The sequence below is a fragment of the Fodinicola feengrottensis genome (assembly GCF_039530045.1).
Classification (GTDB): Bacteria; Actinomycetota; Actinomycetes; order Mycobacteriales; family HKI-0501; genus Fodinicola; species Fodinicola feengrottensis.
Genome location: NZ_BAAANY010000040.1, coordinates 1 through 57671, shown reverse-complemented (window position 1 = coordinate 57671; position 57671 = coordinate 1). Strand labels below are relative to the sequence as shown.

Below are 57671 nucleotides of genomic sequence, written 5' to 3'. Positions count from 1 at the left end.
GGCCGGGTGTTATTGATGGACGCGACTCCCGATGACCTTTACGTACGGTTCGGTGCGAACAACGATCTCGCCGCCGGTTTTCCGCGGTCCGCGGCGCGTACGCTGCCGGAGTTGTGGATTCAGATCCAGAGCTGCCGGCGGGACGGTTACGCCCGGGTCTACGAGGAGTTCGAGGACGGCGTGTCCGGAGTTTCCGCGCCGGTACGGGACTTTCGTGGCCGGGTGATCGCGGCGCTGAACATCTCCGCGCCGACCGAGCGGATCGGCGACCGGTTGCACGTGGCCGGCCGGGTCACCGCGAGGGCCGCCGCGCAGGTGTCCACTCAGCTCGGCTGGGAGTCAGATCGGTCCGAGGCCTCGAAAACCTGGCCGACTTGAGGGGCAGTTTATCGCAGCAAAAGGTGCGTACTACAACAAATCGCTACCACCGAGTGTGCGAAAAGGCGACCGGCACCCGTACAATCCGGTTTCGCACCACTCATCCCGGGCTGACCAGCATGTACGGAGTGCCGATCGATGAGACTCGACGAGTTTCTGCACAACCTCGCCCCCGGCTACTACTGGCGCCGGCGGCGGTTACGGCAGCTCCTGATCGGCTCCGGCGTTCTCGCCGCGGCCGGAGTCGTCGGCTTCGGTGCGTACGCGCTCACCTCGTCCGGTCACCCGCCGGTCAGTCAGCAACCTGCTGCGCAGGCTCCGATCAGCACGCCCGCGACGCCAGGCCCAACCCCTTCGGCGGTTCCTTCGCCGACACCTGGTGCGCTGCCGCCGGACAGTCAGACCGGCCGTACGCAGACGGTCGCCAACGCTCCGATCGCTGCCCCAGGCGGACACGTTGGTGCAGGTCAAGCGGCATCTCCACCGCGCAGTAGCCGGCCGGCGCCGCCGCCAGCGAAGCCCGCGCCAGTCAAGCCCGCGCCGCCGTCCCGGCCGCGGCCGGGTCCGCCCACCTTCGACCCGTTCCCACCGCCGGGCAGCTGGCCAGGCGGCGGTGGCCATGGCCCCGGCCGGCACCGCTTCGGATCTGGCGGTCCCCGGCACGGCAGTCACGGCCACGGCTGTTAGGTCACCGTAGGGCGCCCGCGGTCATGCCTTCGGTGATGCGCCGCTGGAAGATGACATAGACCAGCAGGACCGGCACCATCGAGATGACCAGCCCGGCGAAAAGGCCGCTGAAGTCGCTGCGATAGCCACGGTTGACGCTGAGGTTGGCCAGGCCCTGCGCGATCACGAATTTGTTCGGGTCGGTGGTGAGCACCAGCGGCAGCAGATATTCGTTCCACATGCCCAAAAAGTTGAAGATACCAATGCTGATCAAGCCAGGTTTGGCCAGCGGCAGCATCACCCGAAAGAATGCGCCCCAATGCGAGCAGCCGTCGAGTAGGGCGGCTTCGACGAGGGTGGACGGTTGGGTACGAAAGAAGGCGCAGAGAAAGAAAATCGAGAACGACATCGACTGGGTGGCGTAAACCAGGATGAGGCCTTGGTACGTGTTAAGCAGGCCGAGATTCTTCACGACGAAGAAAAGGGGGACCAGCGCGAGGAAAACCGGGAAGAGCATGCCGCCGACGAAAATGTAGTAGACGACCCGGTTGCCTGGGAAGGAGAACCGGGCAAGCACGTACGCGACCATGGACGACAGCAACAAGGTCAGCGCCACCCCGCCCAGTACGACAATCACGCTGTTGACGAAATAGCTGCCGATATTGGCCTGGTCCCAGGCGCGTACGAAGTTCTCGAACCGCCATCGGGCCGGCAGCGTCCACGGGCTGGTGAAGATCTCCGGGTCGGATTTCAGCGCGGACAGTACGCTCCAGAGCAGCGGGACGGTCACCATGACGGCCCAGATCACCAGAAATCCGTGCGATGCGATCGTCAGACCGCCGCCGATGGGACGCGGGCGTTTGCTCTGTCCACTGTGGTCGGTGGTCAGCGTGGGGGTGTCGCTGCGGGTGGGCAGCCTGAGGGTCATGGCGCGCTCCGCTTCAGTATTCCACCCGCTCGCGCCGGGATAGCCGGAACGCGATCACGGTCAGGAGCAGGGTGAGGACGAACATGGCCACGCCGATTGCCGACGCATAGCCGAATTTGCTGTAGGTGAAAGCATTGTCGAAGAGATAGAGCGCGACGACCTCGGTGGAGTTGTCTGGGCCGCCCGGACCGACGGTGAGGATTTGTACGAGCGCGAAGGTGTCCAATGCGCCGATCACCAGGTGCACCAACGCGACCTGGATGGCGTCCCAGATCAGCGGGATCGTCATGTGCACGAAGGTCTGCATCCGGTTGGCGCCATCGAGCAGGCACGACTCGTAGAGCTCGCGGGGCACCGATCCCATCGCCGCGGTGAAAAGAACGACGTAGAAACCCACGCTGGCCCACACCGAGACGCCCAGCACAGCCGCCAGCGCGGTTTTGCTGTCACCGAGCCAGACCTGTTTGGCGCCGGACAGCCCGATCGCGGACAGGAAGCCGTTCAGCAGGCCGTTTTTCGGCTCGTAGATGAACTGCCAGAGCACCGCGATGACCGTCACCGAGAGCACGCTGGGAAAGAAGTAGACGACCTGGTAGAACCGGCCACCGGCGACGCCGCGGATGCCGGCGCGATGTTTGCGGCCACGCCCGCTGCCGCCGAAGTTGATCATCGATGAGAAGAACAGCGCCAGCACGATCACGATGATCGGGATCGAGATCAGCAGGAAGAGGTTGTTCTTCAACGCGATCCAGAAAATCGGGTCCTGGACGAGCCGGACGAAGTTGGCCAGCCCGACGAAGTTCGCCCGCGAGGTGAAGCCCTGCCAGTCGGTCAGCGCGATGTAGAAGGCCTGCGCGTACGGGGACAGCACGAAAATCGCGTAGAGAACGAACGGCAGCGCGAGGAAACTCAGGATGAATCTGTACTTGCCGTAGCGCACCCGGCCGCCCTCCATCCACAATCGGTGTCTTATAGAAACCTCCGGCAGACACGGGCGCCACCATAACCGGTGATTGCTCGTAGACCATTGCTCTGCCCAGTGGTCGCACGCCCGTGCCAGCGTCCTGCGCGAATGCCGTGGTCAGAGTAGACCGGTGGTCTAAAGGAGACCAGCTCTCGAACCGACCGTGACCCAGCCGTCACCACCAAGATCGGTACGGACCAGCCGCCCCCGCGGTGTTGTCGCGTAAACCTCGACCACCTGCCGGCCGGGATGGTACGCCACAGCGGGATCGCTGACAGTGCGGCCGGCCAGTGCCTTCCAGCCCGGAGCGACGCTCGAAGAAGGGTCCCATCGCAGGTGGTGCAGCTCGCCGCCGCGGGCCCGGGCGACCAGGTCGACCGCACCGGCCGTCGGGTTGTTGACCGCTACAAGTCGTCCAACGGCCGCGAAGTTCCCGAGTGCCCGCCAGCTGTGGTCTGCCCGTCCATAGTGGACAATGCCGTCCGCGTCCAGCGCGAAGAGTTCCACCTGACCGGAGGGCGGATGGAACACCGCGGCCGGGCTCCCGGTCAACGGCGTGTCGGTGACCGGCCGCCAGCCCACGTGGTCTCGGTTGATTTTGTACGTACGACGAAGAACCCCGGTCGTGTCGATCGCGTAAATGTCGGTCCGGCCGGTGGCGGCGTTCTGGACGATTGTTGGTGCGGCCCCGAAGCGTACCGCCCGAATCGGCTCCCAGGGCGTGTATCCGTGCCGTAGGTCCAAAGCGCTGGTGTGGTGCACGCGCCCGTCGGCGGCCAGCACGTAGATCTCGACCTCGGCGGCCTGGTCGTCGAACAGCAGCGCCGGATCGCCCTGGAAAACCAGGTCACCGACCGGCCGCCATGGCCCGCGACCAGTGTCGCGGTGAAGGTACGTGTGCACCAACCGGCCGGCCTGATCGCGGGCATAGACCTCGATGCTCCCGGTCGCCGGATTATCCACCGCGACCGGATTTCCCGCTACCGCTTGCATATCATGCCGATCCCACGGCCCGGCCGGCCCGTCGACGTACGTGTGGTGGACCAGATCGTCGTCACCACGCCAAAAGATCTGCGTGCTGCTGAGCAGGCTGCTGGCTACCACCTGGCCGCCGGTCACCGGCGGACCGGCCGGGATCGGGGTGGGGTGGGCGATCGCGTCGAATTCCGCGGTGACCTTGGTCGACAGGTCCGTCCGCACCGCGGGGGGCGGAAAGAACGCGCGGCCGGTCAGCTTCAGCATCGCGCCAATCAGAATGGGCGCGTTCGCCCAACCGGTCTCGACGCAGTACGGCCCCCAGCCAATATCCGCGTTACTGCCGAAATACTCCCAATGGCCGAAGTCAAAGGACCGCATCCAGGCGCCGGACAGTGGCGAGTCGTCGTCGATTTGAATCCGGGACAGATAGTCGAGTACGCCGGTGCCAAGCTCGTCGAAGACGGACTCGCCAGTCACCTGGTGCGCCAACGGCAGGAACATCGCGGCGAAACCAACAGTGTAGAGCTGGTCGGTGACGGTGTCCCCGTTCTGCTGGACGATCGACTGCTCATCCTGCCCGTACGTCGCGTTGCTGGAGGGATTCCGGCCGTCCCATTCGGCCAGGGCCCCACTGTCCGGATCCTGGCGCTCACGGAGAAACTCACCGATCCGCATGATCACGTCGAGATAGCTCGACTTCTGGGTGTAGTGATAGGCGGCCAGCAAAGGCAGCAGAAACCGGATGTATTCCGCGGTCCGACTGGTTTCCAGCCGCATCCGCGGAAATTCCGCGACCATGTGGTCGAGGCCGCGGGTGGCGAAGTCGAGATAGCGCTGGTCGCTGGTCGCCGCGTACGCTAGCAGCAACGCGGTCTGCGGGGTGCTTTGCCAATGGGCGCTGACGTCGAGGTTCTCGGTCAGCGGCAGCCGAGAAATGGCTTCCCAGCCCTGGCCAATCAGATATGACGGCGTACGCCACGGATTGACCTGCAGCCCGAACTCGGCGTCGGACGTACGGATCAGTGCTTCGACCCCGCGAAGTCCCTGCGCGACAGTCTCGTCATCGCCGCGGCGGATGCCGTCGGCCAGCACCAACGCGGAAATCCAGCCATTGTCGTCCGAGAACAGATTATCCATCTCGACCAGCGTTTTCCAGTATTCGCGGGTCTCCCAGGAGCCGTAGACGGCGGTACGATCCAACACCTGCATGCGATCCAGGACCAGCCGCATGAGATTGCCAGCGATGGTCGCATAGCGATCGTCGCCAGTCAGCTCCGCGTAGAGCTGGAATGCGTACGCGTTCTCGACATAGCCGTCGCCGCGACGGACTCCGCGGAACGGATGCGAACCGTCGGGCTGGATCTCGCTGGCGAAGCCCTCGGCGATGCCGGCCGAGCCGTCCGGCTGGTCATAGAACATGCCGGCTTCGTGATACCAGCGAAAACCTCGCTCCAGCATCCGCGAATAGCGCTCCTCGCGGGGACCGACGACGAGCCGCGTCTGCCACGTCTGATCGCCGGATCGTACGGTGAAGACGTGGTCGCCGTCCGGCAGGCTCAGCGGCTCCGACTCCCATTCTCCGGCCGAAATCTCGTGCAGCGGGACCTCGGAGTCGACCGGTTTCGTGGCGGACACCCGCAGTCGTACCCCAGCGCCCGAAGCGGCCCATTCCGGTGGAGCCGTACGAATGGTCACCTCGCTGAAGTCGACCGGCGCGTTTTGCAGCGACATCAGCAAATCTCGGACTACCTTCCGCCAGCGACTCGTCAGCCGGTAGTGACCGTGCTGGAAGTTGCTCAAGGCCGTGGTGGCGAAGAACAGTTTGCCGGCGCCGGACGGAATCTCCAACAGGGCGGGAAAGCACTGCTCGGGCGGGCCGTACACGGCGGAATAAACGCCGGCGACCCGACCGTAAAGGAGCAACTCCGAGGCGTCCGCAGGCCGCTCGACCGGCAGATACCACGACTGTTGTTCGTCGAAAATCTCCAGCGAAGGCGAGAAAATCCGTTCGAACCCGGACGGCCGTGGTGGTTGGGTGGGCAGCAGCCCGGTGGCGTATTCCACATAGCAGCGGCCGCCGGAGCGTACGTACGCCATCAACCGCTCGGCCATGGATGCCCCAAGCTTCACCGGCTCCGGCCGCACCTGCCGGTAGCCGTCGGCGAGCACGATCACCGCCGCGTACTCGCGCAGGTCAGTGGTCTCAAGATCGGCCACCGGCAGCAGCTCGTACTGCACTTGGATCTCGGCCAACAGGGGCAGGAATCCGTCCGCGGTGGCGGGCTCGGCGAAAACGGCCGTTTGCTGCGGCATCTGGGGTCCTCACGACGGAGATCGGTTAGCGCCCACTCTGCTGGCGGCCCGCGACGGCCGCAACGACGCCGCCCGAATGCGGTTAGACCAGTGGCCCGTTCGTACGGTCGGGTGCCTCTTCCGGTCACAAGTTAGGGTCACCTAAGGTTGATGTTGCCGGACTGATCGTGGCCGCGGCGATCGAAGATCGACAGGACCCAACAAAAGTTGGGTCTGGGACAGTGGGCACGGCGCACGATGCACCCCAAGGAGCTGGTCGTCGGTCGAGAGAATAGGCATGCCCATGCAGGCGTTCACGCTGCCGGACTTCTACTTGCCCTATCCCGCGCGGCTGAATCCACATTTGGAGCGGTCCCGGACGCACAGCACCGAGTGGGCCCGCCAGATGGGCATGCTGGACGCGGCTACCCCCACCGGCGGCCTGGTGTGGGACGAGCCGGCGCTGGCCCGGATGGACTACGGCCTGATGTGCGCGTACACGCACCCCGACTGCGACGGGCCGACGCTGGACCTGATCACCGACTGGTATGTCTGGGTCTTCTTTTTCGACGACCACTTTCTGGAGCTTTTCAAATACTCCCGGGATATGGCCGGCGCCAAGGCGCACCTGGACCGGTTGGAACTTTTCATGAGCGACGATCCACCAGCGCCGGAAAATCCGGCTGAGGCCGGGTTGAAAGACCTGTGGGCGCGTACGACCCCGGCGATGTCCCGCGACTGGCGACGCCGTTTTGTTACCAGCACTCACAATCTGATGGTCGAGTCGATGTGGGAGCTGGAGAACATCGACCGCGGCCGGATCGCCAACCCGATTGAGTACGTGCAGATGCGCCGCCGGGTCGGTGGTGCGCCCTGGTCCGCGAACCTGGTCGAATACGCGGTTGGCGCGGAAATCCCGGACGCGATCGCGGCTACCCGGCCGATGGAGGTCCTGCGGGACACCTTCTCCGACTCCGTCCACCTGCGGAACGATCTTTTCTCGTACCAGCGCGAAGTTCGCGAAGAGGGCGAGAATTCCAATGCCGTGCTGGTTTTCGAGAAGTTTTTCGACTGTCCCACTCAGGAAGCCGCCGACCTGGTGAACGACCTGATGACTTCCCGGCTGCAGCAGTTCGAAACCACCGCGCTGGTCGAGGTGCCGCAATTGCTGGCCGACCACGGCATCGCGGTCGACCAACAGGTCGGGGTTGGTGCGTACGTGAAAGGCCTGCAGGACTGGCAGGCCGGTGGCCACGAATGGCACGCGACCTCCAGTCGCTACATGAATCAGGCCACCGCGTCGGACTCCGACAGTGCTCTGGGGCTGGGACTTTCCGGGCTGGGGATGTCCGCGGCAACGATCCGGCTGGGGCTGCGCGGGCGGCTGCGCGAGCGGGCGTACCAGCCGTACAAACCGGTCGGTCACCTGCCGCTGCCGGACATCTATCAGCCTTTCCCGGTCCGGGTCAGCGAACATGAGGCGCAGGCTCGCGGCGGCAGCCTGGAATGGTCGCGGCTAATGGGATTTCTGGACTCCGTGCCCGGGATCCAGGGCGGGAGCATGTGGGACATGAGCCGGCTCGCCGGCTACGATTTCGCCCATTGCGCGGCCCGAATCCATCCGGACAGCAGTGCCCGGGACGTCCGGCTGAATGCGGACTGGTTGACCTGGGGCACCTACGCGGACGACTATTTCCCTTACGTTTTTGGGGCAAGTCGCGACCTGCTGGCGGCCAGGCTCCAGCACGAGCGGCTCGCGCTGTTCATGCCGGTGCAGGCTGACCAGCCGATGCCCGAGCCGCTGAACCCGGTCGAGCGCGGTCTCGCTGACCTGTGGGTCCGTACGGCCGGTCCGATGGCCGCGCAACTGCGGGGCGTCTTCCAAGATGCCGTGCTGGACATGACCGAAAGCTGGCTGTGGGAGCTGGCCAACCAGCTCGGCAACCGGGTGCCGGACCCGATCGACTACGTGGAGATGCGTCGGCGGACTTTCGGGTCGGCGCTGACCCAGTTCCTTTCTCGGCTGAGTTATCTGGAGATCGTCCCGGCCGAGATTTTCCAGCACCGGGTGCTGCATGAGATGGACACCGCCGCGGAGGATGTCGGCTGTTTCACGAATGACCTTTTCTCGTACCAGAAGGAGGTCGAGTTCGACGGCGAGATGCACAACATCGTTGTCGTCGTGGAGAACTTCCTGAACGTGGACCGGGTGATCGCCCGGGACATCGTGGCCAGGTTGCTGGAGTCCAGGGTCCGCCAGTTCGAGCAGATCGCCGAGACCGATCTGCCCGCGCTGCTGGCGGATTCCCAGCTCGACGAGGCGGCTCGTGCCGCGCTCACCAAACACGCCGAGGACCTGAAGGACTGGATGTCCGGCATTCTGGCCTGGCATCAGCACACTTCCCGGTACGGCGAGAAGGAACTCCGCCGGGGCCGCGTCCCGTCGCTCGCCTTTTCGTTCCTGCCCAGCGGAATCGGCACCTCCGCTTTCGGTGCACTGACCTTCTAGGAAAGGAAGCGGCGCGGGGTTTCGCCGAGTTCCTGTTTGAAGGCGGCCACGTAGGCGGACGGGGTCGCATAGCCTGCAGCGCTCGCCGCGGCCGTGACCGATCCGCCGCTGGCCAACGAGTCGAGAGAGTGCAGGATGCGTGCTCGCCGATGCCATCCGCCCAGCGTGAGGCCGGTCTCGGCGGCGAAGGCGCGCTCCAGCGTACGGCTGCTGGCACCGACCCGTACGTCATCCAAGGACAGCGTTGGGTCGTCCATAAGGACACGAGCCGCGTCGGCCGCCCGCGGGTCCTGGGGGAGCGGCAGCAGCAGTGGTGCGTCGGGCAATGCTTTCAGTTGGTCCATAAGGACGGTGATCAGAGCGGCGTCGACAGGCTTGGAGAGGTCGAGAGGGCTCGTCTTCACGGCGTGCAGCAGCAGTTCGCGGACCAGTCCGGAGACGGTGATGGCCCGTGTCTTGCACGGCAGTGCGGGGAGGTCGGACGAGAGATAGAGCGTGCGTACGGCTACCCGCGAGCGGTTGGCGATGGTCGCCGCCGCGCTGTCCGGGATCCACAGTGCCCGGTGTGGCGGGATCGCCCACGCGCCGGTCGCCGTCGAGATGGTCATGACGCCGGACGCGGCGTAGAGCAGTTGGTGCCAACCCGGCTCGATGGGCAGCGTGGCGCGGCCCGGCGGGTGGGTCACCGAGTAGCCGCGTACGTCCGGCTCGCGTCGCGATTTCGACATTTCCTGTCAGATCTTAAATGGCCCGACAAGTCTGCGCGATGTCACGATGAGGCCATGACCATGAACCTCGCGCACTTCGCCATCAACGCCGACGATCCGGACGCCAGCCGCACCTTCTATGAGTCGGTCTTCGGCTGGCAGTTCCAGGCGTTCGGGCCGCCCGGATTCTTCCGGATCGCGACCGGCGACGATGGCTTGCCCGGTGCCCTGCAAAAGCGCCGTGACCTGGTCGAAGGGCAGCCGACCATCGGTCTGGAATGCACTTTCGGGGTTGAGGATGTCGATGCCATCGCGAAGAAAGTGACCGATGCCGGTGGCAAGATCATCATGCCGCGGTTCACCATCAGCGGTGTCGGGCATCTGATCTTTTTCACCGATCCGTCCGGAAACGCGATTGGCGCCATGCAGTACGACTCGCGGGCTTGACATCTGTCGCGGCGGCGACTGGAGTCTGAAACGTATCAACCGCCGCTCCGAAAGGTTCGTACGACATGACGAACCCGACCCACCTTCAGGTGGAGCATCTGACCGAGCCGTTCGGCATCGACGCCCGCCAGCCGCGACTGTCGTGGTGGTTGCCGGCCGGTGCTCAGGCCCAGCTGGCGTACCAGATTCGGGCCGGTGACTGGGATTCCGGCCGGATCGAGTCCGATCAGAGCGTCCTCGTGCACTACCACGGGCCGGCGTTGGCAGCCGGGCAACGGGTGCGGTGGCAGGTCCGGGTGTGGACCGATCTCGGGGAAAGTGACTGGTCGGCGGCCGGTTGGTGGGAGATGGGACTGCTGGAGCCGGCGGACTGGGCCGCTCGGTGGATCGAGCCGGTTGAGACGGCACCACCGGAGGCCGGCCAGCGGCCGGGTTACCTGCTGCGGCACGGATTTTCGTTGGCGAAGCCGGTCGTACGAGCGCGTGCGTACGCGACCGCGCATGGCGTTTACGAACTCTTCCTTAACGGGCAACGGATCGGTGACGCTGAGCTGACGCCCGGATTCACCTCCTATCGGTCCCACCTGCTGGTGCAGGCGTACGACATCACGGATTTCCTTGAGCCGTCGGCAAACGCGGTCGGCGCGGTGCTGACCGACGGCTGGTTTCGTGGCCGTACTGGCTTCGGTCGCTGGCCGGACGGTTACGGGAATCGAGTTGGTTTGTTGGCGCAGCTCGTTATCGACCACGACGACGGCACTCGTACGATCATTGGCACTGGCCCGGACTGGCGATTCAGCACCGCCGACATCGTGGCCGCCGACTTGATGGACGGTCAGGTCGTGGACGTACGAAAAGCGTTGCCGGGCTGGTCGGCAGCTGCCTGGGATGACAGCGAATGGGCCAAAACCCTTGAAATCTCTGGGGATTTCGGCAACTTGAAGGCATCGCCGGCACCGCCAGTTCGACGGATCCAGGAAATTCGGCCGGTACGGATCAGTCGGCCGGCGCCGGATCGGCAGGTGATTGATCTCGGCCAGAACATCAACGGCTGGGTTCGGGTGGACTCGCTCGGCCCAGCGGGCACTTCTTTGACACTCACCCATGGTGAAGCGCTCGCCGCCGACGGCGATGTCACCACCGATCACCTCGCCGCTTTCAACTTCGTCACCGGCGAGCCGCTGCCGGCCGGTCAGGTGGACCAGGTCATCTCCGCCGGCGAAGGGAGTTTTGAGCCACGGCACACCACCCACGGCTTCCAGTACGTCCGGATCCAAGGCCATCCGCAGGAGCTGACCGCGGCCGACGTGACCGGTGTCGTCGTACACACCGACCTGCGCCGGACCGGCTGGTTCGACTGCGACGACGACCGCATCAACCGGCTGCATGAGGCCGCGGTGTGGAGTTTTCGGGGCAACGCCTGCGATGTGCCGACCGACTGCCCAACCAGAGAACGCGCTGGCTGGACCGGGGACTGGCAGCTTTACGTACCAACAGCGGCCTTTCTCTACGACGTGGCCGGTTTTTCGCTGAAGTGGCTGCGAGACCTCGCAGCCGACCAGTACGAGGACGGCGCGGTACCGCAGTTCGTCCCGTACCCGCCCGATGCCGTCACCCCCGACAGTCCACTCGCGACCCTGCGCTGCTCGGCCGGATGGGGAGACGCGGCGGTGATCGTGCCGTGGGAGCTGTGGCGCGCGTACGGCGACAAAGACGTCTTGGCCGAACAGTACGACTCGATGACGGGTTGGGTTGACTACGCGGCGAAAACCGCTCGCCAGAACCGGCATCCGGATCGGGCGGCCGCTCGTCCCGAGCCGGCACCGCACGAGGCTTTCCTCTGGGACAGCGGTTTTCACTGGGGCGAGTGGCTGGAACCGGGCGAGGAGCCGGCGTTGGATCCGAGCCGGGACAACGGCCCCATCGCGACGGCCTTCCTGCACTATTCGGCTGCCCTGTTGGCCAGGATAGCCGCGCTGTTGGGGAAGGATGCGGCTCGCTATCAGGAAATCGCCGATGGCGCGCTGGCCGCTTGGCGGGCCGAATATCTTGGCGCGGACGGCACGGTCAACCCACCGACGCAGGCCACCTACGTACGAGCGCTGAAAATGGGGCTTGTTCCGCCGGAACTCCAGCCGGCCGCGGCAGCCGAGCTGGTGCGGCTCGTACGCGCCGCCGGGACGCATTTGACCACCGGTTTCCTTGCCACGCCTGACCTTCTGCCGACGCTCTCCGACCACGGCTACCCGGATGTGGCGTACGAGCTGCTCTTCCAGGATTCCGCGCCGGCCTGGCTGACCATGATCGATCGCGGCGCGAGCACGATCTGGGAGGACTGGGAAGGGATTTCCGCCACTGGTGAGCCAAAGGCCTCACTCAACCACTACAGCAAGGGTGCCGTCGTCTCGTTCCTGCACACCCGTACGGCCGGCATCCGACTCGGCGACTCGCCCGCCTATCGCAGATTCTCCATCGAGCCGGTGCCCGGTGGCGGACTTACCCGCGCGTCGGCCCAGCACGACAGCCCGTACGGGCGGATTTCCTCGCAATGGCAGATCACCGACGGTTTGTTTGAGCTGACCGTGGAAATCCCGGCCGGAACGAGCGCAGGAATCCGGCTGCCCGACGGCACCAGCGCGGATGCCGGCCCCGGCACCCACACTTACCGTTGTAACGCCTAGAAAAGTCGCGCGACAGACACGATCAAACCGTGCGGCAGTTGCGGCGACAGGCCCATCTTCCGCAGCAAGCTCCCCCGTCGTCACCGCCAACCGGGCATCGAACTCCCGGGCGATCACATCAGCGGCCATATCCCTGGTCCACAACGCGAACTCGAAGTGCAACGTCGGGGGCGGGCAGGGTTGTGGGCCGCCGGGCGTGGTGGTTGCCCGGCGGCCGGGGTGGTTTGTTATGCGGCGAGTTGGTTGATTCCACGGATGGGTCTTCGTTCAGGGTCCCGGTATGCGGGTGGGATGAATTCGACGATTCCGTCGATGATGCGTACTTCCCAGTCGCTGTGGTGGATCAGTCGATGGCAGGCATCACACAGGAGCACGCAGTTTTCCAGGCAGGTATCGCCACCATCGGCCCAGTGTTTGACGTGGTGGCCGCGGCACCAGCGGGGTGGTCGACCGCACCTGGCGCAGCCTCTGTCTCGCGCTATGAGTGCTTTTCGTAGGTGTGCGGGGATGAGTCGTTCGGTGCGGGCGACGTTGAGCGGTACGCTGTTGCGGCCCAGGAGCATCGGGGTGATGTTCGCGTCGCAGGCGAGCCTGCGGCCGGATTCTGGGGATATAGCGATGCCGGTGTGTGCGTACGCGACACCGAGACGTTCGCGGAGCAGTTCCCAGTCCAGGGTAATAGTGAGGTGAGGGCGTTCCTGCCCTTGGATGGGGAGTTTCCCGGAGTCCGCGACAAGATTAAGCGCGTCGGCGAGCGCGTCGCCGTTGCGTTGGGAGACTGACCGCTCATCTCGGCGGCCGTCTTCGGTGGGGCGGGGTTTGGCCAGTGGGCTGAGGATTTCGGTGAGCAGGGTGCCTGTTTCGCCGTCGAAGGAGCCCCGGAAATTCAGTCGCCCATCACGCCCGGTGTGCAGGGACAGTTCGCGGCGCGGTTTCTCGTTCTCCCGTTCCGAAGGAGCTGGGCCGTCGGGGTCGAGGTGATCGTGGATGCGGCGACCAAGTTCGACAAGACGGCGGGCGGGGTGACTCTTCGCGTGCTCCACCAGGGAAGCCTCGACGCCTTCGCGTTCTTCGATGTTCACCCTGGCGGGGAGCCTGTTCACGATCCCCATGATCGTGTCGATTTGGGAATCCGCGAGTTCACCTCTGCGCATAGCTGCACTGACAAGACCAAGTTTGGGCGCGAGGGTTTCACCGGTGAGTGCTTGGCTGCTGCACAGGTTCAATGCCCGTTTCAGGCGACGACCAGCCTCGGTCGGGGACAGCAGGAGATTATCTTGCAGCAGCCTCATGGTGTTGTCATGTCCGACTGCCTTGCCGACCCGGTTCCGATGAATTGCCGCGACAATATCCAACGCCCGCGCCTGCCGCCGCCGAATGTCCTGCTCGGCTGCACGCAGCAAATCGGCCAACTGCCCGGGTTTACACATCCAGAGCTCTGGATCTGTGACGTCATCGCCGGCGGCCATGACACCATTCTACCGCCATCACCGTCAAAAAGATCGAGTTCGTACGATCGGAACGTGGTCATTTTCTCAATCATCTCAGCAAAACACAGAGCGCGCGCGTTCAAGCCCTAAGCAATTTGGTGAGGGTGGGGCCCCACTCTCGACGAAAAGCCAGGCGAAACAAGGCCGAACCCAGCTCCCTGCCGGTACATCCAGGCCGGGGCGCACGTAACGAGGCGACGCCACCGCGCTCAACCGCGAAACCGCAACAGAATGCAGTTCTTTCGACCCCTCGCGCGCCACCGGACTCACATCCGTCTGGGGCACCTCAGATGCAACGTTATGCCATGTGCGCGGATGCGCTAAAGGGCATCTTGGTTGTTTCGGGTGATTGCGGCGGGCGGCTACCTTGCCGACATGGGGGATTTCGTCAAGGTCGGTGCGGCTGTGGGTCTGCTGGTGGGTGCCGTGGTCGCGGCGGTGCTGGGGCACGGGCAGCCGGGCCGGTGGTGGCTGGCTTTGATTGCGATGTCGGCCATTGTGGTGGGTTTGGGCTTGGCGGTGGTGATGCGGTGGCCGATACGGCAGCGGATCGTACGGGCAGTCGCACTGGTCGCCGCGGTGTCTGGTGTTTTCGCGGTGGTGAATTCGGCTTGGGTGCTGGCATCTTTGGCGGTGCCGACGACCGCGGCGGCGGATCTCGACGAGTTGCGGGGTGGCGTCTGGTCGGTTGTCGCCGCTGGCGCTGTGACGTTGGGGGCATTGGCGTTGCTGGCAGTGAAAGTGCCAGTGGGCAAGTCGGTCTGGCGGCAGCCGGTGGCTGCGGCAACGTGCCTGGTGGCGCTGGCAATAGTGGTGGGCGCCGGAATTGCCGGTGCGGACCGGCAGTCGGTACGCGTGAGCCGGGCTGGGCAACAGGTTGTCGACGCGTCGAATGCGCCGGCGGTTGCTGGTGGAGTGCCGTTGGCTCGGCCGACGAAGGTGGCCTGGAATTATCAAGCGCCGTCCGGGATCGCGCAGGTGCGGTCGTCGGTGGATGGCGCGATCGTGGTGCTGGCGGACGGCGTGGTGGCGGTAGGTGGCCGCGATGGTCGGCCGCGATGGCATTATCGCCGCGGCGACGGGAAAGTTGATCGTACGTTGACCACACCGGACCACCGACTGTTGTTGCTGTGGTATTCGGCCAGAAAACCGGTCCGCGGGGACCTGAACTCATTGGTCGTGCTGGACACCGCGACCGGCCAGTTGCGCAGCGTCCAGCCGGTGTCCGGACCGGATGCGGCCGCGTCTTTTGGTCCAGGGAAAGGAACTGGCGAGGATCTCTCTGATCGCCTGACCAACACCACATACGCTACCTGGAGCGACGACAACCAGAGCGTGGTCGTACGCGATCTCCTGGATCGTTCGGTGCTCTGGTCCAAAACCTTGCCGGCGGATTGTACGAGAACGACTTCAACCGCGACGGCCGACACTTTTGTGCTGGATATGAGATGCCCTGGTGCGACTCGGGACACTCTCGTCGGCTATCCCGACCGTACCGGAGTCGTCACCTGGCAGAAGACCTTCGACAGACCCAAAGGTGGCCAGGTCGGCCTCGAGTCGAACGATGGAGGATGGGTAACCGTCGGTTCGGTGGGGGACCGTGACGCGATCGAGGTCGTGCTGGCGGCCTCCTCGGGGAATTATGCCTACAGCTCGTCCATGGAGATTGTCTCCGCGGTCACCTCCGCCGGAGTTCTGCTCTACCTGGACGACGGAAAATATGCCTGGTATGACCTGGCTTCTCGGCAGCGACACAATATCCCCAAAGGGCAGTTTGGCTCGTGCCTGGACCCGGACGCGTATCGTGAGGCCAGGGCACTCCGCGTGAGTGGCGGCTCAATTTCTTGCGCGACAGGGTCCAACGACCACTCCACCACTGTTTCGGTGTTTGATCTTCTTACACTGCGAAGTCAGGCCACGTTTACCGTCCCGGGGAGCGGGACCCACCTGGTGACCGTGCCGGCGGCGGTGGCTGTTTTCTCCCCAGGGCAGCGAAACCTCGTCGGCCTGGGGTGAGCTGACAACGGCTGATGCTGGCACTCAACACACCGGGCAATACGAAGTGTGCGTCGATGCCGCGGACCGGATCGCCGAAAGTGCCGGTAGGCCCTGGTCAACTGGCGTTCGTGGCCGTAAAGTCGCGCGCGGTAGTGACAAGACTCGGGTAAGGAGGCAACGGTGACCGAGACGTCCGTGAGTCTCCTCCCATTTTACTGCCCCCTTCCGTCCGTGCTGCATCCGCAGGTCGAGTTGGTACAGGACCGGGCGCTACGGTGGCTCGCGGACCACGACTTGCACCCACATCTCGCTGGTACGAACAGTGCCGAGTTCTACGCGCGCATCACACCCGAGGCGGACATTGACCGGCTGCAGCCCGCGGTGCACTGGTGCTACTGGGGATTCGCCTTCGACGATGCCCGCTGCGACAGCGGACCGACCAGCACGCGTACCGACGCGTTCAAGGATCTCGCAGCGCGTTTGATGACCACGCTGGAAAACCCGGCGGTTTCCCATCCCGTTACGGAAGACCCGTATGTGGTCACGCTGGGCCGGATCGGCGCCGACCTGTCCGCGATCGCTTCCCCGGTCCAAATGCGACGGTGGATTAACGGCCATGCTGGCTGGTTGTCTGCGACCGCGTGGCAGGTGTCGTATGTCGAAGCTGGCACCGAGCCTGATCTGAACGACTATCTCACGATGCGGTTGAATTCATGCGCTGGCGAACCGACCACCGCGATGATCGAGATCGTCAACAACCAGGAGGTTCCGGCGGCAGAGCTGGATTCTCCCGGCGTACGAGCGACAACTGAGGCGGCCCGAATGGTCGCCGCGCTGGACAACGACCTGGTGTCCGGCCAAAAGGAACGCCGGCTCAATCAGACCGGCACCACCCTCGTCGACGTGATTCACCGGCAGGATCGTTGTTCGCGTCAGGACGCTATCGTAAGCGCCACTGCGCTGCGGGATCGTGTGATGGCACTTTTCCTGCTCCTGTCGGAGAAATATCGAGGCAGTGGCGGCCCGGCGCTGGCGTCCTATGTGGATGGTCTTGGGCACACCATTCGAGGGAACATCGAATGGAGCCTGACCGTCCCGCGCTATGGCGGTCAGCCGGAGTTTGCTGGCTGGGCGGCAAAGCCTTCCGATCCCAGCAGGGAACCAATTCCGGTGCCGTCGATTAGTTGGTGGTGGGAGCAGCTGTAGTAGCGAACCGAGGTTCGGCGATCATCAACAGGGTGCTCGGGCGCAGGGTCGCGAGCGTACGTTCGCGGATCCGCCGGCCCGGCACCGGACGCAGCCGCCATCGCGCCGCGACGGTCGCCGCCGCGATCGTCATTTCGGCCCAGGCAAAGGATTCTCCGATGCACTTGTGGCGGCCGCTGCTGAAGGGCTGGAAGGCCTGCCGGTCTGGCACTGGACGGCCGGGCGCCCACCGGTCTGGGTCGAAGACCATCGGTGCGGCGAAAACCGCGGGGTCGCGATGCAGCGCCGCCAGGCTGTAGATGACCTGGCTGCCGACCGGAATCCGGACGCCGGCCAGGTCCACCGGCCCGGTCGTACGACGCATCACGAACCACAGTGGACTGTGCCGGCGAAGCGTCTCCCGGAGCACCTGACCGGTGTAGTCCAGCCGCTCGATGTCCGCATGCGTGACCGCACGGCCGGCCAGAACCGTATCCAGCTCGGCGTGCATCCGGCGCTCGACCTCCGGATTTTCGGCCAGTTGATGGAACATCCAGCTGAGCGCGCTGGCCGTCGTCTCGGTGCCGCTCATCAGGATGGTGATGACCTCGTCGCGTAACTGCTCCGCGCTCATCGGCTCGCCGGTGTCGTCGTACCGAGCCGTGAGCAGCGCCGACAGCAGGTCATCGCGCTGATTTCCGGCCGAGACACGATAAGACTCGATGACATCCTCGACAATCGCCCGGAGTCGGCGGCGAGCTTCGGTGAACCGGCGATTTCCGGGCGTCGGCACGCGTTCCCAGCCATCCGGTGCGACCACTCTCGGCAGCAGCCCGGCGACGATCACCGGCAGCCAGCGATGCACTTCCTGGACGGCTTGTTTGCCAATCTCGGCACGGAAGAGAGCGGTCGCGGTGACAGAAAGCGCCAGCTCACCCATGTCCTGGGAGACATTGACGACCTGACCAGGTTTCCAGGAGTCCACCAACCGGCGCACTTCGGCGTTCATGTCGGTCGCGTACGTACGAACCTGCAGCCGGCCAAAGGCGGGTTGCATGATGCGCCGCTGCCGGAGATGGAAGGGGCCGTCTGAGGTCGCCAGCCCGTGGCCCACCAAAGCCGACGCCTTCTGGAAAAGCCGGCCGCGGTCGAAGCGGTCGGCGTCCGCGACCAATACTCGGTGGATCAATTCCGGTGAATTGATCACGTACGCCGGCCGGGTGCCCAGGAAGATCTTCACCACCTCGCCGCGATCGCGTTGCCGCTGCAGAAAAGGTAGCGGATGATGCAACATCTGGATGCCATGTCCGAGCAGCGGAACACGCCCGGAGGCGACCGGCGCGGAGGTCGCCGCGGATTCTCCCACCTGGACCTCCGTCGCGAACGGTCGTCGCTGACCTCGTACCCTAGACGCAGGCGGGACCAGGCACAATGCGAAACTGCCTGGTCCCGCCAGATGGCAAGGACCAGGCAGCACGCGGCCGGTTCTAACCGGTGAAGCCGGCCGTGATGGAGGTGAACTGCCAGTTGTTCTGGCTGATGCCGCTGCAGTTGGAAACCACTCCGCCGCCCGCGCATGGGCGATCCCGGTTCACGGCCCAGTAGGCCAGTCGGGCGATGTGGTTGCTGTTGCTCCAGTCCCGGATCTGGGTCCAGATCGCCGGCGAGGTCAGTTCCTGCTGGTCGGACAGGCCGTTCATGCCGGAAATGCCGAGATGGGCGTACGCGGTGGCATTCGACCAACCGAAGGCGCTCTTGAGCCGGTCCCGCAGTCCATTCGCGGCATTGACTGTGCTGCCGTACATGTTGGAGCCGCCACCGAAATCGAACGGCATGATGCTGAAAACGTCAACGTTGGCACCCAACGCGGCGGCCTGACTGACCAGCCGAACGCCGTTGGAGTCCGGGCCTGTCGTGGTGGTCCCAAAAGTGACGATCGTCTTGATGCCGGCATTGTTGGCCTTGACGATTTTCAGGGCGCCGAGAATGCGGTCCTGCACAGTCGCGTTCTGGAATTCATCGGTGTTTTCGATGTCCATGTCGACGTATCTCAGGCCGTACGCGTTGATGACCTTCTGAATCGCGTCGGCGAGCGCGCTGGCGCTGGCACAGTTCGGTCCGAGTTTGTTGCCCTGCCAGCCGCCGAACGAGATTTCCACGTTGCCGCCGGCCGATTTGATGGCGTTGATCGCCGACTGGTCGGCGCCGCCGGTCAGCGGGCGGCTGCCGTCCCACGCCGGATTGCAGCCACCGCTGGAAAGCATGAATGCCATCGTGAATGCCTTGATGCCGGTCGCCGACATCACGCTGGTCGGGCTGGGTGGATCTCCCCAGCCCTCGTAGAGATAGGGCGCGGCCATCGGGCTGGCGGCCATTGGGGCGAGAGCGGCCGATGACTGGGCGGCGGGGGCCAAAGCGACGGTCGCGACCGTGGCGAGAGCCATGGCCATGGCACGGCGGAGCCTGGAACGCATGGGGTTCCTCCAGACGTAGGGGGCTGCACCCGTCCACATCGCGGGGCGGCGCCGCTCCGTACGGCCGCTGAACGGGCCGCGAACTGGGCAGATGCGGAAGAGTGTGTAGGAGCCTGGAGGATCCGCGGATTGCTGTCAAGAGCCGGGTTTTTGGTGATATTGGTCGACGAGACCGGATTACGAACCACTAATTACGAACTGTTGACCGCGACCGGACATGGGGATTATCTTTTTGCTCGAAACTCGACCCTATCGAGCAGATACGTGCAGAGCCCGGGTGGCTCGCCACCCACTGACTTGAGGGTGATTCTGTGCGTTTTCCGCATCGGAACACCGAAACTTCTCGCTGCGGCCAGCGTTGCGGCCGGACCGCCAAGCGGATCCGATCCGACCGCGAATAGTGCGACCAGATCACCCATAAAAGGGTCCAAAAGACCCTCGATCGTCGCCCAGCAGAGGGAGCCGTCATGAACGTGAAACGCAAGCTCATCCGCACGCTGGCCGCGGCCGCCGCGGTGCCGCTCATCGTGCTCGCACTGCCGGTCGCGCCGGCCAGCGCGCATGGCTATGTCTCGGCACCGCCGAGCCGGCAGGCGCAATGCGCGGCCGGCACGGTTTCCTGCGGTGACATCAAATATGAGCCGCAGAGCGTCGAGGGACCCAAAGGCCTGCGCCGCTGTGACGGTGGGGTGGCCCGGTTCGCCGAGCTGAACGACGACACCAAAGGTTGGCACGCCACCGCGACCGGTCGTACGGTCACCTTCAACTGGGTGCTGACCGCCGCGCACCGGACCGCGAGCTGGGAGTACTACATCGGCAACACCCGGGTCGGTTTCGTGGACGGCAACAACTCCGTGCCGCCGACCGCGTTTTCCCACACCATCAACCTCGGAAACGTCAGCGGCCGGCAGAAGGTGCTGGCGATCTGGAATATCGCGGACACCGCGAACGCGTTCTACTCCTGCATCGACCTGCAGGTGAGCTGACCGTACGGCCAGCGGCCCCGGCGACCGGAACCCGCACCGGTCGCCGGGGCTGTGCCGTGTTTTCACCTGACCAGATGTGGTCAGTGAGGGACACCAGCAGCCGGGATGCGTTCGCGCACCATGATCTTCGACGGGCCTGCCGGCCTCCCGAGCAGCTCGTCCTGGATGCCTGTTGGGGCACCCTTGGGAAAGATCGTGTTGGGCCAACGGCGGTGCCGGTTAACCTACCCATAACTCGGGGAAAAAGTGGCCCTGCGGCGACCGCGCCGTAGGGCTGTTTGGTGTCCAAGGGCGTACTGCCATCCAACGAGAGGTACTGAGCAGCGTGGACCTGTCCTTCCAGGTGGATCTCCGCGGGGTCGTGGACCTGCTAAGCCATCACCTGTATTCCAGCCCGCGGGTCTACCTTCGGGAGCTGCTGCAGAACGCGGTGGACGCGACCACCGCCCGGCGGGCCACCGAGCCGGCCGCGGCCATCGAGATCCGGCTGGAACCGCTGGGGCTGAACGAAAGCCCGATGCTGCGGATCCACGACACCGGCATCGGGCTGACCGAGCATGAAGTGCACACCCTGCTCGCCACCATCGGGCGCAGCTCCAAGCGTGACGACCTCGGATTCGCGCGGCACGAGTTCCTCGGCCAGTTCGGCATTGGCCTGCTCTCGTGCTTTTTGGTCGCGGACGAGATCCACGTCGTCACCCGCAGCGCCACCGGCGGACCAACGATGGTGTGGCGAGGGTACGCGGACGGCCGCTACTCGCTGGAAAAGGCCGAGCAGGAACGGGAAACTCCGGGCACCACGGTGTCCTTGGTGCCACGGCCCGGGATGGAACGCTGGCTCCAGGACGAGTCCGTACGAGAACTCGCGGCGCATTATGGGGGCCTGCTGCCTTTTGACGTACTGGTGGCAAATGCCGACGGCACGTCCGATCTGGTCACCTCGCCGCCACCGTGGGTTGGCCGGCCGGCCGACAGCACCCGTACCGAGCTGCTCGGCGACTACTGCGAGAAGTACTTCGGATTCCGGCCATTTGACATCATCGACCTGTCGGTGCCCGAGGCCGGACTGACGGGCTGTGCCTTCGTGTTGCCGTTTTCCGCCAATCCGGCCGAACGCGGTGCCCACCGGGTTTACCTCAAGCGGATGTTGCTGACCGACCGGACGCCGGATCTGCTGCCGGAGTGGGCGTTTTTCGCCCGTGTGGTGGTGGATGCGAGCGAGCTGCGGCCGACCGCCAGCCGAGAGGCGCTTTATGAGGACGAGCTGCTGGAGAGCACCCGTACAGCGCTTGGCGAGCAGTTGCGGTTGTGGCTGGTCCGGTTGTCGGTGACCGCGCCGCACCGGTTGCAGGAGTTCTTCGACATTCACGACCTGGGCGTGAAAGCACTCGCGTTGCATGACGACGAAACGCTCAAGTTGGTGGAGCGGTGGATGCCTTTCGAGACCACCCTTGGCCCGATGCCGCTGGCCGAATTCCGGCGTACTCACCCGGTCATCCGCTATTCTCGTACGGTCGACAACTTCCGGCAGATCGCCGCGGTGGCCACCGCGCAGGGAATTGGCGTGGTCAACGGCGGATATGTTTACGCGACCGACTTGCTGGAGCGCATCGGCCAGACCAACTCCGGCATTCACGTGGAGCCGCTGGAACCCGGCGCGGTCACCACTTACCTTGACACGCTGGACAATCACGTCGAGCTGCGGATGGCGGCCTTCCTGCAGACCGCGCGGGCGGCACTGGACCGGCTCAACTGTGATGCCGAAATCCGCGAGTTCAGCCCGGCCAGTCTGCCGGCGCTCTACCTTTCCGATCCGAACGCCCGGCATGTCCAGCGGTTGCGCGAAACGCAGGAGACCGCGGACCCGCTGTGGGCCGGGGTTCTGGGGGCCTTGGACGACCTGGACCAGAGCAGCCGCCCGCAGCTGATTCTCAACTACCGGAGCCCGCTGGTCCGCCGAATTGCCGGCCTGACTGATCCGGGACTGGTGACCCTGGTGATCGAATCCCTTTACGGGCAGGCATTGTTGTCCGGCCACCATCCATTGCGGGCGCAGGACACCGCAGTGCTGAACCGCTCTTTCCTGGAAATGATCGACCGCGCGGTTCGCGGCTCGGACGATGACTGACCTTTACCAGGACCTCCGGGCCGAGCTCAAACAGGCTGTCCAGCTGCCGTACGGCGGCGCCCGTACGTCCGCGGTCGAGGAAATCCTGTCCAGGGCCGAGGCGTTGGAAGACCCTCGCTTGCTCTTTGACGTACGGATGAAGCTGATCGAGGCGTTCACTTTCGGGGGTGAGCCAGCGAAAGCGTTTCCGCCCTTCGCGGCCTGCCTGGGCGAGTACGACCGGGGTGCTGTCGAGTTCCGGCCGAAGGACACTCGGAAGCTGCTTTGGCGGTTCAAGTGGATCATCGCGGCGATGCCGGACTATCCCAGCATCGGTCGGGAACAAGTGGACAGCGCGCTGGCGGATATGGAGCGTCGCTTCCGGATCGCCGGCTACAGCATGCACGCGGTCCACACGATGCGCTGCCTGATTCACGGCCATCTGGGCGATCGAGAGGCATCCGAGGAGTCTTTTCGGCTGTGGACTGACAGCGCGCGAGACGACATCAGCGATTGTGAAGCGTGCGAGGCTTCGGACCGGGCCGCACACCATGTGTGGATGGGTCGGTTCAAGGCCGCGGTCAAGGCTGCCCGGCCGGTGGTCGAACGCCGACTGACCTGCCTGGAGGAGCCGCAGGGAATCCTCACCGTGATCACGCCTGCGTTGGTACGCATCGGAAAGCTGGACCGAGCGCGGGACGCGCATGTGCGGGCGTACCGGCTGCACCGAGGGCGGCCGGGGGTGGTGGACCGAATGGGCGCTCACCTGGAGTTCTGTGCACGGACCGGAAATGAGGCCCGTGGGCTGGAGATCCTGGTTCGCCATGTCGGGTGGCTCGATCAACCGACCGATCCGGCGAGTGAGCTGACCTTCACCGCGTCCGCGGCCTTGTTGTTGCGCCGGCTGGAAAAGGTCGGCCCGGCCGGGTTGACGGTCGAGCGGCCGGCGCTGGGCATGCGGCCGGTGTCGCGGGTTCCGATCGATGAGTTGCGTGCCGAGCTTGAGCAGCGGGCCCGGTCGATCGCCGCACAGTTCGACGCACGCAACGGAAACAGCTATCAGGGCGGGGTGACCGAGGATTTGCTGGCGGCCGAACCGCTGGTGGATTTCCTGCCGTTGTCCGCACCTGAGCGCATCACCAGCGTGCTCGTGCCGGCTGTGTCGGCTCCGTCGGGCCAGCCGCTGGAAGGGCCAGAGTTGCTGGCCGCGGCGCTGGAGTACGACCAACAGTGGCTGCGGTTGCGGGACGCATACGAGCTGGAATCACCGGAGGCGCTGGAAATCGCGTTGTCGGCCGTTCAACTATGGCGCCAGACCGACGACCGGGCCAGCCGGGCGATCGCCGAACTGCGGCTGGGCTTGACCTATGAAGAGCGGTCCGAGTGGCTAGACGCGGCCGAGGCGCTGGAACTGGCTCGGTACGACTTCGAGGCCGCAGGTCTCACCGATTCTTCGCCGGAGGCCGAGGAAACGTTGATCCTGCTCGGGGAATGCCAGCAGGAGCTGCACGAGGACCTGGACGCCGGCGCGACCTTCGGGCAGTTGGCGGACCGGTTGGCGGCGGCCGGAAAGACAGAGCGGACCGCGATGTTGTTCGCCAATGCAGCGCAGGCGTTGGCCGAGGGTGGTGAGCCGGCGGAGGCCGCTGTTCGATACGGCCAGGCGGCTGCCGCGCACCTGGCCGAAGGATCTCCCCTCGACGCGGTGAGATTGCTGCGTGAGCAGGTCGATGCCCTTGCCGATGCCCGAAACTACGAAGCCTCACACGAGGTGGCGGTGCGGGCGCACGAGCTTGCTGGTGAACTGCCCCCATATTCGCAGTATGCCTGGCTCAAGGCGTCGACCACCTACGACATCGCCTATGCGCTCTGGCAATTGGACCGCAACGACGAGGCGATAGAGGTCGGTCGCCAGGCGGCGGGAGAATACGAGAACTCGTCCTTGCGTCGGTCCGCTGCCACCACTTTGCGGTTGGTCGCGCTGATTTGTCTGGAAGAAGACCGACTTCCCGAGGCCGCCGACACGGTGGCCGCGGCACTGGACCTGTTTGCCGCCGCAGGCATGGAAAAAGGTGTCAAGGACGTCGACAAGGCGCTCTGGTTGCAGGGTAGGATCCGCGAGCGGCAGCGCCCGGGATCTGGCTGACCGGCTCGAAAAAAAATGACAGCGTAGGAGATCGCATGACCATGTCCGAGGCGGAACTGCGCGACCGTCTGGAGGACAGCGAGCAACTGCCGTACGGGGATGCCCGTACGGCGGTGGTCGAGGAAATCCTGGTGCGGACAGACGCTCTGGGTATGTCGAAGTTGGCATTCGACGTACGAATGGAGCTGATCAGCTGCTACGAGAACGGTGCCCTGCCGGACCGGGCATTCGTGCCGTTCGCCTGGTGCCTCGCCGCTTTCGACCGCGGCGAGCTGGAGTTCAGCGCGTGGGACGCGGAACTTCTGCGCTGGTACTACAAATGGATGATCGGCGCGATGCGCCGGTTCCCGAGCATCAGCCTGGATCAGGTGTATGCGGCGCTCGCGGACATGGAGCGCCGCTATCGGGCTGGTGGGCACAGCATGCACGCGGTGCACATGTTGCGCTGTCTGGTGCACAGTCATCTCGGTGACCGGGAGGCGGCCGAGAAAGAATTCGGGAGTTGGCTTTCCAGCCCTCGCGACGAAAACAGTGACTGTGTTGGCTGCGAGCCGACCAAGCAGCTCAACCATCACGTCTGGATGGGCCGGGACGCGGAGGGTTTGGCGCTGGCCGAGCCGGCCTTGGCGGGCGAACGCGGTTGCCGGGAGCAGCCGCAGTCGATGCTCACCGCGATGATGTTTCCGTTGGTACGGGCCGGCCGCCTTGGCGAGGCCTGGGCTGCGCACCAGCGGGCGTATCGGCACCATCGCGGCAACCGGGACTCGATGGGCGACATCGCCGACCACCTGGAATTCTGTGCGCTGACCGGAAACGAGATGCGTGGGCTGGAGATTCTCACCCGGCACCTGGAGTGGGTGGACCGGCCCCGGGAGCCCTACTCGGACATGGCGTTCGCGGCCAGCGGCGCGTTGGTGTTGCGGCGGCTGGAAGAACTCGGCCACGGCGATCTTTCCCTTATCCGGCCCGCTTGTGGGACCCGAGTGGCGGCCGAGGTAGCGGTCGCCGACCTGCGTGCCGAACTCACCGAGCGAGCGCTGTCCATCGCAGCCCAGTTCGATGCCCGCAACGCGAACACGTACCAGAGCGAGGTCTTGCGGAAACTCCTCGCGAGTCGGCCGTTGGTTGACCAGCTGACCGAGTCCGCCACGCCCGGCCTTACGGCGCCGGCCGCGCCGCCGGTGGAAATCCCGGAAGCGATGTCCGCCGAGGAAATCGCCCATTTCGCGGATGAGGCGCGGTGGGCGCGTCGCGAGGAGTCCGAGGCCGGCTGGGATCGGTTGGCGGAGCTGGAAAAGGCCGGCCGGTTGCCGGCCAACCTGCGGGCACGGCTAGCCGAGGCGCGAGCCGACTCGGAACTGCAGTTCGGTTCGGTCGAAGTCGCGATCGAGCACGCGAAGGCCGCTGTCGAGGGTTATGACGGGATGGGCGACGAGTCCCGCCGGTTACGTGTGTCGGCCACCCTCGGTGCCGCGATGACCTTGCAGAACCCCCATTCCGGTGGTCTCGCGGCGGTGGAGGAAGCGTACGAGGCCGCTCAGCAGTTGAGCGAAGTGGACGTTCTGGTCGAGATCATGTTTCTCCGCAGCAGATCGCTGGCGCAGGCTGATCGCTATGACGACGCTTTGGTCGCCGCGAAGGAAACCGCCGAACGGGCCAGCCTCGCCGGCCTGCCGGTTCTGGAGTCGGAGGCACTCTGCCTCTACGGCCTGCTGCTCTCTGTGGTGGATCGGCCGGACGAGGGCATGGCGGCGGTGCAGCAGGCCCGGGTGTTGGCGGGCGAGGCCGGCAGCGCGTCGGTCCTGTTGCGGCAGACACAGACGCTGGCAGAGTTGTTCTATAACAACGAAAGACTGGCTGAGGCGTACGAGATGTCCGAGGCGGCGCTGGGGATCACCGCGCCGGCGACCAAGCACGTCCAGGGAATTCTGGCGCGGGTGCACGACCTGCGGTGGATGGTGCTGCGTGACGCCGGCCGGGTGGCTGACCAGGAGGCGCTGGACGAAGCCCTGGCAGCGCTGGAAAACTGGCACGCCGGCGGGGAGCGGATCGGGGCGGTGCTCGCGAGCCTGCATCTCGGGATCACGCATTTCAACCGTGAGCAGTGGTTGGACGCGGCCGAAACGCTGGAACAAACGTTGTATGGGTGGGAAGCGGCCGGCATGGCCGAGGGGTTCGATGTTTGGGTGGCACGCTCGTTGTTGGGGACCGCTCAGGTCAGGCTCGGAGAGCGTGCCGATGGTGTGGACAACCTGACCACGGCGGCCGCCGGCTTCGCCGCGCTGGGTGAACCGCGTCGGGCCGGCGAGGAACTCCTGGAGGCAGGCACGGTTTCGCTGCGACTAGGGGAATCCACCGACGCGTTGGAGCAGTTTACCGAGGCTCTGCGGATGTTTGAACAGGCTGACTGGGAATGCGGCGCGATCGTCGCGCTGCAACGCAGGGCCCGCGCGCTCTTCTGCTCCGATGACCCGGACGCGGACGAAATTTTCGAGGTGGTGCGACAGGCGTACGCGCGGGCTCTGAAATTGCCGGAGTCCGAGGAATATGACGTGGGATGGATGAGAGCGGACGCCGCCGACGACGTGGCGCGCGCTTTGCAGCAGCGAGACGAGTTCTCGGCCGCATTGGAGATGGCACGCAACGCCGTGGACGGCTATTTGATAGCCGGGGATCTGGAGAGTGTGGCGAGTTCCTCTGTGCTGGTGGGAAGTCTGCTGTTCGATCTTCAGGACTTCGTGGCGGCTGAGGAAATGGTGCGCCGGGTGCTGCGGGACGACCCGCCGGAAGGGGCAACGCAGCAGGCGCAGGATGTGCTGGCGAGGGTGTTGGAGGCGACCGGACGCGATTCCGAGGCGGCGGCGATGTGGGCCGAACTCTACGGCGAATAACGGTGGCTTCAGTGATGTCGTACGGCTTCGCGTAAAGCGGCTCGGTCCAGTTTGGACGATCGGCCGGTACGTGCGAAGGCGGTCACCACCGCTATCCGATCGGGCAGGGCACCCGCGTCGAGCAGGTCCGGGAGTGCGGCCCGCAGCCGGTCCTCGCGGAATCCCTCAGCGGGTACGACCGCGAGCACGACCTCCTCGTCGCCGGTGTCCGGGTCGGCGAGGCCGACGATCGCCGCCTCCGCGACTCCGGGCTGGGCGGCCACGGCCGGCTCGTAGAGGCTCGGGTAAATGTTGAAGCCGGCGCGGAGGATCATGTCCTTTTTCCGTCCCAGCAGGACAAGCTGCCCGTCTTCGTCGATCCTGGCGAGGTCGCCGGTGGCGACCTCCAGGTGTGCAGGTTCACCGAGATAGCCCAGGGCCAGGTGCGGCCCGCTGACCAGCAACTCACCGTCGTCGGCGAGTCGTACGCCCACCCCGGGCAACGGCAGGCCGAGCAGGTCGCCGTCCAGATGGTTGAGTTTCTGTTGTGCGGTGGCCAAAGCAATGGGGAGCGCTTCGGTCATGGCGTAGATGCTGAGAACTTCCGCGTGCGGGGCTGCGGCGATCGCCTTGCGTAGCACGGCGGGTGGGGCCGGAGCGGAGCCCAGCAGGATGTGCCGGACAGTGGCCGGGAACTGGCCGACGCGGTCGATGAGGTTCGACAGTTCCACTGGCACGGCGTAAAGATGGGTCACGTCGCGCTCGGCGATGAGATCCGGATGTCCTGGCATCGACCAGGTCGCGCCGGCGATAAGCGCCGGCAGGCCGAGCATCAGGCCGTCGGTGTGCACCACGTCCGAAGGTCCCATCGGCAGGCGACCACGAAAAATCTCCAGGCCAGCGGCCAAAGATCCGCGAGTGTGCACGACCGCTCGCGGGTGGGCGGTGGTGCCGGACGTGAAGATGATGGCCGCTGGATCATCGAGATCTGCCTGCTCCAGCACCGGGTTCGCCGGGCCGGTGAGGCCGCGCAGCCGGACCGCTGCCGATGGCACCCCGGGCAGCCAGCGGCCGGTGTACGCGTGGCTTAGTTTCCAGCCAGGCAGGGGATCCCGCAGGTCCGGCAGCAGAATCCCGCGGCGGCGTACCAAAGCCCGTAGCGGCCCGAACGACGTGAGGGCGTAAAGCCGCGACTCGGCCACCACCCAGCGCGGCCGTGCGAGTTTCAGTCGGGCCTGCAAAACTCCGGGAGCCAACCCGGGATCCGCCAGCACCAGTACGCCGCCGGCGGCGACCACGCCGAGGGCCACCGCGATCGCATCAGGCGACGGCTCGACGGCGTAAAGCACTCCATCGCCGCGGGTGAGGCCGGCCGCGGTCAACCGGTCGCGGATCCGCAGCGCTCGCTCGGCGAAGTCGCCATATGTCAGTTTGTCCCCGCGCGCACCAATGATCGCGGTGGCTGCCGGCGTACGAGCGCATGAGTCCAGAATTTCGCGGACCAGGTCCATAGCACCTCACAACTCGTAGCGTCGGGCGAGCGGTACGGCGATTTTACTGAACAAGAAGCAAAGTGTCACCCAACCGAACCGTTGCCGCCATCGGAGGTGGCGGACGTGGACCGCTCGATATTCAAGCTCCGGCACCGCCCCGCGGAGCCGCTTGAATTCCGCCGCTCCCGAGCTGTCGTTGAGCAGCCAGCCTTTCTGCGCGGCGAGGTCGTAGAGAATGCCACCCAGCATTCGATAGAGACCGGTCTGCTGGGGAAGCGCGGTGTCGTATCCGAAGATTGGTGTGGTCATCACGCCGTCTCGGACGAAATAGCCGAGCACGCCGTCGATCCGGTCGTCGCGTGTCAGCGTGATATACGTGATGGTGCCGCGTGCGAGCGTTTCGCGGACGAAATGCTCGTTGAACTGTGGATTGTTGCTGGAGTATTTGTCCAGATAGAGGTTGTTGTAGAGCTCGACCAGACGTGGCACTTCGGCCGGACCGGGCTCGCCGATCCGGTAGCCGCGGCGGTCGACAAGCAGCAGATCCCGTCGCCACCGGCGGCGCAGTTTGCCGGCATGGTCGCACGGGCGGGCCAGCGCGATCTGCCGCCCCGGTACGAGCAGGCAGCCAGCGGCCACGCAGGCCTGAATGAGGGTGTTGTTGACCGAGCAGAAGCCGATGGCGTGGTGCGGAAAATGGCTTCGCAGAAATGCCGTCACCGCAGCCACCTGGCCAGCGCTCAGGGCCGGATAGAGGTTGGTGGACAGCAGCCAGTTGTTGACCAGGACGACCTTGTTGACGCTGCAGAAACGACAGAGCAGGCCCAACGACGAGAGAGCGGTGGAAAGTGTCGAACGAAGGGCGCGATTTTTCAGCAACCGCAGCTCTTCCTTCGCGTACGTCACATAATGCGTGTAAGGCGAGCACACATACGAGTTGTCGTAGTCGGTGGTGTTCCAGGAGACCGGCAGGATCACCGAGTCGTCAACGAACAGCGCGCCGTACGTCGTACGAATGTTGTCCACGAATCGGTCCGGTCCCTGGGTGATCAGTGGCGTCAGATAGTCGCGGGCATAGCGGCCGTTCTCGGTGTCCGGCCAGCGTAGGTCCACGAGGTTCGCGCTGGTGTAAAGCTCGACCGTCACTGGCCGTCCCACTCGATGTCGGAGGTGGAGCATGCGATCGGCGATCGGTGGGTCCGGGCCGCCTGCCACAGATTGTGGCCCAGAACGGCGAACTGCGCCCAGAACGGCCGGCGATCACCCGGCACCGCGATCACGTCGTACGAGCCGCGGACGACTTGCGTCCACCGCCTCAGCTCGCGCCGAGACCGGACCGAGGCCAGCCCGAAAGAGAACATCGCCATCGCGATCATGGCTCGCGCATCGGCCGCCGGCCGCAGGGTTTGTGCTGGTAGGGCACCGAACATCAGGTCGGCCAACTCGTCGCCGAGCAGGTGGACACCGCTGGTGGCCCGCGGATTACATTCCAGCGGCAGTGCCTCACCGGCGTCGGTGACGATGAAATCGAAGGCGATGTGGCCGTCCGCCGGGAATCCCTTGACGAATCGCCGCACCCAAGCCTCGATTTCGGGCTGGTCACAGGGTTCGAAGGCGATACACGCACCGGGGCCGGCGGTGAACTCTGTCGCGTATGCCGCATGTGCGAGCAGCCGTCCGCCGGACGCGACCGAGTACGTGCAGATTTGTTGGCCGGTCAGGAATTCCTGCGCCACCCACGGCTGTTCCGCGCTGATGTGCACTGCGGGCGGCGAATCGCGCACTGTCCGGACTTGGGTGCCGAAGCGGGAAAAGACTGGCTTGAGCACGTACGGCCGCGGAATGTCCGCCAAATCCCGGGGCGAGGTGATCAACCAGGTGGCCGGCACTGGCAAGCCCAGTGCGCGGGCCGCCTCGATGAACTCCCACTTGCTGTGCAGCCGCCGCAAAACCTGCAGCGGCGCGGCCAGCACCTCGCAGGGCAACGCGTCCAAGCCGCGGGAGACAGCGAAAATCTCCTCGCAGGTGGGCACGATCAGGTCGATTTCCTCGCGCCGGACGATATCGGCAAGTGCGGCAACGAAAGCCGCCGGCCGTTGTCGTGGAGGCGGCACCCGGTGCGTACGAGCGACGGCTCTGGACCGTCCGCACAGCTGCGCGGAAACGCTCTCGGCGACCACCACCCGCGCGCCGCGGCGGGCGAACTTGCGGGCCAAATCCAGCGCGACCGGCGCCCGTCCGCCGGTGATCAGCACAGTCTTCCGGCTATTTTTCGGCAGCTTCGTCCTTCGCCGCGCGGGCCCGGGCCCGGCGTTTGCCTTCGTGCATGGCAACCACCCGGGCGACCGGGATGGTGTGCCCTTCCTCGATCAGATCCGCCGGCAACGTCTGCTCAGCGGGCATCGCCTCGGCCCACGGATTTCGGTCGCCCAGCAGGGCCACGGCCGTACGAATGGTGAAATCGGCCGGCGACACCCGGTCCAGATCGCTCCAGGCGACCGGGAACGACACGGTGGCGCCGGGGCGTACGCGGGGGCTGTAGGCCGCCACAATCGTGGCGCCACCGGCCCGGGTGGAGTCGAGGAAGACCTTTCCTTGCCGGTCTTCCTTGATATACGCGGTAGTCGCGAGCGCCGGGTCGATCCGCTCGGCCCGAGCCGCCAGCGCCCGGGTCGCCGCGGCCACGTCCTCGATCGGCGGTTGGCCTTCCAGGGGCACAAAAATGTGTACACCCTTGGCGCCGCTGGTCTTGACCGCTCCAGTCATTCCGGCGTCGGCCAGTGCCTGGCGGACCAACTCGGCGCTGCGTACGCCCAACGTGAAGGCATCCGCGGAAGGCGGGTCGATGTCCAGCACCAGATATGTCTGCCGGCCACCGCGAACCAGCGGCGGGTGATATTCCACTGCCCGCTGGTTCGCGAACCACAACAAGGTGCGACGATCATCGCACAGCGCGTAGGAAACCTGGCGCTTGGAGCTTTCCGCCCACAACGACACCGTTTTCACCCACGGCGGCGTGTATTTCGGGACGTTTTTCTGCATGAACTGCGGTTGCCCGAGGCGGACTCGCACCACCGAGAGCGGGCGATCCGCCAGCTCGGGCACGATCCGGTCGGCGACCGCGTCCAGATAGTCCACCAGGTCCCGTTTGGTGGCGTCCGCGCCCTCGAACAGGGGTTGGTCGAGGTTGGTCAGCGGCACGCCGTCCCGCTCTTCGCCAGCAGCCTTCATCGCACCACTTTCGACGATGGGGGCGCTGCAGGCAACTCCCGGCTACGGCTGGAGCACGATCTTGCCGCGGGTGTGCCGCTTTTCGAGCTCCTGGAAGGCCTCTCGGACCTGGTCGAGCGGATAGACCCTGGCGATCGGCAGATCCAACTTGCCGGCCGCGATCAGCTCGGCCAGCTCGGCGAGCACCGCGGCCGAGTCGGCTGACCCATTTCCATCCGTCTTCGTGCCGTATTTCTGCGCGTCGGCGAAATTGATGATCGTGTTTATCCGGTCCGGCTGCACGCCAAGGCCGAGCGCGAGCTCGATGTAGTCCGCACCGTACGTGTCGACGAACGCGTCGATTTTCTTTCCGCCAGCGACGGCGGTAATGCGATCAGCGACACCGTCGCCGTACGCGACCGGAATGACACCGTGGTCGACAAGCCACTGATGATTCGACTCACTCGCGATCCCGATCACCGTCGCGCCGGCGTTCTTGGCCAGTTGGACCACCAGGCTGCCGACTCCGCCGGCCGCTCCCGATACTGCCACCGTGTCGCCTGGGTTAAGCGCGACGGCGGCCACCGCCGCATACGCGGTCGTTCCGGCGACGAAAAGCGCGCCGGCCGCCTCCCAGGAAACCGCACTCGGTCGTGGTGTCAGGTTTTCGGCCTCCACCAGCACAAACTCGGCATGGCTGGCGCGCTGGTGGGTGAATCCGATCACCTCGTCGCCAACGTCCACTGTGGACACTTCTGGGCCGACTTCGGTCACCACGCCAGCCAGGTCGCTGCCTTGCCCGGACGGAAAGGTCGACGGCCAGCGTTCGTGCAGCAGGCCGCGTCGAATCGTCGCTTCACCAGGATTGATTCCAGCGGCCTTCACTCGTACGAGAACCTGTCCCGCGGCCGGCGCCGGTTGGTCCACTTCCTCGACCGTCAACACGTTGACGTCACCGTATTCGGAAAGCCGCACTGCCTTGACCATCTGAACTCCTCGGAAATTCGGTCGTCTGGCGGTGGACAACAGCGCCCGACGCCCGGGCATTCCCGCCGGGACCGGTCTCGCGGATGCCGGGTTAGCGTGCGGGCGGAGTGCGGACAGTGAGGAGTGGGCGTGGATTTGCCGGCCGGGGTAGCGGTGTTGCCGGCGGGCGAGCTCCCACCGGCGCCGGCCGGAACATTGTTTGTGCTGGGCGCCTACGGCGGGATGCGGGTGGCGCCGACCGCACGGTTCCGGCTGGTCTTTGGCCGAAACGAGCCGTACGTGCACGTGTCGGTCGGTGTCGACGACCCGTACGTCAGCCGCGAGCAGGGTCACATCAGTCGGATCGGATCCCAGTGGATCCTGCGAAATGTCGGGCGGGTGCCGATCCGGCTGCCGGGCTCTCGGCTGGTTTAGGGCGGTGGCAGCGAAAAACTGCTGGAAGCCTACACTCCGCTGCTCATCGTGTGCCCGCGCCGCGAACACCTGCTGGAGGTTCGGATCGCGCCGGGCTGAGGTCAGCTGACCTTTCCCGGATCGTTCGGGTGCGACTCCAGCGGGGTGACCTTCACCGTCATCCATGGCCGCAACGGCAGCGTGTCCAGCACCTTGGCCTGTAGCTCGGCCTCGTCTGCGGCGAGCCAGATGCCGAGGCTGCGTTTTTCGCCCACCGGGCGCCACAACCGCGCGAGATGGCCGGCGGCGACGAGTTCCTTCGCCCGTACGGCTTCGGCGGCCCGGCGCTCATCGACCTCGGCCTGCGGGGTGCCCTCCGGAGGCGTGGTGGTGATTTCTACCAGGAACTCCTGCATTGCCGTGCTCCGCTCGACGGTGGCGTCACTTGCCGCACTCAGCAGATCATGGCACAGGCAAGCGCCGTGCGACGGTGCTGCCGGACCGACTCTGGTGGGGAGAGGCGATCCACCAGCGCTGACGCACGGCGCTTGTGTCTCGGGGAAGGAACTTACGGGCGGGTGCCGATGCTCCAGTTGTGCCGAAAATCGTCCGAGGTGCGCAAGGTGTAGTTCCCGGCGGGAACGTTTCGGCACACCCACGACCTCGGCGGGTCGTTTGTCGTGTACGTGGCGGAGCAAACGCCGTCGACCTGCCACTGCAGGTTCCGCTGCGGGCCGCCGATGGCGTCGATGTCGATGCTCAGCGTGCCGCCGCCGAAGCTGAAGCCGTTGAAGCATTCGAACGTGTTGGTGCAGGGTTTGTGGGACGACGCCATCGCCGGGCTAGCCGTGGCGGCCAGGGCGGACCCGGCGATGACCACAGTGCCGGTGGCGGCCAGGAGCAGCCTCGACCATTTTGTGCTGTTCAAAACAACGTGTCCTTTCGTCGGCGTGAGCAGTCCCTCTTCTGCCGGCGTACGTGCCGACCATTGGATCAAATCAAAGAGTCGTGTCATGGCGTTGTCATGGCGTTGTTACCGGCTCTGACCCGCGTGAGGACGAATGCGGTGGCGCGTGTGCACGCTCATGACAACGGGGTGACAACGAGATGACAACCCTGGCTGGTTGGCTTCGGACTGTCATCGGCTACAGAACGGTGACGTGGGTTTCCGATTTCAACGAAAGGCGGGTAGTCATGCCACCAGTGCTGTCGAGTCTGGAGCCGCGAGTAGCTGGCACGGACGTGGTTGAGCCGGCGATCGCGTTCGCCGCCGGTACTAATCCGTTGATGGAGATGTCGAAGTGCGCTGGATGCTGCTTCGACTTCACCAACATCAACATCAATACCCACTCGGCAACGCAGTAGCCGACCCAGTAGCCGACATGGTTGCCCGGAACGGGGAGGATTGTCGCGGTGACGGATGCTGACAGTATGGATCTCGCCGCGAAGATCCTGGGAGACCATGACGGCCGGATGATTCGGACCGGACCAGTCTGGACTGTGGTCGCTCCAGATGGCGTGGTCCTTCCGGAGCACGGCTGGAAAATTCATCTATCGTCGCGGGCGGCCGACTTCTCCGAACTGGCCGCCGTGGTGGTGCCTGTTCTGTTGGCCGAGGGGTGTGCCTTCAAGTTCGCGCGTTCAACCGCGGTGTTGCGGACAGTGAATGACGGGCACACCTCGCCGGCCACGGTGGGTAAGGCATTCACCGTTTACCCAGAGCGGGCCCGCGTACGCGACCTGGGCCTGAGGCTGGCGGATCTCCTGCGCGGCCGGCCAGGCCCGCGGGTTCTCAGCGACCGGCAGGTGGATCCGCTGGCTCCGGTCTATTACCGGTACGGACCGTTCTCGCGGTCCTGGAAGGCGGCTTCGGACGGCCGCCTGCTGACCGTCGTCCACGGGCCGGACGGCGAGGAATTCGGCGGCTTGGCCACCATGAACTATCGGCAGCCCGGCTGGGAGACCGACCCCTTTACCAGCGCGGCCGCCCAGGACCTGACCGGTCCGGCGATTCTGGGCGATCACTACCGGATCACTTCCGGGCTTTTCGAGTCTGGGCGCGGAAACGTGTATCGCGCCGTGGACGAGCGGGACGGCACCGCGCTGATCGTCAAGCAGGCTCGGGCGCTGGTGGACGAACAGGACAACTCCGGGGACGTACGGACGCGGTTGCGCAACGAGCGTCGGGTGCTGGCCGCGCTGGCCGACGTGGACGGTGTTCCGCGGGTGTTCGACCATTTCCGGCACGGCGCCGACGAGTTCCTCGCTCTCAGCGATCTCGGGCCGGAAAACCTCTCGCAGGACGTGGTACGCAACGGTCGCTACCTGCCGGCGGACGATCCGCTCGCGGATCCGGGTCGTACGCTGGAGCGTCTTGGCCAGCGGTTGGCTCGCATCCTGGCCGAAATCCACCGCCGAGGCGTCGTTATGCACGACTTGGCACCGAAAAACATCGTCGTCGACGCAGACCACATCGGCATCGTCGACTTCGGGTTGGCCGACTATGACGGCTTCGGGATCAACGGCTCGACGCCAGGCTACGCGCCGGCGCGGCAGCGGCGCGGTGAACCGGCGCTCGACGTGGATGATCTGCACGCCCTGGGCATGACGTTGCTGTCCGCCGCCATTTACGTCAGTCCGGTTTCTTTTGCGGACGACCATGACATTCCGCGTCAGCGGGCACTGCAATTGCTGCGGGCCCGGTTTGGTCCGGCGCCCACCGGGGTGATCGCGATCGTCGCGGACCTGCTCAGCGGCGAGGACGAAATCGTCCGCGCCGCCGCCCGTTGCCTGGCCGGGAATATGACGCGTACGGCCAAAACCGCGTTGCCCTCGCTGCCGGTGGTGACCGGCGAGCTGGCCACCGAGATTACCGACAACTTGCTGGCGGACGTGCTGGTGCGTACGGACGAGATTCTGTCCGGAACGACCGGGAATTCAACAGCCTACGACGCGAGCGTCTACACCGGCACCGCTGGCATTGGTCTGGAGTTGCTGGAGCATGTCGACCGGCCGGGGGTACCCGAGCGGATCACCCAGCTGGCGGCATTCACCCTGCGGGCGGCGACGGCGGTCCACTTGCAGCCGGGTCTGCTGCTGGGCCGTACCGGTGTCGACATTTTCCTGCAACGAGCGCAAAGCCTGGGCATTGACATTCCGGGGCACCCCGGTCCGGTCATTCCAGGCGACCGCTGGCACACCGACATTGCCGACTTGATCGGCGGTTCGGCCGGGGTCGGGATCGGCCATCTTCTTTTGTATGGCAACGATCGTGATCCGGCCCATCTGGCTGTGGTCCGGCGGTGCGTACGAGCGGTGCTGGCGGCCGATCCAGTCGGCGGCGACCCAGATCCGCTCCCGCCCGCGGCGGCGGTGGAACCGTCGGTGGGCAGCGCGCACGGGTTGGCCGGGATCACCGAATTCCTGCTTTGTGCGAGCCCGTACGATCCGGCGGCGGCGGCCGCGGTCGATGATTTCGTTGAGTTGCTGGTAAAACGGACCGAGTCGCTGTTGACGCGAATGGGCACCCGATTCACCTTGCCGCTGTCGGCGTCCTGGTGTCAGGGCCTCGCCGGCGTGGGACAGACCCTGCTGCGGGCGGGCGAGGTTCTGGACAACGTGGACCTGACTCGTCTCGCGTACCAAACCGGTGCCGCGGTCACCGATTTCCTTCCGCACATTATCGTGCCCATCCAGTGCTGTGGGCTGGTTGGGGCCGGCAATTTCCTCATTGACCTCGCGTTGCGCGACGGAAACTGGGCGCCCGCCCAGGCGACCGCGGCGCACATTCTCATCCGTGCCGCCGGCCCGGCGAATCATCCCGTCCTCACCGCGAAATCCGTCGAAGACGGCAGCGCGTCGCTGGCCTTCGGAGTGGCCGGTGCGCTGGGATTCTTCCGCCGGCTGTCCCGCCACGGCGGACCTTTCAGCTTGCCGCTGTTTTCCTGACTCAGGCGGTCGCCGCGGTGACGCGGGCGGCGAGGGTGCGGGAGTGCGCGAGCAGTTCCAGCGGGCCTTCGATGGTGTACGGGACGCCCACCGCGGCGAGCGCGACGGCGAGCCACTCCCACGACTCGGCGGCGGTGACATAGCGGCAGTTGTGGCCATCGATCGGGGTCAGTGAGCCGGCCTCGGCGACCAGCCGCTCGGACACCATCTCGGCCGGTGCGGCGAACCGTACGACGCCTTGCCGGCTGGCGTCGGGGCCGCTGGTGGTCCGTTGGACGAAGCTTGCGGCGCCGTCTTCGGGCAGGTCACGGGCCCGGAAGGTGGTGCCGGACGTGGTCACCTCGGTGATCCGGTCCAGCCGGAAGGTGCGCCAGTCGGCCCGGTCGAGGTCCCAGCCGAGCAGATACCAGCGGCGGCCGAGCAGGATCTGCCGGTACGGCTCGACTCGCCGCCGGCTGCTGGTGCCGGCCCGGTTCCGGTACGAGAAGCGGACATCCTGGTGTGCGTACGCGGCCGTACTCAGCCGCCGAAGCACGTCCAGATCGAGCGTCGGCCCGCTCCGGGAGGCCGCCTCGGTGGACGCGGACACCGCTTCCAACCGGTGCCGCAGCGGCGCAGGCAACACCTGTTCCAGCTTGCGCAGCGCGTTGTCGGCGGCGCCCTCCACCTGCCCGAACGCGACCATCCGCAGGCCCAGCGCGGCGGCCACCGCCTCGTCGTCGGTGAACAGCAGCGGCGGCATGGCCCGGCCGGCGACCAGCCGGTAGTTGCCGCCCGGGCCGCGGGTGGACAGCACCGGATAGCCGAGCTCCCGGAGCCGGTCGATGTCCCGGCGGAGCGTACGAGGGGACGTACGCAGCCGCTCGGCGAGCTCGCCACCGGGCCAACTGCGACCGCTCTGCAGCACCGAGAGCAGCTCCAACATCCGGACGCTGGGTCCGTTCACGGGTTCCGACCTTTGTCCACAGGAGTTATCCACAGGGTCGTCCACAATTGTGGACACTATCTGGCCACAACTCAGCCTAGCGTGGATTTCATGGCTGAACACCTCACCGTCAGCGGCGCCCGCGAGCACAACCTGAAGGGCGTCACCGTCGCCATCCCGAAACGCCAGCTCACGGTCGTCACGGGGGTATCCGGATCGGGCAAGTCGTCGCTGGTTTTCGACACCATCGCGGCGGAGTCCCGGCGCCAGTTGAACGAGACGTTTCCGGCGTACGTCCGGCACCGGCTGCCGCACTACGGCCAGCCCGAGGTTGACTCGATCCAGCACCTGCCGGCCGCGATCGTGGTCGACCAGAAACGGCTCGGCGGCACCTCGCGCTCCACAGTGGGGACGGTCACCGACATCCAGCCGTTGATGCGGCTGCTGTGGTCCCGGGTCGGCCGACCGTTTGTCGGCTATTCGAACGCATTTTCCTTCAACGAAGCCGAAGGCATGTGTCCGCGCTGCGAAGGCATTGGTCACGTACGTACGGTCGATGTTGGCCAACTGATCGACGAGAAGCGGTCGTTGAACGAGGGAGCGATCCGGTTCCCGACCTTTCACGTCGGCGGCTGGACGTGGCGTACGTTCGCGGAGTCCGGCCTTTTCGACGTGGATCGGCCAATTGACCGCTTCAGCGCCGATGAGCGGCACGCTTTCCTCTATGGTGTACCGGAAAAACTTGAAGGCGTGCTCGGCAGGTTCGAACGTATCTGGTTGCCGAAGGACGTACAAACGCTCAAGGGCAACACCCGGGAGGCATTTGAACGGGTAGTCACCGAAGGCACCTGCCTGGACTGCGATGGCGCCAGACTGTCGCAAAAGACCCTGTCCTGCCGGGTGAATGGCCGCAATATCGCGGAATGTTCGAACCTGGAGGCGGAAAACCTCGCCGAGGTCATCCGGAACGTGGACGCGCACGGCAGTGCGCCGGTGGTCGCCGCGCTGGTCGCGCAGTTGGACCGGCTGGTGTCGATCGGCCTCGGCTACCTGACGATGGCGCGGGCCACCGCGACGCTGTCCGGCGGCGAGTCACAGCGGGTGAAAATGGTGCGGCACCTGGGAAGCAGCCTTACCGATTTGCTCTATGTCTTCGACGAGCCGACGATCGGTCTGCACCCGGAAGACGTACGTCAGCTGACTGACCTGCTGCATGCCTTGCGAGACAAGGGAAACACGGTGCTGGTGGTCGAGCATGATCCGGCGGTGATCGCCACCGCCGACCACGTCGTCGACCTCGGGCCGGGCGCTGGCGAGCACGGCGGCGAGATCGTTTTCGCTGGCCCGGCAACGGATTTTCACCACACCCCGGCCGGCCGGAGACTGCTCCGGCGGCCCCGGCTGAAGTCGGTCGTACGAGAAAGGACCGGTGTGCTGTCGGTCCGGGCTGCCACTGGGCACAATCTGCGAGGGATCGATGTCGACTTTCCGACCGGTGTCCTGACCGCCGTCACTGGTGTGGCTGGTTCGGGGAAAAGCACACTGGTACGCGGATATCTGCCGGCCGCGGTGATTGTCGACCAAACGGCCATCCGCGGCTCGAGACGATCGAGCCTGGCCACGTACGCCGGCATCCTGGATCCGATTCGCGCGTTGTTCGCGGCCGACAACGACGTGAGTGCCGGACTTTTCAGCCCCAACTCCGAAGGTGGCTGCCCGGGCTGTAACGGGCTGGGCGTCGTCTATTCGGATCTCGCGTTTCTGGACACCGTCGCCACCACTTGCGAGCAGTGCGGTGGCAGCCGCTTCACCGAGGAAGCGCTGCGGCACCGGCTGCGAGGGCTGACCATCGCTGACGTTTTCGACCTGAGCGTGGGCGAAGCCGGCAAGGTCTTCCCGGAGCCAACCATCGCACGGGTGCTGGACCGGCTCGGCGAGGTCGGGCTGACCTATCTTTGCCTTGGCCAGACCCTGAACACACTTTCCGGCGGTGAGCGACAGCGTCTCAAGATAGCGGACGAACTCGGAAAACAAGGCCAGGTATATGTCTTCGACGAGCCGACCACCGGCCTGCATATGTCCGATGTGGACAGTCTGATCAGGCTGCTGAACCGGTTGGTCGACGGTGGCAGCACGGTGGTGGTGATCGAACACAACCTGGACGTCGTCAGCCAAGCCGACTGGGTGGTCGACCTCGGCCCCGGTCCCGGCCGGCATGGCGGGCGGCTGGTTTTCCAGGGCACGCCAGGTGATCTCGTACGAGCCGACCACTCCGTCACTGGTCGGCACCTGCGCGCGTACGCCGGCTAGCTTGACCTTGCCCCCGAGGGTAGGGGTCGACTATGAACCCTCGTCGCTGATGAGGGGGAGAAAATGTCGCATCTCGTGGATTTCGTTGGGCAAACGGCCGACAAGTGGGGGATTCCGGCGGTAGCTGTCGGAGTCTGGGCCGGCGGTCAGGAGTGGGACGCATGTCATGGCGTGACCAGCCTGGAGAACCCGCTGCCGGTCGATAGAGACACGATTTACGCGCTGGGCTCGGTCTCCAAGACCGTCACGGCCACCATGGTGATGCGCCTGGTCGCGGACAGACTGGTCGAGTTGGACGCACCCGTACGCCGTTATGTGCCTAACTTGAAGGCATTCCCTTCAAGCAGGCCGTTGGGCGCTGGGCGCTGGGCGCTGGGCGTTGGAGAACTATCTCGGCCTGGTCGACCGCGACCCCGAGCCGATCGCGTACGACCCGGTGCGGGCCAGCGACTACGTGGGCATGAACAGCACGCGGATCACTGTTTTGATCAACTCAGCCGCGGCCCTGAGCCGTTTTTTGTAGCCAGGTTGTTAGGGAGATACCCGAACAGGCGCATCAGATGGGCGTGAGCGTGGCGCAACCATCATGACTCCCAGGTGAATCCGAGCAAGGCCTGCATCACCGCCAAGGTGACCAACTCCGCACCGGTCAGCTTCGGCGCGATGCCCACCTCAGGTCGCCACGGCGCCAGCCCAGGAGACTGTCTGAGCAGTCGTCTACCGTCACCTACAGTGCGGTAGCGAGGGTGTCCAGGTTGTTCGTCACAAACGATCATGGACGCCCTCGCCACAACTTCTGCGCAGGCCACGCCCTTGGCATAGGTCATCTACAGTAGCGGTCGACAGGCGCGGATTTGGTGGGTGGCGGCAAGGGGTGTGGGCCGCCGGGTGTGGTGGTGCCCGGCGGCCGGGTGGATTTTCTATGCGGCGAGCTGGTTGATGCCGCGGATGGGTCTTCGTTCGCGGTCAACGTACGCGGGCGGTAGGAATTCAACAATTCCGTCGACGATGCGTACGTCCCAGCCGCCGTGGTGCACTAAACGATGGCAGCGATCGCAGAGAAGTACGCAATTGTCAAGGCAGGTATGCCCACCATCGGCCCAGTGCTGCACGTGGTGGCCCCGTGTCCAGCGGGGTGGTCGGCCGCATCTGGCGCAGCCTTTGTCTCGCGCTATCAAGGCTTTGCGTAGGGCTGGTGTGATGAGTCGTTCGTTGCGTCCGACATCCAGCGGTACGCTGTCGCTGCCCAGCACCATCGGGATGATGTCCGCGTCACACGCCAGCCGGCGGACGCCTTCGGGGGAAATCGGTGCGCCACTGTGCGGATAAGCGACACCGAGCCGGTCCCGCAGCATGTCCCACGTCATCGTAATAGTCAGATGCGGCCGCTCCGCACCCTGGATGGGGAGTTTCCCGGAGTCCGCGATCAGATTCAGGGCCTCCGCGAGCGCGTCCCCGTTGCGCTCGGACACTGACCGCTGATCAGGGGTGCCGTTCTCGGCCGGGCGGGGTTTGGCCAGGGGGCTGAGGATCTCGCTGAAGAGGGTCCCGGTTTCGCCGCCGATGGAGCCACTGAAGTTCAGTCGTCCGTCTGTGCCGGTGTGGAGGGATAGTTCTCGGCGTGGTGTCTCGTTTTCGTGTTCGGAGGGCGCGGGTCCGTCGGGGTCCAGGTGATCATGGATGCGCCTGCCGACTTTGGCTAGGCCTGGTGCGGTGTACCGTTTCGCGTGCTCCACCAGCGACGCTTCGGCTTCTTCACGGTCTTTGATGGTCACCCTGGCCGGGAGCCTGGTCACGACCCCAACAATCGTGTCGATTTGGGAGTCGGCGAGCTCCCCGCGGCGCATCGCTTCACTGGCGATGCTGAGTGTGGGTGCGAGTGTTTCCCCGGTGAGGGCTTGGCTGGGGCACAGGTTCAGGGCCCGTTTGTAGCGTCGGGATGCCTCGGTGGGGGACAGTCGCAGGAGGTCTTGCAGCATGCCCAGGGTGTTGCGGTGCCCGAGCGTCTTGCCGACGTTTCCCCGGTGGATCGCCGCGACAATGTCCAGCACCTCGACCTGCAGCAGCCGGACCGCTTTTTCTTTCTCCTGCAGCAACTCACCAAGCTCGTCCGGGTCACACCTCCAGAGCTCTGGAGAGGTGACTTCGTCGCCGGCGGCCATGACATCAATTCTACCGCCGGCACCGACAATATGGCCGCGTACGGGCAATCAGGAAATGGATACTTTCACAATAATCCCAACGAAACATAGAGCGCGGGTTCAACTCCGACGTACGAGCGAGAGGGCTGATTCTCCGGAATTGCTAGCCTATGACGCTTGGGACGGCGACGTATATCCCCGTCGGCGAGACGTTACCTGGGCGTACGGGCGATAGAGGGGCAACACCACTCGATCAATCAATTGGGTCACGTATTCGTCATCGAGCGCCAGGTCCATAAGGACCGTACGGGCGAACATCATCGACACAGCGACCGTCGTGACCAGGTCGTCCGCGGCGGCGTCTGGGCGTAGTTCGCCGCGGGTGATGGCGCGGCTGATCACCGCGACCATGATCTTCTGGTCGCGGGCGACGATGCTGGCTCGTACGAGGGTGCCGAGATCGGCGTTGTCGCGGAGGGCGGTCAAAAGTCCGGCCAAAATCCCGGGTTCGAGGCGGTTCGCGAGGGCACGGGCGTGGACTATGAGATCTCCACGTAAGGTTCCAGTGTCGTCGATGCCATCGGGGCCGGTGAGCGCCTCCCGGATCGCGGCCATGACCAGCGACGTTTTATCAGGCCAGCGGCGGTAAATCGAGGTGCGGGCGGTGCCGGCCCGGGTGGCGACCGCGGCGATGCTCAGCCGGTCGAAGCCGATTTCGCCGAGCAGTTCCAGTGTCGCCGTGCCGATCGCCGCATCCAGGTCAGGATCCTGTGTACGTCCCATTACCCTCCTTTGCGCTACAGTAGTGTAGCGCAATCGAGAGGGGTACGAGATGAAAACGCATGTGGTGGTCGGGGGCACCGGCGGCACCGGGACGGCGTTGGTTAGCGAGCTGCGGGGTCGTGGGCTGCCGGTTCGTACGGTCAGCCGGCGTGGTGGCAGCGGGTCGGATGGGGTGGAAGCGGTGGCGGCCGACGCTTGCGATGCCGCTCGGATGCGTGCGGTCTGCGCGGACGCGGCCGCGGTTTACCACTGCGTACGGCCGCCATTGCCGGTGTGGCGATCGGTCTATCCGGAGGTCAACCGGTCGCTGGTGACCGCTGCCGGGGCGGCCGGCGCGGTGCTGGTTTTCGCTGACGACACGTGGATGTATGGCAAGGTCGACGGCCCGATGACCGAGGACCTGCCGTCGCGGCCGGTGAGTGGGCTCGGGGTCATGCGGGCGTGGATGGCCGACATGCTGTTGGCCGCTCACTACCGAGGCGACGCCCAGGTCGTGGTCGCAAGAGCCGGTGAGCTTTACGGCCCGCGCGTTGACTCGGTGCTCGCTGGCAGCCTGTTCGGGCGGGCGGTGGCTGGCCGCAAGCCGATGTGGTTTGGCGACCCCGACCAGCCGATCACGCCCACCTACATCAACGACTTCGCCCAGGGATTGGCCAGTGTTGCGGCGGATCCTGAGGCTTGGGGCGAGGTGTGGCACGTGCCGCACGGGGCGCCGATCACCGGCCGGGCATTCGCCGGCGTGCTGTGCGGCCAGGTTGGTCGGGCCGCTGGCGTACGCACCCTTTCCAGCCGGACTGCGAAAATGCTCGGACTGGTGTCGACGGTGGCTCGGATCGGCAGCGAGGTGCTTTACCAATTCGAGCAACCTTTCGTGGTGGATTCCAGCAAATACCACAAAAGATTCGACGCGGACGCGACACCTTACGAGACTGGAATCGCCGAGACCCTCGCCTGGTATCGGCTCAACGGCGGCAAGTCACTGATGATCCCGAGCAGCTAGTGTCTGGGTGCCCAGCACGGTGAGCAGCGCGAGGCGTTCGGCGTCTGGGCTGTCGGGTTCGGCGGTGTAGATCATGATCCGCAGGTCGCTGCCGGCCACCGTCAGGATGTCGCAGTCGAGCGTCACCGGACCAACATCGGGATGGTGAATGGTCTTGCGGGCCGCCTCGTGGCTGCCGACTGTGCCGGTGTCCCAGAGCTCGGCGAACCGCTCGCTGCGGGTCTGCAGGTCAGCGACCAGTTGCCGGAGCCGTTGGTCAGCCGGATAGCGGCCAGCGGCGGCACGCAGGTCGGCGACCTGGGCGGCTTCCAGTTGGCGCCGGGCTTGCGCGGTCGGTTGGACGCGGTTGACTGGGCCGAGGAACGTACGCCAGACGCCGTTGCGTTCGTTGCCGCGCAGCTCGGACGGGTCGCCCATCAGTGCGGCGAACGGCTGGTTGGCGACCAGCAGCGTCCAAGTCGCGTCGTAGACCGCGACGGGGGTGCCGGTCAGCCGGTCCAGCATCCGCTGGACGCTCGGCGTGACGTGCGCCGGGACGGTGTCCCGTCCTGGCGCGGCGAGGCCGGCCAGCTCGAACAGGTGACCGCGCTCGGTTCCGGCCAGCCGGAGTGCCCGGACCAGGGCCTCCACGACCTGCGCCGACGGGTTGGCGGCGCGGCCCTGCTCCAGCCGGGTGACGTAGTCGACCGAAATGCCGGCCAGCAGGGCCAGTTCCTCCCGGCGCAGCCCGGCGGCGCGTCGGTGACCGCCGGTGGGCAGCCCGGCCGCCGCTGGCGTGACCCGGTCGCGCCACCGTCGTACGGCCTGCCCGAACTCGGTCGCTGTCATATTGACAAGTGTGCGCCGAAAATCGCTGGCCTGCCTGGTATCGGCAGTCCCAGGAAGACGGGTCGACTGGCTGGCAGCACGGCCCGGTCGCAGTCTTGGGGGCATGAAAACAATGCTGATTACCGGAGCGAACAAGGGTCTCGGCTTCGAGACCGCCCGCCAACTCATCGCCGCTGGGCACACAGTCTACCTCGGCAGCCGGGACGCCGATCGGGGCCGCCAGGCGGCCGAAAAGATCGGCGCCCGAATGGTTGTCATCGATGTCACGGACGATGCGTCGGTGGCCGCTGCGGTCCAGACGATCGAGGCCGACGGCGGATTGGACGTGTTGATCAACAACGCCGGCGTGGAGGGGCGTACGCCCGATGGGGGAGTCGTCGGTGCGGCCGACGAGACCGCCGACCAGATGCGGACTTTGTTCGAAACAAACGTCTTCGGCCTGGTACGGGTGACGCACGCGTTCCTGCCGCTGCTGCAGCGCTCCGCCGCGCCGGTGGTGGTCAACCTCAGCAGCGGGCTCGGCTCGCTGGCCGCGGTCACCGCTCCCGGACTGCCGACCTTCGGCTATCCCGGGATCGCTTACCCGGCCTCGAAAACCGCGGTCAACATGATCACTGTGCAGTATGCGAAGGCTCTTCCGAACATGCGCGTCAACGCGGTGGAGCCGGGTTACACCAAAACGGATTTGAATGCGAACACCGGCATCCAGACCGTCGAGGAAGGCGCCGAGATTATCGTACGGATGGCCCAGATCGGACCCGACGGCCAGACCGGCGGCTATCTCAGCGCGCACGGCCCGATTCCTTGGTGACGGGGCTGGAACGTGACGGTGATGGACTTCTCGGCTGCCAGCAGGGATAGTCATTTTTTGCGGTGATGTCGGTGGTGATACCGAAAAGTCCTCTCATGGGTGGAAAGGGAAATTGTGCCGCAAACCCTGAACCGGTTCAGCCCCGCTGTCGCATCGATGGCCGCCGAATGCCCGGACATGTCGGCGCTGCGGCTGGTGTTGGCGGGCAAGGACTGGAGCGGGGCCGTCGAACGGGCCACCCACGCGTTGCGGACGCCACCCTGCCGGACCGAGCCGGCCTGTCTCGTACGCGCCTTCGCGGTGTTCGTCTACGCCGGCCAGCTGACCCTCGCCGATGAGCTGGCTGAACCGTTGCGTCGAACGGCAACCGACGCGCCCGCACTTGCGGACACGATCGTGCTGCTCAACGGGCGGTTGGCGGGCCGTCGAGGCGACCTCGATGGAGCCTTGGACGCCTACCAGAAGCTGGGTCGGTCCGCCGCCGACCCGACGCTGCGGCTACTGGCCGCGGCGGCGGCGACCGAGCTGGCGGCCCAGCGTGAGGACCCGGACCTCGCGGCCGCGCTGATCACTGGGTCGGAGCTGGAGGCGGCGCTGCGGGCCGGGGTGACCTGCGCGCCGTTCCTGCGGATCGGCCGGGCGGCCATGCACCGATGCAACGGAAATTTCGGGGCGGCGCTGTCCGACTATCTTGATGCTGGACGGAAATTCGGAGCACGTGGCATTCGCGGCCCGGCGGTCTCCTGCTGGCGGTCGAACGCGGCGCTGTGCGCGCACGCGACCGGCCGGCAGCGGCTTGCCACCGTGCTCGCCCGGCAGGCATACACCGCCGCGAGTGGCTGGGCCGAGCCGTACGCGCTCGGGCGGGCCACTTTCGTGCTGGGCGTGGTGGATGGCGGCAGCGCTCGTACGGACCTATTTTCCGATGCCGCCGAGCTGTTCGAGATCGCGCGGGCGCCGGCCGAACAGGGCGCGGTGCTGTACGAACTGGGCTGCCGGCTCGCCGCCGATCGGCCGGCAGCCGCCCGGCAGCGGTTGGAGCGGGCTCGCGGATTGTTTGTCGCGGTGGGAAACGGTGTGCGGGCCGCCCGGGCCGACGACCAGCTGCGGCGGCTGCCGACCCGGTCGCCGACCGGCCGGCTGTCGGTGATGGAGGTCAAGGCGGTCCGGTTGGCCGCCGCCGGTTACACGAACCGGCAAATCGCCAACAAGCTCTTTCTGGCCGTACGCACCGTCGAGGCGCACTTGTCGCGGGCGTACGCCAAGCTCGGCATCGCCGGTCGTGAGGACCTCGCGTGGTCGGCGGCGCCGATCCGGTCGGTACGACCGTAGAGACGGCGCGGGGAAGCGGTCGAATAATGGTCCGCACATTCTCCACGGGAGGTCAAAAATGACCAGACGTTGGACAGTCGCGGCGCTGTTGGCGGTCGCGATGGCAGTCACCGGAGCCGGATTCTCGGCCGCGGCGGCGGCGATCAACCACACGGTCACCTTCGTCAATCAGACCGGGCAGACGGTGTGGATCGGCAGCACGGTGAACGCCGATCGCTCGGTCAATTTCGCTGGCCTGCCGACGCTCGCGAACGGCCAGTCCGCAACGATCACCATTCCGGAGACCACCGACCCGGGCCATTGGCGCGGCAAGTTCTTCGCCCGGCAGGGGTGTTCGGGCAATTCCGGCTCCAGTTTTCACTGCCAGGTCGCCGACTGCGGCCCGTACGCCGACCGGTGCAGCCTCGGCGAACAGCCGGCGAGCCTCGCCGAATTCAACTTCGACAGCTCCGACGGTTTGGCGCCCTGGTACGACGTGAGTTACGTCAACGCATTCTCGGTGCCGATCACCATTGAGCCGGTTAACGCGACCACGTCCTGCGGCACCGCTGGCTGCCCGGAAAACCTGCTGCCGTACTGCCCCTCCGCCTACCTGCAGCACTGGCCGGACGGCCGGCCGATGAACTGCGTCAATCCGAACCGGGACGCGCAAACGGACTACAGCGACGCGATCAAATCGCACTGCCCGAAGGCGTACGCGTGGTCGAAACAAGACCAGGAGCCTGGCAACCAGGTCGTTTATCAGTGCAACTCGTGCAACGGCTTCCGAATCACCTTCCATCAGGTCTGATGGTCAACCCTCTTTTTCCCCGAAAGGTTGGTGAATCCACGTGCCCAGACTGCGTAGGTACGCGGCTGTTCTGGCCATCGCGGTCGCTTTCGTCGCGGCCACCGCGAGTCCCGCATCCGCCAGCATTCCCATCGGTCAGCCGATAAACGGCATCTCCACCTGGTACAACGACGCTGGTTACGGCGCTTGCGGCACGCAACTCAACGCCGCGACCGACTGGTTGGTGGCCGCGCCGTACGCATACTGGACGACCGCGAACCCCAACAACGACCCGATTTGCAACCTCTCGATCGAGGTGACCTACCAGGGCAACACGATTCGCGTTCCGGTGCGGGACAAGTGCCCGAGCTGCGACGCCTCGCACATCGATCTCAGCGCGCCGGCCTTCGGATCGCTGGCCAACCGTGACATTGGCGTCATCCAGGTCACCTGGAAGTTCGTCAACTAGTCTGTCTTGCCGGCCCGCTTCGCCCTTGGTTGGGGCGGGCCTGTCAATTAAATTCGCGAGAAGAATGTCATCAGTTCACGGCGGCCGGCGATGCCCAGCTTGCGGTAGACCCCGGACAGGTGGAATTCGACCGTACGCACCGTGAGCGACTCTTCCTCGGCGATCCGCCGGTTGCTGTGGCCGGCCCGCGCGAGCGCCGCGATCTTGCGCTCCTGCCGGGTCAACGCCGCCACCCCGGTGCCGTTCACGATCCGGTGCCAGGTGGCGTCGGCACGCTGTTTCCACAGCCGGTAGCCGCCGCTTTCCGCGCGTACTTTCTCCACCAGCCGGACCGCTTCCCGGCGTTTTCCGGCCGCCGCGAGGGCCAACGCGAGATCGTGCCGGACGCGCAGCAGTTCCCCGATCGCCTGGCTGCCCACCAGCTCCTCCTCCGCCTGCTGCAGCAGCGGGAGGTCACCGCCGATCGAGACCGCCAGCGCATGCGTCGCCACGCCGATCGCGCGGCGGCTGCCCCAGCGCTCGGCGGCCATCGATTCCTGCCGGGCCAGCGCCTCCGCGAACACCGTTCTTCCCATCGCGTACGCGCAAAGCGCCGCCCGCGACCGCCACGGCAGCACCGCCGGGCACGTCACCGCTCGCTCGCCGAGCGCTCGGCCGCAGGCGAGCCAGTCGGCGTACGCGAGGTCGAGGCGGTCGGCGGCGGCGTGCAGGGTGGCGCGGGCAGCCAGCAGGTCGATCCGCTCCGCAGCGTCGTCCAGCGCGCCGACGAACCCGGCGTCCAGCAAGTCGTCGTACGCGTCCTGCACCTCGCCGGCGTCCGCGAGCGCGGCCACCCGCCAGGCCAGCGCCAGGTCCCGCAGGCCCGGTCGGACGCCCCGGTCAAGTGCTCCGGCGAGCAGTTCCGCGGCCCTGCCAGGCTCTCCCACCAGTCCGGCCAACCGGCCGCTGAGCAGCGCCAACGCGTCCCGATCGCGGGTCGGCACGGCTCGGCCGAGGCACTCCCAAGCGTGCCGCAGAGCCTGCGTGGCGTACCCGATCTCGTCGGCCGCGAACAGCACGACAATGGCGAGCCAGAACGCCTCCAGTCGCCATCGTGGCGCGGCCAGCACCCGACGCGCGGCGGCCACCGCGGCTTCCCGCTGAGCTCCGCGATTGGTCATCATGACAGCCATAAGCGCGTCTTGGCTGTCGGAACAGAGGCCGCCTGGCACGTGGATCAGCTCGCCGAATCGCTGCCGGTGGCCGGCACTGGCTCCCTCGATCGCCGCGGTGACGATCACGTCTGCCTCGCCCCAGCGGCTCTGCCCGGCCAGCCGGGCGTGCGCTGCCCTTGCTTCGTCAAATGCCGCGTCCACCGTGGTCATATCGCTGCCGTCATCTCGCACATCTCCCGGCGAAAACGCGTGCGATGTCGCGTCATGTGAAAATGTTTCCAATTTCGCAACGTATATCGCGAAATACCCGCTGTCAACGTCCTTCGGGAATTGTTCGAAAATGACGGACAAAACGGACGGTGATCAGGATTTTTCGTTAACTTCACGCGGAAGGGAAAGGTAATTCCGCGGTTAATGTGACAGGTTCGATAATAGCCGCGCGACGCGCATAAATGCCCGGCGGTCGGCCGTCGTCAGGCCGGACAACAGCTGGTCCTCGGCGGCCTGGATGCGCGCTCGGGCGGACCGGCGGACTTTCTGGCCCTGTGCGGTGATCGCCAGCAGGCGGACGCGGCGGTCCTGCGGGTCGGGTTCGCGGGTGATGTGGCCGGCGGCCTGGAGTGCGTCGAGGGTGCTGATGATCCGGGTCTTATCGGCCCCGATGGCGGTGGCGAGCGCGGCCTGGGTCCGGATCGGGCTGTCGTCCAGGACGCTGAGCACCGAATATGCCCACATCGAGATGCCGTGTTCGGCGAGGATCGGCAGCTCCATCGCGATCAGGGACTCGACCAGTGGGTGCAGCATCGCGGCGAGGTCGCGGCGGTCGGCATCCATGTCGCTCAGGATACCGATTGACAGATCGTACGCGCAGATAGATCATAAGCACATGCCTACTAATGAGCTTCACGCGTACGACCGGCTGGCAACGCAGGTTGATCTGGTCGCGTTGGACGCCCAAGCGGTACGCACCAGCATCGACCTTGTCAGCCACCTCACCCACGCCGATCTCGCCGCGCCAACTCCCTGCGGGGAGTGGACGTTGCGGGAACTGCTTAGCCACATGATTGCCCAGCACAACGGATTCGCGTCCGCGGCGGAGGGCGGCACCGATCCGCGGGCATGGGCGCAGCGGCCGCTGAGTGACCATCCGATCGAGGAATACCGAGCGTCCGCGGAGCGGTTGATGGCGGCCTTCGCGGCCGAGAACATCCTGGAAAAACGGTTCGCGCTACCGGAAATCAATCCGGCGGCGACCCTCACCGCGGCGATCGGGATCTGCGCGCATTTCATCGACTACGTCGTTCATTCCTGGGACGTCGCGAAGACTCTGGGCCGGCCGGTGGAATTCGAGGCGGAACTGCTCAAAGTCGGAGTCACGGTCGCCCAAACCGTGCCGTCCGGTGCGGCACGCCTCTCGCCGGACGCCGCATTCGGGCCGGAGGTGACCTGGTCCGGCGGATCGGACCTCGACCACATCGTCGCGCTGCTCGGCCGTTCCCCGCACTGGCCCGACGAAGGCTGACATTCGCGAGCCGGAGGTCGTCCGCGAGTAGCAGTACGGCTCATCCCGCCGCGCGACGCATTCGGCTGTCTTTCTGGGAATCGTGAACACGTCTCGATTCCCAGAAAGGAAGAGAATGCGCAGAACCAGACGCGTAGGCGTACTGGCGGTGGCGCTCGTCGCGGTGACGGCGTTGGCGGCCGCGGCCGCGCCTACGCAGGTGGCGACAGCTTTGCTGACCGCGACAGCGCCGGCTCAAGCCACCACCGCACTGCTGGCCGGCACTGCGCGGCCCACCGTCGCCTGGGGTGTGTGTCCGCCGGATATCGCCGCCGAGCCGGGCGGCGACGCGCTGCGGTGTGGCTCGATTTCGGTGCCGCTGGACTACCGCAACCCACAGGGGCGGCAGATTTCCGTTGCGGTATCGAAACTTCCAGCGATCGCCGGCGGGCAACGGCGTGGTGTCATGCTGCTGAACCCGGGCGGTCCGGGCGGTCCCGGGCTGGATTGGCCGCTGGAGGTGGGCGGGCTGGCGCCGGCCAGCCTGTTGCGGACGTACGACCTGATCGGGTTCGATCCGCGCGGACTCGGCCGCAGCACGCCACAAACCTGCGGCACGACCCCGGACCAGCAAAGCATCTTGCCGCCGTATCCGACCTCCGCCGGGTTCGCCGCGGACGCGGCCAGCCAGAAACAGCTCGTTCACCAGTGTTTCGCGCGCAGCGGTCGGTCCTGCCGTACCTCACCACCGCGAACACCGCTCGCGATATGGACCAGATCCGGATCGCCTTGGGGGAGCCGAAAATCTCCTACTTCGGGTTCTCGTACGGAACGTACCTGGGTGCGGTCTATTCGACGCTGTTCCCGGCCCGAACCGATCGGGTCCTGCTGGACAGCTCCGTCGGTCCGCGGCTGGTGTGGCGGGACCAGTTCCGCGGCTTTGGGCCGGCGAACGAACTTCGCTTTCCCGACTTCGAGAAATTCGCCGCGGCGCACCATGACACGTACGCGCTCGGCGCGACCCCGGACGCCGTACGCGCGACTTACTTCCGGTTGGCGGCGAAGCTCGACGCGCACCCGCAAGAAGACCTGACCGGCAACAGTTTCCGTAACACCACCCGCGTGGCCCTCATCAGCGATGACAACTTTCCTGAGTTGGCGCAGATGTGGCAGCAGGTCGACAAGAACGGGACGGTGAAACGTACGGCACTGGCCGACCAGCCGGATGACTCCAGCACGGCTGTGCTGCTGAGTATCATCTGTGGAGACACGTCATGGACGAAGGACCTCGCCACGTACCAAGCGGACAGTGTCCGTGACGCGAAGCGCTACCCGATTTCCGGCGCGATGGCGTCGAATGTCTGGCCATGCGCTTTCTGGCCGGTGGCCCCGAAAGAGCCGCTGGTCAAGATCACCGCGGACGGTCCGTCGAACATTCTCGTGATGCAGAATCTGCGCGACCCGGCAACCTACTATCCCGGTGGCGTACAAATGCGCGCGGCACTGGGAAATCGGGCTCGGCTGGTGAGCGTGGACCAAGGCGGTCACGGTGTCTATCTGCTGAGCCAGAATGCCTGTGCGGCCGATATCGCCACCCAGTTCCTGGTCAGCGGAGCATTCCCGGCACAGGACAGGTTCTGTACGGGCACCACAGGATCGCCCAATGGGGATCGAGGAAGCGCTATCAAGCGAATAGAGGCAAGCGACCGCCTCTTCTGACGACCGATATCACCGGAGGGCATTGATTTTGTCTCGCAGGTTTTCGGCGTCTTCGTCGCGTCCTTGCTGCCGACAGAGATCCAGCGCCTCCTGCCACACCTCGCGGGCGTGGTCGTACTGGCCGAGAGACTCGTACGGATGGCCGAGCCGGTCCAGGGTGGATGCCAGCAGGTAAGTCGAGCCAATGCGGCTGAGCAACGCAAGGGCCGACCGGTAATGCTCGACGGCCTGATCGTGGTGTCCGGTTTGGTGGGCGATGTAGCCGAGGCTGTCCAGCGTCGTCGCCTGTCCCTCAAGAGCGTCATGGCGACGGAACAGCTCGAGCGCGGCATGGCAGTGCTCGCGGGCCTGGCCGTGGTCGCCGAGCTGTGCGGCGTACCAGCCGGCGGCATTGAGGGCGCCGGCTTCCCAGAAGGGATTGTCGAGCGTACGACAGAGTCGTAGGGCTTGGATGGCGTGATCGTGCGCCTTGCCGATGTCTCCGCGCGTCATCCACGCGGCGGCAAGGGTCCGGTGAGTGTGTGCCTGGTTCGTGTCGTCCTGGTGTTGTTCGGCGAGCGCGAGGGTCTGGTGGAGGTGGTCGATCGCCTCGTCGTGCTCGCCCAGATCGGCGTGCGCCCGGCCGAGCAGCCGGTGGGCCAGGATGTGGGCGGTCGGGTTGGCGAGGTGCAGGGCGGCGGCCAGGCCGGTCTGCCAAATCGCCAGCCGGTCGCGGAGTTGCCCACGCCGGCGCAGGAAGGGCTCCACGGTCCAGGTCAGGCCCCAGACGCACTGGTGCCATTCGTGGCTGATGGCGGTCTCTCGGGTCGCCAGCAGACAACGGTATTCGCTGTCGAACCAGGTCAGCGCGGACTGGTCGTCGGGCGGCGAGTACGCGCGAGTGCCGGGCACCGGTTGCGTCAGGCTGATCGGCTCGCGATGCGGATTGAGCTGCCGGTCGGCGTTGTGGGCAGTGTGCAGGTAAAAGTCGCAGAGGCGGCGCAACGCCGAGATTCGTCGTTCTTCGGGCAGCAACTTCGCGATATCGCTGGCGTAGTGCCGAATCAGATCGTGCATTCGATATCGGCCGTCGGCGCTCTGGGTGATCAGCGAGGCCTGTTCCAGGCCACCCAACAGTTTTCTGGTGTCGCTCGGGTCGTGGTGCATCAGGCTGGCGGCGGCGGCGAGCCCGATGTCCGGTCCGGGCGCGATGCCGACCAGCGCGAACGTCGTTCGCTGAGGAGGCGTGAGCGCACGATGTGACCAGGACAGTACGGCTGGCAGGCTGGCGGTCGGATCGTCGTCGGCCAGCGCGTCCAGTCCGAGGTCGCGCAGCTCGTCGGCCAGTACGGCCAACGGCAGCCGCGGGCGGACCTGCGCGTGCGCGGCGATAATGCTCAGTGCCAACGGAAATCCGCCGCACAACTCGATCAGTTGCTCCGCCGCGGCCGGTTCGGCCGCCACCCGGCACTCGCCGAGCCGGTTGGTGAGCAGGGCGCCGGCCTCGGTCTCGGACAGCGCGTCAAGCGGTACGTGTTGGGCCGCGTGCCGGGTGATCAGGCCAGTCAGCCGGGTGCGGCTGGTGACCACCACGGTGCAGGTTTGGCCGCCAGGCAACAACGGGACGATCTGGCCGCTGTCGGTGGCGTTGTCGAGCACCATCAGCATCCGCTTGTCCGCCACCAGATCGCGGAACATCGCGGCCCTGGCATGCGGGTCGATCGGGATACGGTCCGGCCCGACGCCCAGCGCGTCGAGAAATCCGCGGACAGCGGTGGCCGGGTCCATCGGTGCGGTGTCCGGGCTGAAACCCCGCAAATCCACGAAAAGTTGGCCGTCTGGGTATTGGTCGGCATGCCGGTGGGCCCAGTTCAGCGCCAACCATGTCTTGCCGATCCCACCGGATCCGGCAATGGAGGAAATACGGACGGTGTCGTCGGCCAGTGCCGCGTCCAAGTGCGCCAAGGCGTCCTCCCGGCCGACGAACCCAGTCGGCGCGGCGGGCAGTTGCCGGGCGGGTCGAGGTGTCGTCTCGCTGGTGGCATTGGCCGTACCGACCGAAAGACGCACATCGGCGGGCGCCAGGAGTGACTCGTCGTTGCGCAGTACGGCCAGTTCGAGCTCACTGAGCGCCGGACCGGGATCGATCCCGAGCTCGTCGCGCAGCTTCGCCCGTACCCGCTGGCACACCTGCAGCGCATGACCGGCCTGACCCGACCGGTAGAGCGTGAGGACGAGCTGGCTGGCCATCCGCTCCCGCATCGGATGCGCCTCCAGCAGGCTGGTCAACCCGTCGATCAGGCTCCGGTGCAGCCCGAGGCGCAGCAAGGCGTCGGCCCGGTCCTCCAGTGCGAGCAGCCGAGCCTCTTCGAGATTTCCGCACAGCCGCAGTCGTACGTCCGAGGACACCGCGCCGTCCAGTGCCGTTCCCCGCCACAGCCGCAAAGCGCGGTCGTACAGCCCGACGGCGATCTCGTCCGTGGCGGCTTCGCGGGCTTGCCCGAGCGTCGCGACGAAGCGGTGTGCGTCGACCAGTTCTGGATCGATGTTCAGCCGATATCCCGAGCCTTCGCTGACCAACGCCACCCCGTGCGCGAGCCCGTCGGCGGCCGCGATCGTCGCCCGCAGCCGGGAAATCCGGCCGTGGATGGCGGTCCGCGCCGACGCCGGCGGGTCTTGTGGCCAGGACAGGTCCACGAGTCGTTCGGTCGAGATGACCCGGTTCGCCTCCAGGAGCAGGACGGCGAGGACCAACCGCTGTTTCGGCGGCCCGAGTTCCAGCCGCCTGGGACCCGACCACGCTTCAACGCAGCCCAATACGCCGAACTCGATTTCCTGGTGCGCCACCACGACCCCAACCTAAGTGGTCAGCGTGGTGTTTCACAGTGCCGGAACGGACGGTCTGATCGTTCTGGACAGGATCGTGTTAGCGAGGTGTTAGCGGCCCCGGGAACACTCCGCTCATGATCGCGCTCGAGCTGCTCCCGCTCGGTGTCACCGCTGGTCGTACGGGCGCGGCTGGTCGCGGCCACGGTGGTCCGAGACACCCATGACTCCGACCTGTGTTCTGGAGGCCGCCGTGGTTGATCAAACGTGCGGTCGCTTTGCTCGCGGACGTGGTGCCTGGCGTTGTCGTACGCCGGCTGCGTGGTTAGCGGATTTGTCCAGTAATTCCCGACGGAATGGAGACCACATGTCCCTCGCGAAATTGTCCGACGCCGCCGTCCGGTGGCTGCTGCCCCGTACGACCGCGGCCGCGTGTCGCCCGCCGGACCCCTGTGACAGCTGCGCGAACCCCGTTCGCGTTTGTTACAACGGCCGCATGAACACGATAAAGTACACGTTGAAGGTCAACAACTGTTCGGGCCAGTGCGTCGTCGGCAAAAAGCAGGTTTGCTGGATCGGAGACCCGGGCCGAATCTGCTAGCTTCGATCTCTCGCGCTGCTCACCGCGCCGATGGAGACCCGGTCGCGGCTGGGCACCCGCCGGGTCCTCGCCGCCGAGGCACGCAAGGTCGCCGTGGACACTTTCCTTCGCGCGTACGCCGTCGACTGACAGCGCAACAACCCGCAGCCCCGCTGGGCACTGATGCGGTCGCGTAACGGCGGGGTCCCTTGTCGCAGTTGTTGTCCCGCGCCTAACTCGACCACGTACGCCGAGGATCACGTGGAAATCGACGACATCATGGGGATAGGGAGGGAACAGTATTCCTCACTCGGGGGTGGTTCTGGCAGTGCCTTTTGGATCCAGGACTGGGAGTATCCGGCGATAGGTGTGTATTTCGGCACTACGCCGAGCGCAGGCCACGACATGATCGCGTTCGACTACCGCGAGTGCGGTCCCGATGGTGAACCGCGGGTTGTTCATGTCGGCCAGGAAGACGACTATCGGATCACCGTGCTCGCACCGGACTTTTGTGAGCGTCATTCAGGCGCTCCGGCCCAGCGAGGATCACGCCGACGACGTCTTCTGACCCTGATTGCGGGGCTCAAGGCCAAAAATATTGCCTCCGACGGACCCTCGCCGGCGCTCCTTCCTACCGTTAGAACGGTGGTGGTGGGTATTCGTCGTTGGGTGTGACGTCGTAGGTGCGTCCGGTGGGGCTGGTCCAG

The 57671-nt window shown here is 65.8% G+C and carries 45 protein-coding genes and 2 pseudogenes (1 of these 47 running past the window's edge); 25 read left to right on the top strand and 22 right to left on the bottom strand.

Going from position 1 to position 57671, the window contains the following annotated elements; all coding sequences use genetic code 11:
• Together ABD301_RS37580 and ABD301_RS37575 are read left to right on the top strand one after the other, a co-directional pair.
• Nucleotides 1-378, top strand: the 3' end of a protein-coding gene (locus ABD301_RS37580) for an IclR family transcriptional regulator (RefSeq protein ID WP_344314869.1). The gene continues 456 nt to the left of window position 1, outside the view; only the last 378 of its 834 coding nucleotides appear in the window; its start codon lies off the left edge, out of view; its stop codon occupies nucleotides 376-378.
• A gap of 138 nt (nucleotides 379-516) precedes the next feature.
• On the top strand, nucleotides 517-1065 hold the full coding sequence (locus tag ABD301_RS37575) for a hypothetical protein (protein ID WP_163568472.1): 549 nt from the start codon (nucleotides 517-519) through the stop codon (nucleotides 1063-1065).
• A gap of 1 nt (nucleotide 1066) precedes the next feature.
• On the opposite strand, the gene ABD301_RS37570 is transcribed toward ABD301_RS37575, so the two are convergent.
• From ABD301_RS37570 to ABD301_RS37560, 3 genes are all read right to left on the bottom strand, one after another.
• The gene (locus tag ABD301_RS37570; RefSeq protein WP_163568473.1) at nucleotides 1067-1972 is read right to left on the bottom strand and encodes a carbohydrate ABC transporter permease; all 906 of its coding nucleotides are present in this window, start codon (nucleotides 1970-1972) and stop codon (nucleotides 1067-1069) included.
• A gap of 13 nt (nucleotides 1973-1985) precedes the next feature.
• Nucleotides 1986-2912 carry a carbohydrate ABC transporter permease gene (locus ABD301_RS37565; protein ID WP_344314868.1) on the bottom strand — a complete coding sequence of 309 codons (927 nt, stop codon included), beginning with the start codon at nucleotides 2910-2912 and terminating at the stop codon, nucleotides 1986-1988.
• A gap of 159 nt (nucleotides 2913-3071) precedes the next feature.
• Nucleotides 3072-6227, bottom strand: a complete 3156-nt coding sequence (locus ABD301_RS37560) for a DUF8189 domain-containing protein (protein WP_344314867.1) — start codon at nucleotides 6225-6227, stop codon at nucleotides 3072-3074.
• 277 nt (nucleotides 6228-6504) lie between these two features.
• Here ABD301_RS37560 and ABD301_RS37555 point away from each other — a divergent pair, with 277 nt between their 5' ends.
• Complete coding sequence (locus ABD301_RS37555; protein WP_344314866.1) at nucleotides 6505-8715, top strand: terpene synthase family protein; 2211 nt, start codon at nucleotides 6505-6507, stop codon at nucleotides 8713-8715.
• Here ABD301_RS37555 and ABD301_RS37550 read toward each other — a convergent pair.
• Complete coding sequence (locus ABD301_RS37550; RefSeq protein ID WP_163568476.1) at nucleotides 8712-9443, bottom strand: AraC family transcriptional regulator; 732 nt, start codon at nucleotides 9441-9443, stop codon at nucleotides 8712-8714. The genes ABD301_RS37555 and ABD301_RS37550 overlap by 4 nt on opposite strands.
• Before the next feature lie 54 nt (nucleotides 9444-9497).
• Here ABD301_RS37550 and ABD301_RS37545 point away from each other — a divergent pair, with 54 nt between their 5' ends.
• Complete coding sequence (locus ABD301_RS37545) at nucleotides 9498-9869, top strand: VOC family protein (RefSeq protein WP_344314865.1); 372 nt, start codon at nucleotides 9498-9500, stop codon at nucleotides 9867-9869.
• Between the two features lie 65 nt (nucleotides 9870-9934).
• Entirely contained in the window at nucleotides 9935-12550 is a 2616-nt protein-coding gene (locus tag ABD301_RS37540; RefSeq protein ID WP_344314864.1) for a family 78 glycoside hydrolase catalytic domain, read from the top strand.
• A 227-nt stretch (nucleotides 12551-12777) separates the two neighbouring features.
• Here the strand turns inward: ABD301_RS37540 and ABD301_RS37535 are convergent, their stop codons facing one another.
• Complete coding sequence (locus ABD301_RS37535; RefSeq protein ID WP_344314863.1) at nucleotides 12778-14019, bottom strand: HNH endonuclease; 1242 nt, start codon at nucleotides 14017-14019, stop codon at nucleotides 12778-12780.
• A 396-nt stretch (nucleotides 14020-14415) separates the two neighbouring features.
• Here ABD301_RS37535 and ABD301_RS37530 point away from each other — a divergent pair, with 396 nt between their 5' ends.
• Nucleotides 14416-16056 (top strand): hypothetical protein, encoded by a 1641-nt coding sequence (locus ABD301_RS37530; RefSeq protein ID WP_344314862.1) that lies wholly within the window; start codon nucleotides 14416-14418, stop codon nucleotides 16054-16056.
• A 162-nt stretch (nucleotides 16057-16218) separates the two neighbouring features.
• On the top strand, nucleotides 16219-17244 hold the full coding sequence (locus tag ABD301_RS37525; RefSeq protein WP_163568479.1) for a terpene synthase family protein: 1026 nt from the start codon (nucleotides 16219-16221) through the stop codon (nucleotides 17242-17244).
• Here ABD301_RS37525 and ABD301_RS37520 read toward each other — a convergent pair.
• Nucleotides 17219-18589, bottom strand: a complete 1371-nt coding sequence (locus tag ABD301_RS37520; protein WP_344314861.1) for a cytochrome P450 — start codon at nucleotides 18587-18589, stop codon at nucleotides 17219-17221. The two genes, ABD301_RS37525 and ABD301_RS37520, sit on opposite strands and share 26 nt — an antisense overlap.
• A 121-nt stretch (nucleotides 18590-18710) precedes the next feature.
• Nucleotides 18711-19697, bottom strand: a complete 987-nt coding sequence (locus tag ABD301_RS37515) for a chitinase (RefSeq protein WP_344314860.1) — start codon at nucleotides 19695-19697, stop codon at nucleotides 18711-18713.
• A 467-nt stretch (nucleotides 19698-20164) separates the two neighbouring features.
• Between ABD301_RS37515 and ABD301_RS37510 the strand changes: the two genes are divergently transcribed.
• The 4 genes from ABD301_RS37510 to ABD301_RS37495 all read left to right on the top strand — a co-directional run bounded on the left by ABD301_RS37510 (nucleotide 20165) and on the right by ABD301_RS37495 (nucleotide 27827).
• Nucleotides 20165-20683: a lytic polysaccharide monooxygenase auxiliary activity family 9 protein gene (locus ABD301_RS37510; RefSeq protein WP_344314859.1), complete on the top strand. Its 519-nt coding sequence runs from the start codon at nucleotides 20165-20167 to the stop codon at nucleotides 20681-20683.
• A 325-nt stretch (nucleotides 20684-21008) separates the two neighbouring features.
• Nucleotides 21009-22811, top strand: a complete 1803-nt coding sequence (locus ABD301_RS37505; protein WP_163568482.1) for an HSP90 family protein — start codon at nucleotides 21009-21011, stop codon at nucleotides 22809-22811.
• Nucleotides 22804-24936 carry an ATP-binding protein gene (locus ABD301_RS37500; RefSeq protein ID WP_344314858.1) on the top strand — a complete coding sequence of 711 codons (2133 nt, stop codon included), beginning with the start codon at nucleotides 22804-22806 and terminating at the stop codon, nucleotides 24934-24936. Before ABD301_RS37505 ends, ABD301_RS37500 begins: the two co-directional genes overlap by 8 nt.
• A 35-nt stretch (nucleotides 24937-24971) precedes the next feature.
• Nucleotides 24972-27827: a hypothetical protein gene (locus tag ABD301_RS37495; protein WP_344314857.1), complete on the top strand. Its 2856-nt coding sequence runs from the start codon at nucleotides 24972-24974 to the stop codon at nucleotides 27825-27827.
• A gap of 8 nt (nucleotides 27828-27835) precedes the next feature.
• Here the strand turns inward: ABD301_RS37495 and ABD301_RS37490 are convergent, their stop codons facing one another.
• Genes ABD301_RS37490 through ABD301_RS37470 form a run of 5 tightly spaced genes read right to left on the bottom strand, consistent with a single transcriptional unit; the run spans nucleotide 27836 to nucleotide 33496 of the window.
• Entirely contained in the window at nucleotides 27836-29317 is a 1482-nt protein-coding gene (locus ABD301_RS37490) for a class I adenylate-forming enzyme family protein (protein ID WP_344314856.1), read from the bottom strand.
• Between the two features lie 6 nt (nucleotides 29318-29323).
• Nucleotides 29324-30445 (bottom strand): GNAT family N-acetyltransferase, encoded by a 1122-nt coding sequence (locus ABD301_RS37485; RefSeq protein ID WP_344314855.1) that lies wholly within the window; start codon nucleotides 30443-30445, stop codon nucleotides 29324-29326.
• Nucleotides 30442-31554, bottom strand: a complete 1113-nt coding sequence (locus ABD301_RS37480) for an ATP-grasp domain-containing protein (RefSeq protein ID WP_344314854.1) — start codon at nucleotides 31552-31554, stop codon at nucleotides 30442-30444. The genes ABD301_RS37485 and ABD301_RS37480 overlap by 4 nt, the downstream gene beginning before the upstream one ends.
• A 10-nt stretch (nucleotides 31555-31564) precedes the next feature.
• Nucleotides 31565-32530: a DNA polymerase domain-containing protein gene (locus ABD301_RS37475; protein ID WP_344314852.1), complete on the bottom strand. Its 966-nt coding sequence runs from the start codon at nucleotides 32528-32530 to the stop codon at nucleotides 31565-31567.
• Between the two features lie 42 nt (nucleotides 32531-32572).
• Complete coding sequence (locus ABD301_RS37470) at nucleotides 32573-33496, bottom strand: NADP-dependent oxidoreductase (protein WP_344314850.1); 924 nt, start codon at nucleotides 33494-33496, stop codon at nucleotides 32573-32575.
• A 129-nt stretch (nucleotides 33497-33625) separates the two neighbouring features.
• On the opposite strand from ABD301_RS37470, the gene ABD301_RS37465 reads away from it, so the two are divergent.
• Nucleotides 33626-33910, top strand: coding sequence for an FHA domain-containing protein (locus ABD301_RS37465; protein WP_344314849.1), 285 nt, complete (start codon nucleotides 33626-33628; stop codon nucleotides 33908-33910).
• A gap of 101 nt (nucleotides 33911-34011) precedes the next feature.
• Here ABD301_RS37465 and ABD301_RS37460 read toward each other — a convergent pair whose 3' ends face one another.
• Both ABD301_RS37460 and ABD301_RS37455 read right to left on the bottom strand, forming a co-directional pair.
• A complete protein-coding gene (locus ABD301_RS37460) occupies nucleotides 34012-34305 on the bottom strand; it encodes a muconolactone Delta-isomerase family protein (protein WP_163568493.1) in 294 nt (97 codons plus the stop codon).
• A 152-nt stretch (nucleotides 34306-34457) separates the two neighbouring features.
• A complete protein-coding gene (locus ABD301_RS37455) occupies nucleotides 34458-34817 on the bottom strand; it encodes a hypothetical protein (protein ID WP_163568494.1) in 360 nt (119 codons plus the stop codon).
• A gap of 266 nt (nucleotides 34818-35083) precedes the next feature.
• On the opposite strand from ABD301_RS37455, the gene ABD301_RS37450 reads away from it, so the two are divergent.
• Nucleotides 35084-35254, top strand: a complete 171-nt coding sequence (locus ABD301_RS37450; protein ID WP_163568495.1) for a hypothetical protein — start codon at nucleotides 35084-35086, stop codon at nucleotides 35252-35254.
• Between the two features lie 48 nt (nucleotides 35255-35302).
• Nucleotides 35303-37837, top strand: coding sequence for a class III lanthionine synthetase LanKC N-terminal domain-containing protein (locus ABD301_RS37445; RefSeq protein WP_344314848.1), 2535 nt, complete (start codon nucleotides 35303-35305; stop codon nucleotides 37835-37837).
• 1 nt (nucleotide 37838) lies between these two features.
• Here ABD301_RS37445 and ABD301_RS37440 read toward each other — a convergent pair whose 3' ends face one another.
• Entirely contained in the window at nucleotides 37839-38783 is a 945-nt protein-coding gene (locus ABD301_RS37440) for a helix-turn-helix transcriptional regulator (RefSeq protein ID WP_344314847.1), read from the bottom strand.
• 90 nt (nucleotides 38784-38873) lie between these two features.
• Between ABD301_RS37440 and ABD301_RS37435 the strand changes: the two genes are divergently transcribed.
• The 3 genes and pseudogenes from ABD301_RS37435 (at nucleotide 38874) to ABD301_RS37425 (ending at nucleotide 41595) form a co-directional block, all read left to right on the top strand.
• Entirely contained in the window at nucleotides 38874-41072 is a 2199-nt protein-coding gene (locus ABD301_RS37435; RefSeq protein WP_344314846.1) for an ATP-binding cassette domain-containing protein, read from the top strand.
• Between the two features lie 63 nt (nucleotides 41073-41135).
• Nucleotides 41136-41393: pseudogene (locus ABD301_RS37430) on the top strand (serine hydrolase domain-containing protein); the annotation flags it as partial.
• 58 nt (nucleotides 41394-41451) lie between these two features.
• Nucleotides 41452-41595: a hypothetical protein gene (locus ABD301_RS37425; protein WP_344314944.1), complete on the top strand. Its 144-nt coding sequence runs from the start codon at nucleotides 41452-41454 to the stop codon at nucleotides 41593-41595.
• On the opposite strand, the pseudogene ABD301_RS42645 reads toward ABD301_RS37425, so the two are convergent.
• From ABD301_RS42645 to ABD301_RS37415, 3 genes and pseudogenes are all read right to left on the bottom strand, one after another.
• Nucleotides 41526-41799 (bottom strand): annotated as a pseudogene (locus ABD301_RS42645) (IS982 family transposase); the annotation flags it as partial. The gene ABD301_RS37425 and the pseudogene ABD301_RS42645 sit on opposite strands and share 70 nt — an antisense overlap.
• Nucleotides 41800-41992: 193 nt before the next feature.
• Entirely contained in the window at nucleotides 41993-43234 is a 1242-nt protein-coding gene (locus ABD301_RS37420) for an HNH endonuclease (RefSeq protein WP_344314845.1), read from the bottom strand.
• A gap of 147 nt (nucleotides 43235-43381) precedes the next feature.
• On the bottom strand, nucleotides 43382-43996 hold the full coding sequence (locus ABD301_RS37415; RefSeq protein WP_344314844.1) for a TetR/AcrR family transcriptional regulator: 615 nt from the start codon (nucleotides 43994-43996) through the stop codon (nucleotides 43382-43384).
• A 49-nt stretch (nucleotides 43997-44045) separates the two neighbouring features.
• Between ABD301_RS37415 and ABD301_RS37410 the strand changes: the two genes are divergently transcribed.
• On the top strand, nucleotides 44046-44996 hold the full coding sequence (locus ABD301_RS37410) for an NAD-dependent epimerase/dehydratase family protein (protein ID WP_344314843.1): 951 nt from the start codon (nucleotides 44046-44048) through the stop codon (nucleotides 44994-44996).
• On the opposite strand, the gene ABD301_RS37405 is transcribed toward ABD301_RS37410, so the two are convergent.
• Nucleotides 44973-45824, bottom strand: a complete 852-nt coding sequence (locus ABD301_RS37405) for a helix-turn-helix transcriptional regulator (protein WP_344314840.1) — start codon at nucleotides 45822-45824, stop codon at nucleotides 44973-44975. The two genes, ABD301_RS37410 and ABD301_RS37405, sit on opposite strands and share 24 nt — an antisense overlap.
• A gap of 103 nt (nucleotides 45825-45927) precedes the next feature.
• Between ABD301_RS37405 and ABD301_RS37400 the strand changes: the two genes are divergently transcribed.
• The 4 genes from ABD301_RS37400 (at nucleotide 45928) to ABD301_RS37385 (ending at nucleotide 49205) form a co-directional block, all read left to right on the top strand.
• Nucleotides 45928-46635 (top strand): SDR family NAD(P)-dependent oxidoreductase, encoded by a 708-nt coding sequence (locus tag ABD301_RS37400; protein WP_344314839.1) that lies wholly within the window; start codon nucleotides 45928-45930, stop codon nucleotides 46633-46635.
• Nucleotides 46636-46749: 114 nt separating this feature from the next.
• Nucleotides 46750-47967 carry a LuxR C-terminal-related transcriptional regulator gene (locus tag ABD301_RS37395; RefSeq protein ID WP_344314837.1) on the top strand — a complete coding sequence of 406 codons (1218 nt, stop codon included), beginning with the start codon at nucleotides 46750-46752 and terminating at the stop codon, nucleotides 47965-47967.
• Nucleotides 47968-48025: 58 nt separating this feature from the next.
• A complete protein-coding gene (locus ABD301_RS37390; RefSeq protein WP_344314836.1) occupies nucleotides 48026-48757 on the top strand; it encodes a thaumatin family protein in 732 nt (243 codons plus the stop codon).
• A 40-nt stretch (nucleotides 48758-48797) separates the two neighbouring features.
• Nucleotides 48798-49205 carry a cysteine/serine endopeptidase inhibitor gene (locus ABD301_RS37385; RefSeq protein ID WP_163568505.1) on the top strand — a complete coding sequence of 136 codons (408 nt, stop codon included), beginning with the start codon at nucleotides 48798-48800 and terminating at the stop codon, nucleotides 49203-49205.
• A 47-nt stretch (nucleotides 49206-49252) separates the two neighbouring features.
• Here the strand turns inward: ABD301_RS37385 and ABD301_RS37380 are convergent, their stop codons facing one another.
• The gene (locus ABD301_RS37380) at nucleotides 49253-50569 is read right to left on the bottom strand and encodes a helix-turn-helix transcriptional regulator (protein ID WP_344314835.1); all 1317 of its coding nucleotides are present in this window, start codon (nucleotides 50567-50569) and stop codon (nucleotides 49253-49255) included.
• 201 nt (nucleotides 50570-50770) lie between these two features.
• Nucleotides 50771-51193 (bottom strand): MarR family winged helix-turn-helix transcriptional regulator, encoded by a 423-nt coding sequence (locus ABD301_RS37375; protein WP_344314834.1) that lies wholly within the window; start codon nucleotides 51191-51193, stop codon nucleotides 50771-50773.
• A gap of 52 nt (nucleotides 51194-51245) precedes the next feature.
• Between ABD301_RS37375 and ABD301_RS37370 the strand changes: the two genes are divergently transcribed.
• Together ABD301_RS37370 and ABD301_RS37365 are read left to right on the top strand one after the other, a co-directional pair.
• Entirely contained in the window at nucleotides 51246-51881 is a 636-nt protein-coding gene (locus ABD301_RS37370) for a TIGR03086 family metal-binding protein (protein ID WP_163568508.1), read from the top strand.
• Between the two features lie 687 nt (nucleotides 51882-52568).
• Nucleotides 52569-53579, top strand: a complete 1011-nt coding sequence (locus tag ABD301_RS37365; RefSeq protein ID WP_344314833.1) for an alpha/beta hydrolase — start codon at nucleotides 52569-52571, stop codon at nucleotides 53577-53579.
• 9 nt (nucleotides 53580-53588) lie between these two features.
• On the opposite strand, the gene ABD301_RS37360 is transcribed toward ABD301_RS37365, so the two are convergent.
• On the bottom strand, nucleotides 53589-56408 hold the full coding sequence (locus ABD301_RS37360) for an AfsR/SARP family transcriptional regulator (protein ID WP_344314832.1): 2820 nt from the start codon (nucleotides 56406-56408) through the stop codon (nucleotides 53589-53591).
• A gap of 739 nt (nucleotides 56409-57147) precedes the next feature.
• On the opposite strand from ABD301_RS37360, the gene ABD301_RS37355 reads away from it, so the two are divergent.
• Nucleotides 57148-57639, top strand: coding sequence for an SMI1/KNR4 family protein (locus ABD301_RS37355; RefSeq protein ID WP_163573786.1), 492 nt, complete (start codon nucleotides 57148-57150; stop codon nucleotides 57637-57639).
• Nucleotides 57640-57671: the final 32 nt, after the last annotated feature.

Excerpts from the sequence above, each read along its gene's own strand:
- ABD301_RS37470 (WP_344314850.1), bottom strand. The coding sequence starts at position 33,496 with ATGGTCAAGGCAGTGCGGCTTTCCGAATACGGTGACGTCAACGTGTTG.
- ABD301_RS37450 (WP_163568495.1), top strand. The coding sequence starts at position 35,084 with ATGCCACCAGTGCTGTCGAGTCTGGAGCCGCGAGTAGCTGGCACGGAC.
- ABD301_RS37540 (WP_344314864.1), top strand. The coding sequence starts at position 9,935 with ATGACGAACCCGACCCACCTTCAGGTGGAGCATCTGACCGAGCCGTTC.
- ABD301_RS37515 (WP_344314860.1), bottom strand. The coding sequence starts at position 19,697 with ATGCGTTCCAGGCTCCGCCGTGCCATGGCCATGGCTCTCGCCACGGTC.
- ABD301_RS37415 (WP_344314844.1), bottom strand. The coding sequence starts at position 43,996 with ATGGGACGTACACAGGATCCTGACCTGGATGCGGCGATCGGCACGGCG.
- ABD301_RS37500 (WP_344314858.1), top strand. The coding sequence starts at position 22,804 with ATGACTGACCTTTACCAGGACCTCCGGGCCGAGCTCAAACAGGCTGTC.
- ABD301_RS37390 (WP_344314836.1), top strand. The coding sequence starts at position 48,026 with ATGACCAGACGTTGGACAGTCGCGGCGCTGTTGGCGGTCGCGATGGCA.
- ABD301_RS37535 (WP_344314863.1), bottom strand. The coding sequence starts at position 14,019 with ATGGCCGCCGGCGATGACGTCACAGATCCAGAGCTCTGGATGTGTAAA.
- ABD301_RS37375 (WP_344314834.1), bottom strand. The coding sequence starts at position 51,193 with ATGGATGCCGACCGCCGCGACCTCGCCGCGATGCTGCACCCACTGGTC.
- ABD301_RS37560 (WP_344314867.1), bottom strand. The coding sequence starts at position 6,227 with ATGCCGCAGCAAACGGCCGTTTTCGCCGAGCCCGCCACCGCGGACGGA.
- ABD301_RS37545 (WP_344314865.1), top strand. The coding sequence starts at position 9,498 with ATGACCATGAACCTCGCGCACTTCGCCATCAACGCCGACGATCCGGAC.
- ABD301_RS37475 (WP_344314852.1), bottom strand. The coding sequence starts at position 32,530 with ATGAAGGCTGCTGGCGAAGAGCGGGACGGCGTGCCGCTGACCAACCTC.
- ABD301_RS37435 (WP_344314846.1), top strand. The coding sequence starts at position 38,874 with ATGGCTGAACACCTCACCGTCAGCGGCGCCCGCGAGCACAACCTGAAG.
- ABD301_RS37550 (WP_163568476.1), bottom strand. The coding sequence starts at position 9,443 with ATGTCGAAATCGCGACGCGAGCCGGACGTACGCGGCTACTCGGTGACC.
- ABD301_RS37405 (WP_344314840.1), bottom strand. The coding sequence starts at position 45,824 with ATGACAGCGACCGAGTTCGGGCAGGCCGTACGACGGTGGCGCGACCGG.
- ABD301_RS37400 (WP_344314839.1), top strand. The coding sequence starts at position 45,928 with ATGAAAACAATGCTGATTACCGGAGCGAACAAGGGTCTCGGCTTCGAG.
- ABD301_RS37355 (WP_163573786.1), top strand. The coding sequence starts at position 57,148 with ATGCGGTCGCGTAACGGCGGGGTCCCTTGTCGCAGTTGTTGTCCCGCG.
- ABD301_RS37555 (WP_344314866.1), top strand. The coding sequence starts at position 6,505 with ATGCCCATGCAGGCGTTCACGCTGCCGGACTTCTACTTGCCCTATCCC.
- ABD301_RS37370 (WP_163568508.1), top strand. The coding sequence starts at position 51,246 with ATGCCTACTAATGAGCTTCACGCGTACGACCGGCTGGCAACGCAGGTT.
- ABD301_RS37410 (WP_344314843.1), top strand. The coding sequence starts at position 44,046 with ATGAAAACGCATGTGGTGGTCGGGGGCACCGGCGGCACCGGGACGGCG.
- ABD301_RS37570 (WP_163568473.1), bottom strand. The coding sequence starts at position 1,972 with ATGACCCTCAGGCTGCCCACCCGCAGCGACACCCCCACGCTGACCACC.
- ABD301_RS37490 (WP_344314856.1), bottom strand. The coding sequence starts at position 29,317 with ATGGACCTGGTCCGCGAAATTCTGGACTCATGCGCTCGTACGCCGGCA.
- ABD301_RS37495 (WP_344314857.1), top strand. The coding sequence starts at position 24,972 with ATGACCATGTCCGAGGCGGAACTGCGCGACCGTCTGGAGGACAGCGAG.
- ABD301_RS37530 (WP_344314862.1), top strand. The coding sequence starts at position 14,416 with ATGGGGGATTTCGTCAAGGTCGGTGCGGCTGTGGGTCTGCTGGTGGGT.
- ABD301_RS37510 (WP_344314859.1), top strand. The coding sequence starts at position 20,165 with ATGAACGTGAAACGCAAGCTCATCCGCACGCTGGCCGCGGCCGCCGCG.
- ABD301_RS37460 (WP_163568493.1), bottom strand. The coding sequence starts at position 34,305 with ATGCAGGAGTTCCTGGTAGAAATCACCACCACGCCTCCGGAGGGCACC.
- ABD301_RS37420 (WP_344314845.1), bottom strand. The coding sequence starts at position 43,234 with ATGGCCGCCGGCGACGAAGTCACCTCTCCAGAGCTCTGGAGGTGTGAC.
- ABD301_RS37575 (WP_163568472.1), top strand. The coding sequence starts at position 517 with ATGAGACTCGACGAGTTTCTGCACAACCTCGCCCCCGGCTACTACTGG.
- ABD301_RS37380 (WP_344314835.1), bottom strand. The coding sequence starts at position 50,569 with ATGACCACGGTGGACGCGGCATTTGACGAAGCAAGGGCAGCGCACGCC.